General features: G+C 72.2%; 51 protein-coding genes (2 of these 51 cut by a window edge). 17 read left to right on the top strand and 34 right to left on the bottom strand.

Features of this window, described 5'->3' with window-relative positions:
• The 5 genes from ACFYYR_RS21985 to ACFYYR_RS22005 form a co-directional block, all read right to left on the bottom strand.
• Positions 1-1,006, bottom strand: the 5' portion of a protein-coding gene (locus tag ACFYYR_RS21985) for a pyridoxal phosphate-dependent decarboxylase family protein (protein WP_388855992.1). It extends 416 nt beyond the left edge of the window; the window shows 1,006 of its 1,422 coding nt (coding positions 1-1,006); its start codon is at positions 1,004-1,006; its stop codon lies beyond the left edge, outside the window.
• Positions 1,007-1,408: 402 nt separating this feature from the next.
• Positions 1,409-2,233, bottom strand: a complete 825-nt coding sequence (locus ACFYYR_RS21990) for a MerR family transcriptional regulator (protein ID WP_388855995.1) — start codon at positions 2,231-2,233, stop codon at positions 1,409-1,411.
• A gap of 279 nt (positions 2,234-2,512) precedes the next feature.
• Complete coding sequence (gene pepN, locus ACFYYR_RS21995; protein WP_388855998.1) at positions 2,513-5,026, bottom strand: aminopeptidase N; 2,514 nt, start codon at positions 5,024-5,026, stop codon at positions 2,513-2,515.
• Positions 5,027-5,261: 235 nt separating this feature from the next.
• Positions 5,262-5,585 (bottom strand): chorismate mutase, encoded by a 324-nt coding sequence (locus ACFYYR_RS22000; RefSeq protein ID WP_351507127.1) that lies wholly within the window; start codon positions 5,583-5,585, stop codon positions 5,262-5,264.
• Positions 5,586-6,257: 672 nt separating this feature from the next.
• Positions 6,258-7,055 (bottom strand): serine protease, encoded by a 798-nt coding sequence (locus ACFYYR_RS22005; protein WP_388856002.1) that lies wholly within the window; start codon positions 7,053-7,055, stop codon positions 6,258-6,260.
• 283 nt (positions 7,056-7,338) lie between these two features.
• Between ACFYYR_RS22005 and ACFYYR_RS22010 the strand changes: the two genes are divergently transcribed.
• The 4 genes from ACFYYR_RS22010 to ACFYYR_RS22025 all read left to right on the top strand — a co-directional run bounded on the left by ACFYYR_RS22010 (position 7,339) and on the right by ACFYYR_RS22025 (position 9,960).
• Complete coding sequence (locus ACFYYR_RS22010) at positions 7,339-8,265, top strand: hypothetical protein (RefSeq protein WP_388856005.1); 927 nt, start codon at positions 7,339-7,341, stop codon at positions 8,263-8,265.
• A gap of 122 nt (positions 8,266-8,387) precedes the next feature.
• Positions 8,388-8,861: an SRPBCC family protein gene (locus ACFYYR_RS22015; RefSeq protein ID WP_388856008.1), complete on the top strand. Its 474-nt coding sequence runs from the start codon at positions 8,388-8,390 to the stop codon at positions 8,859-8,861.
• The gene (locus ACFYYR_RS22020) at positions 8,840-9,277 is read left to right on the top strand and encodes a CBS domain-containing protein (RefSeq protein WP_388856011.1); all 438 of its coding nucleotides are present in this window, start codon (positions 8,840-8,842) and stop codon (positions 9,275-9,277) included. The genes ACFYYR_RS22015 and ACFYYR_RS22020 overlap by 22 nt, the downstream gene beginning before the upstream one ends.
• Positions 9,278-9,513: 236 nt before the next feature.
• Positions 9,514-9,960, top strand: coding sequence for a hypothetical protein (locus ACFYYR_RS22025; RefSeq protein ID WP_388856014.1), 447 nt, complete (start codon positions 9,514-9,516; stop codon positions 9,958-9,960).
• Positions 9,961-10,372: 412 nt separating this feature from the next.
• On the opposite strand, the gene ACFYYR_RS22030 is transcribed toward ACFYYR_RS22025, so the two are convergent.
• The 14 genes from ACFYYR_RS22030 to hisI all read right to left on the bottom strand — a co-directional run bounded on the left by ACFYYR_RS22030 (position 10,373) and on the right by hisI (position 27,617).
• The gene (locus tag ACFYYR_RS22030; RefSeq protein WP_388856017.1) at positions 10,373-11,833 is read right to left on the bottom strand and encodes a glutamate synthase subunit beta; all 1,461 of its coding nucleotides are present in this window, start codon (positions 11,831-11,833) and stop codon (positions 10,373-10,375) included.
• Complete coding sequence (gene gltB / locus ACFYYR_RS22035) at positions 11,826-16,421, bottom strand: glutamate synthase large subunit (RefSeq protein ID WP_388856020.1); 4,596 nt, start codon at positions 16,419-16,421, stop codon at positions 11,826-11,828. The genes ACFYYR_RS22030 and gltB overlap by 8 nt, the downstream gene beginning before the upstream one ends.
• A 311-nt stretch (positions 16,422-16,732) precedes the next feature.
• Entirely contained in the window at positions 16,733-17,464 is a 732-nt protein-coding gene (locus tag ACFYYR_RS22040; RefSeq protein ID WP_388856023.1) for a VIT1/CCC1 transporter family protein, read from the bottom strand.
• 248 nt (positions 17,465-17,712) lie between these two features.
• Positions 17,713-18,816: a prolipoprotein diacylglyceryl transferase gene (gene lgt / locus ACFYYR_RS22045; RefSeq protein ID WP_388856026.1), complete on the bottom strand. Its 1,104-nt coding sequence runs from the start codon at positions 18,814-18,816 to the stop codon at positions 17,713-17,715.
• Positions 18,817-18,898: 82 nt separating this feature from the next.
• Positions 18,899-19,693, bottom strand: coding sequence for a DsbA family protein (locus ACFYYR_RS22050; RefSeq protein WP_388856029.1), 795 nt, complete (start codon positions 19,691-19,693; stop codon positions 18,899-18,901).
• 69 nt (positions 19,694-19,762) lie between these two features.
• Positions 19,763-20,578: a tryptophan synthase subunit alpha gene (trpA, locus tag ACFYYR_RS22055; protein ID WP_388856032.1), complete on the bottom strand. Its 816-nt coding sequence runs from the start codon at positions 20,576-20,578 to the stop codon at positions 19,763-19,765.
• Positions 20,578-21,843, bottom strand: coding sequence for a tryptophan synthase subunit beta (gene trpB / locus ACFYYR_RS22060; protein WP_388856035.1), 1,266 nt, complete (start codon positions 21,841-21,843; stop codon positions 20,578-20,580). The genes trpA and trpB overlap by 1 nt, the downstream gene beginning before the upstream one ends.
• Positions 21,844-22,297: 454 nt before the next feature.
• Positions 22,298-22,492 carry a tryptophan biosynthesis modulator TrpM gene (trpM, locus tag ACFYYR_RS22065; RefSeq protein WP_388856038.1) on the bottom strand — a complete coding sequence of 65 codons (195 nt, stop codon included), beginning with the start codon at positions 22,490-22,492 and terminating at the stop codon, positions 22,298-22,300.
• Positions 22,458-23,267 (bottom strand): indole-3-glycerol phosphate synthase TrpC, encoded by an 810-nt coding sequence (gene trpC, locus ACFYYR_RS22070; protein WP_388856041.1) that lies wholly within the window; start codon positions 23,265-23,267, stop codon positions 22,458-22,460. Before trpC ends, trpM begins: the two co-directional genes overlap by 35 nt.
• A 190-nt stretch (positions 23,268-23,457) precedes the next feature.
• Positions 23,458-23,931, bottom strand: a complete 474-nt coding sequence (locus ACFYYR_RS22075) for a DUF2752 domain-containing protein (protein ID WP_388856312.1) — start codon at positions 23,929-23,931, stop codon at positions 23,458-23,460.
• Positions 23,932-24,190: 259 nt separating this feature from the next.
• Positions 24,191-24,427 (bottom strand): HGxxPAAW family protein, encoded by a 237-nt coding sequence (locus ACFYYR_RS22080; protein ID WP_388856044.1) that lies wholly within the window; start codon positions 24,425-24,427, stop codon positions 24,191-24,193.
• A gap of 429 nt (positions 24,428-24,856) precedes the next feature.
• Positions 24,857-25,516, bottom strand: a complete 660-nt coding sequence (locus ACFYYR_RS22085; RefSeq protein WP_388856047.1) for a TIGR02234 family membrane protein — start codon at positions 25,514-25,516, stop codon at positions 24,857-24,859.
• 125 nt (positions 25,517-25,641) lie between these two features.
• Positions 25,642-27,183 (bottom strand): anthranilate synthase component I, encoded by a 1,542-nt coding sequence (locus ACFYYR_RS22090; protein ID WP_388856050.1) that lies wholly within the window; start codon positions 27,181-27,183, stop codon positions 25,642-25,644.
• Between the two features lie 62 nt (positions 27,184-27,245).
• Positions 27,246-27,617 carry a phosphoribosyl-AMP cyclohydrolase gene (gene hisI / locus ACFYYR_RS22095; RefSeq protein WP_388856053.1) on the bottom strand — a complete coding sequence of 124 codons (372 nt, stop codon included), beginning with the start codon at positions 27,615-27,617 and terminating at the stop codon, positions 27,246-27,248.
• 266 nt (positions 27,618-27,883) lie between these two features.
• Between hisI and ACFYYR_RS22100 the strand changes: the two genes are divergently transcribed.
• A complete protein-coding gene (locus ACFYYR_RS22100; RefSeq protein ID WP_388856056.1) occupies positions 27,884-28,753 on the top strand; it encodes a hypothetical protein in 870 nt (289 codons plus the stop codon).
• 99 nt (positions 28,754-28,852) lie between these two features.
• Positions 28,853-29,491: a TIGR03085 family metal-binding protein gene (locus ACFYYR_RS22105; RefSeq protein ID WP_388856059.1), complete on the top strand. Its 639-nt coding sequence runs from the start codon at positions 28,853-28,855 to the stop codon at positions 29,489-29,491.
• Positions 29,492-29,596: 105 nt separating this feature from the next.
• On the opposite strand, the gene ACFYYR_RS22110 is transcribed toward ACFYYR_RS22105, so the two are convergent.
• The 9 genes from ACFYYR_RS22110 to hisD all read right to left on the bottom strand — a co-directional run bounded on the left by ACFYYR_RS22110 (position 29,597) and on the right by hisD (position 36,242).
• Complete coding sequence (locus ACFYYR_RS22110; protein WP_388856063.1) at positions 29,597-30,133, bottom strand: hypothetical protein; 537 nt, start codon at positions 30,131-30,133, stop codon at positions 29,597-29,599.
• Positions 30,134-30,327: 194 nt separating this feature from the next.
• Positions 30,328-31,098, bottom strand: coding sequence for an imidazole glycerol phosphate synthase subunit HisF (hisF, locus tag ACFYYR_RS22115; RefSeq protein WP_388856066.1), 771 nt, complete (start codon positions 31,096-31,098; stop codon positions 30,328-30,330).
• Positions 31,095-31,496 (bottom strand): RidA family protein, encoded by a 402-nt coding sequence (locus ACFYYR_RS22120; protein WP_388856069.1) that lies wholly within the window; start codon positions 31,494-31,496, stop codon positions 31,095-31,097. The genes hisF and ACFYYR_RS22120 overlap by 4 nt, the downstream gene beginning before the upstream one ends.
• Entirely contained in the window at positions 31,493-32,224 is a 732-nt protein-coding gene (gene priA / locus ACFYYR_RS22125; protein ID WP_388856072.1) for a bifunctional 1-(5-phosphoribosyl)-5-((5-phosphoribosylamino)methylideneamino)imidazole-4-carboxamide isomerase/phosphoribosylanthranilate isomerase PriA, read from the bottom strand. Before priA ends, ACFYYR_RS22120 begins: the two co-directional genes overlap by 4 nt.
• A 113-nt stretch (positions 32,225-32,337) precedes the next feature.
• Positions 32,338-32,982, bottom strand: a complete 645-nt coding sequence (gene hisH, locus ACFYYR_RS22130) for an imidazole glycerol phosphate synthase subunit HisH (RefSeq protein ID WP_388856075.1) — start codon at positions 32,980-32,982, stop codon at positions 32,338-32,340.
• Entirely contained in the window at positions 32,979-33,146 is a 168-nt protein-coding gene (locus tag ACFYYR_RS22135; RefSeq protein ID WP_388856078.1) for a hypothetical protein, read from the bottom strand. The genes hisH and ACFYYR_RS22135 overlap by 4 nt, the downstream gene beginning before the upstream one ends.
• The gene (hisB, locus tag ACFYYR_RS22140) at positions 33,143-33,736 is read right to left on the bottom strand and encodes an imidazoleglycerol-phosphate dehydratase HisB (RefSeq protein WP_351512823.1); all 594 of its coding nucleotides are present in this window, start codon (positions 33,734-33,736) and stop codon (positions 33,143-33,145) included. The genes ACFYYR_RS22135 and hisB overlap by 4 nt, the downstream gene beginning before the upstream one ends.
• Complete coding sequence (locus tag ACFYYR_RS22145) at positions 33,733-34,884, bottom strand: histidinol-phosphate transaminase (protein WP_388856081.1); 1,152 nt, start codon at positions 34,882-34,884, stop codon at positions 33,733-33,735. Before ACFYYR_RS22145 ends, hisB begins: the two co-directional genes overlap by 4 nt.
• Complete coding sequence (gene hisD / locus ACFYYR_RS22150; RefSeq protein WP_388856315.1) at positions 34,881-36,242, bottom strand: histidinol dehydrogenase; 1,362 nt, start codon at positions 36,240-36,242, stop codon at positions 34,881-34,883. The genes ACFYYR_RS22145 and hisD overlap by 4 nt, the downstream gene beginning before the upstream one ends.
• Positions 36,243-36,435: 193 nt before the next feature.
• On the opposite strand from hisD, the gene ACFYYR_RS22155 reads away from it, so the two are divergent.
• From ACFYYR_RS22155 to ybaK, 4 genes are all read left to right on the top strand, one after another.
• Complete coding sequence (locus ACFYYR_RS22155; protein WP_388856083.1) at positions 36,436-38,037, top strand: oxidoreductase; 1,602 nt, start codon at positions 36,436-36,438, stop codon at positions 38,035-38,037.
• A 273-nt stretch (positions 38,038-38,310) separates the two neighbouring features.
• Positions 38,311-39,714: a hypothetical protein gene (locus tag ACFYYR_RS22160; protein WP_388856085.1), complete on the top strand. Its 1,404-nt coding sequence runs from the start codon at positions 38,311-38,313 to the stop codon at positions 39,712-39,714.
• Between the two features lie 11 nt (positions 39,715-39,725).
• On the top strand, positions 39,726-40,466 hold the full coding sequence (locus tag ACFYYR_RS22165; protein ID WP_388856088.1) for an LON peptidase substrate-binding domain-containing protein: 741 nt from the start codon (positions 39,726-39,728) through the stop codon (positions 40,464-40,466).
• A 232-nt stretch (positions 40,467-40,698) separates the two neighbouring features.
• Positions 40,699-41,196: a Cys-tRNA(Pro) deacylase gene (gene ybaK, locus ACFYYR_RS22170; protein WP_388856090.1), complete on the top strand. Its 498-nt coding sequence runs from the start codon at positions 40,699-40,701 to the stop codon at positions 41,194-41,196.
• 165 nt (positions 41,197-41,361) lie between these two features.
• Here the strand turns inward: ybaK and ACFYYR_RS22175 are convergent, their stop codons facing one another.
• From ACFYYR_RS22175 to ACFYYR_RS22190, 4 genes are all read right to left on the bottom strand, one after another.
• Entirely contained in the window at positions 41,362-41,970 is a 609-nt protein-coding gene (locus ACFYYR_RS22175; RefSeq protein ID WP_388856092.1) for a hypothetical protein, read from the bottom strand.
• 59 nt (positions 41,971-42,029) lie between these two features.
• On the bottom strand, positions 42,030-42,857 hold the full coding sequence (locus ACFYYR_RS22180) for an ABC transporter permease (RefSeq protein ID WP_388856095.1): 828 nt from the start codon (positions 42,855-42,857) through the stop codon (positions 42,030-42,032).
• A 55-nt stretch (positions 42,858-42,912) separates the two neighbouring features.
• A complete protein-coding gene (locus ACFYYR_RS22185; protein WP_388856319.1) occupies positions 42,913-43,914 on the bottom strand; it encodes an ABC transporter ATP-binding protein in 1,002 nt (333 codons plus the stop codon).
• Between the two features lie 101 nt (positions 43,915-44,015).
• Positions 44,016-45,266, bottom strand: coding sequence for an NYN domain-containing protein (locus ACFYYR_RS22190; protein WP_388856097.1), 1,251 nt, complete (start codon positions 45,264-45,266; stop codon positions 44,016-44,018).
• Positions 45,267-45,570: 304 nt separating this feature from the next.
• On the opposite strand from ACFYYR_RS22190, the gene ACFYYR_RS22195 reads away from it, so the two are divergent.
• On the top strand, positions 45,571-45,741 hold the full coding sequence (locus tag ACFYYR_RS22195; RefSeq protein WP_388856100.1) for a hypothetical protein: 171 nt from the start codon (positions 45,571-45,573) through the stop codon (positions 45,739-45,741).
• Between the two features lie 111 nt (positions 45,742-45,852).
• On the opposite strand, the gene dnaE is transcribed toward ACFYYR_RS22195, so the two are convergent.
• A complete protein-coding gene (gene dnaE, locus ACFYYR_RS22200) occupies positions 45,853-49,395 on the bottom strand; it encodes a DNA polymerase III subunit alpha (protein WP_388856102.1) in 3,543 nt (1,180 codons plus the stop codon).
• A gap of 225 nt (positions 49,396-49,620) precedes the next feature.
• On the opposite strand from dnaE, the gene ACFYYR_RS22205 reads away from it, so the two are divergent.
• The 6 genes from ACFYYR_RS22205 (at position 49,621) to ACFYYR_RS22230 (ending at position 56,908) form a co-directional block, all read left to right on the top strand.
• On the top strand, positions 49,621-50,952 hold the full coding sequence (locus tag ACFYYR_RS22205; RefSeq protein ID WP_388856105.1) for a DUF2252 domain-containing protein: 1,332 nt from the start codon (positions 49,621-49,623) through the stop codon (positions 50,950-50,952).
• 404 nt (positions 50,953-51,356) lie between these two features.
• Positions 51,357-51,731, top strand: a complete 375-nt coding sequence (locus ACFYYR_RS22210) for a hypothetical protein (protein WP_388856108.1) — start codon at positions 51,357-51,359, stop codon at positions 51,729-51,731.
• 290 nt (positions 51,732-52,021) lie between these two features.
• Positions 52,022-52,705 carry a hypothetical protein gene (locus ACFYYR_RS22215; protein ID WP_388856111.1) on the top strand — a complete coding sequence of 228 codons (684 nt, stop codon included), beginning with the start codon at positions 52,022-52,024 and terminating at the stop codon, positions 52,703-52,705.
• Positions 52,706-52,764: 59 nt separating this feature from the next.
• On the top strand, positions 52,765-53,610 hold the full coding sequence (locus ACFYYR_RS22220) for a thioredoxin domain-containing protein (RefSeq protein WP_388856113.1): 846 nt from the start codon (positions 52,765-52,767) through the stop codon (positions 53,608-53,610).
• 349 nt (positions 53,611-53,959) lie between these two features.
• A complete protein-coding gene (locus tag ACFYYR_RS22225) occupies positions 53,960-55,600 on the top strand; it encodes an alkaline phosphatase D family protein (RefSeq protein ID WP_388856116.1) in 1,641 nt (546 codons plus the stop codon).
• 288 nt (positions 55,601-55,888) lie between these two features.
• On the top strand, positions 55,889-56,908 hold the full coding sequence (locus ACFYYR_RS22230; RefSeq protein ID WP_388856118.1) for a zinc metalloprotease: 1,020 nt from the start codon (positions 55,889-55,891) through the stop codon (positions 56,906-56,908).
• A gap of 112 nt (positions 56,909-57,020) precedes the next feature.
• Here the strand turns inward: ACFYYR_RS22230 and ACFYYR_RS22235 are convergent, their stop codons facing one another.
• Positions 57,021-57,267, bottom strand: the 3' portion of a protein-coding gene (locus tag ACFYYR_RS22235; protein WP_388856120.1) for a dienelactone hydrolase family protein. The gene runs 335 nt beyond the window's last position; the window shows 247 of its 582 coding nt (coding positions 336-582); its start codon lies beyond the right edge, outside the window; it ends in the stop codon at positions 57,021-57,023.

The raw sequence follows: 57,267 nt of genomic DNA on the forward strand, positions 1-57,267 counted from the left end.
TGCCGGCCTCGGTGTCGTCGGGGGCGTTGAGGTAGTCCTCCTGGTGGTCGAGGGTGGCGAGCACGGCGGTGTCGGGGACGGTGAGGAGCCCGGCGGCGACCGGCTGCCAGCCGAGTTTGTGCAGGTCGAGGGTGACGGAGTCGGCGCGGGAGAGGCCGTCGAGCCGGTTGCGCAGGGTGTGGCTGAAGAGGAGCGGTCCGCCGTAGGCGGCGTCGACGTGGAACCGGGTGCCGTGGGCGGCGCAGACGTCGGCGAGCTGGGGCAGCGGGTCGATCTCGCCGGTGTCGGTGGTGCCCGCGGTGGCGATGGCGAGGCCGGGGCCGTTCAGCCGGCCGAGGGCGGCGTCGAGGGCGGTGGGGCTGAGGATGCCGGCGGGGGTGGGGAGGACGACGGGCCGGGGCAGGCCGAGGAGCCAGGCGGCGCGGCGCACGCTGTGGTGGGCGTTGGCTCCGCAGACGACCTGGAGGGGCCCGCGGTCCCGGGTGAGTTCGCGGGTGATCAGCAGGGCGAGCTGGTTGGACTCGGTGCCGCCGGTGGTGACGAGCGCGTCGGGGGCGCCGCCGTGCGGGAACACCTCGGTGGCCAGCCCGCGGCAGACGAGGGATTCGAGGGTGGAGGCGGCGGGGGCCTGGTCCCAGGAGTCCATGGAGGGGTTGAGTGCGGCGGCGGCGAGTTCGGCGGCAGCGGCGACGGCGAGCGGCGGGCAGTGCAGGTGGGCCGCGCAGTGCGGGTCGGCCGGGTCGGCGGCGCCCTCGGCGAGGGCGTGGACGAGGGACCGGAGCGCGGGGTGGGAGCCGATGCCGGTTTCGGGGATGAGCGGTTCGGCCGCGGTCCTTATCCGGTGGGCGACCGTGTCGGGGCCGCCGGAGGGGAAGGGGCCGCCGCGGGCGGCGGTGCCGGACGCGAGCGCTTCCAGGACGGTGTCCAGGAGGGGGCGGAGCTGCCGTGGGCCGTCGGTGCCTCCGGCGAGCGGCGTGAGGGGGGTGCCGTCGGGGGGCGTGGGCATGGTGTGTCCCTCGGGTGGTGGGGCGTTCGGGCGGACCGGGTGCGTGGGCCGGGCGCACTCGAGTCTGAGCAAGCATGGCGGATGAAGCCCGGCCAAGCACGGTGATCGGACTCGAAAGGGGGACTGCTGTCCGGGGCTTGGACGTCGGATTACGTCGGCTGGTAGAGGACGGGGGGTGGCGCGGCAGCGTTGGGGGGGTGTGCCTTCGGGGGCGGGCTGCGGGGCTCCCCGGCCGGCGGAGGAGGACGGTGGTCCGGCCGCTCGTGGGGAGCGGACCGGACGCACCGTCAGGGGTGTGGACTCCACAGGGAATTACGTGCCACGAGGGCGTCTGGTTCAGGGGTCCTCGCACGATGAACGCCCGGGCCGTCGCGACCCGGGCGGGCATCGTGCAACGCCCCCTCAGGCGGGTGTGACCGGTTCCTGGAGTTCGGTCACCCACGCGTCGATGTCCTCCGGGCATTCGAGGTAGACCTCGCGTGCGTATCCGGCGGAGCGGTAGCCGTTGGTGTCGATCCAGCGGGCCAGGGTCTGGGCCGTCGGCATCACGCCCTGCAGGGAGCCGCGGTGCACGATGGTGGCGGCACTGTCGATGGCGGGCAGGTCGACGACGGCGAAGCCGTGGCCGTCGCCCGGGTCCCCGGTGACGGTCAGCCCGGCGTGAACGAGGATCGAGCCCCCGCCGTCCGAGGAGTCCTCGTAGTAGGCGATGCCGGGGCCGGAGGGGGTCACCCCTGCAGCGGCCAGGCGGCGGCACAGCTCCTCGTAGAGGGGCTGGATGACGGGGCCGATGTCCTGGGGCCCGTAGCTCGCGGCGGTGCCGGTGAGCTCGGCGACCCGCACCGGGGGGATGCTCTTGAGCACAATGTCGTCGGCGGGCATGTGTCCCTCGCTCTCGATGGACCGGAGCCTCGCCTCGACCTGGGCCAGGCGCCCCGCGGCGGCGGCCATCGCCTCCTCGAGCTCCGCCTTGCGCAGCCGCAGCATGCCGCGCAGCTCCTCGGCTCCGACCTCTTCGTCGAGGATGGCCCGCACCTTCTGAAGGGTGAAGCCGAGGTCCTTGACGGCGATGATGCGGTTGAGCCGGGCGAGCTGGGCCGCGGTGTAGAAGCGGTAGCCGGTGGCGGGGTCGACGCGGGCGGGGGTCAGCAGTCCGATCGCGTCGTAGTGGCGCAGCATGCGGACCGATACGCGGCCGTGGCGGGCGAAGTCTCCGATGGTGAACATGGTGCCTCCGAGTCCAGCGCCTCACACGGTGTCATGGTCAAGCACGGGAATCCGGAATGGCGCATGCCGAATTCCTGGAGTGACGGACGGGATGCGCAGCGTGTTCACAGGGGCCCGGATGGGTCGGACCGCGGGCGGGACGCCCTGCTCCGGGTACGAGTGCGGGTGCCGGCCGGAAGTGCTCCCGCCGCCCCGGCACCCGAGCGGGGGGCGCCGGGCTCCCGCCGCCCCGCCGGAGGGAGCCCGGCCCCGGGTCCCCCTCCGGCGCGTTCCGGCAGGTCAGCCGGGAGTGGCCGCCCCGTCCCGTACGCGCAGGGCGCGCCGCAGGTCGTCGAGGAGGTCGGTCAGCTTGCGGTGCAGCGCCGGGACGGGCCGGGCGGCGGCCAGGTGCTTCTCCCCCAGCCGCAGTGTGTCCGCGTCGGCCACCACGGCCGGGAAGCCGTGGCGGCCCAGGGCGTCGGCGACGGCGGGGCCGCGGCGTTCGGCGGCGGCCAGCGCGGCGGGGAACCAGCGGGGCACGTAGTCCCGCAGGAGGTCGTGCTGTTCGGGGTGCCAGAAGCCGTCGGCGGTCGCCGCGACCAGGTAGGTGGACAACTCGTCGCTGTCGAACATGGCCACCCAGGCCGCCTCCTTGGCCTGCGGGTCCGGAAGCGCGGCCCGGCAGCGGGCGGCCCCTTCCCGGCCGGTGGCGCCGGGATCCCGGTCGAGTTCGGCGTCGATGTCCGCCGGGGTCGCCGCGCCGAGGACGGCCAGCCTGCCGAGGATCCGCCAGCGCAGCTGGGGGTCGAGTTCGGGGCTGCCGGGGACGGCGCCCGCCGTCAGCCAGTCGCGCAGGGTGTCGGGGTCGACGGAGCTGTCGATGAAGGTGCGGACGGCGGTGAGCCGCAGCCCGGGCGCCGATCCGTCCTCGGTGAGCCGGAGCAGGTCCCGGCAGATCCGGGTGAGGGCGGTCAGCGCGGCGGGGCGGTCCTCCGGCGGGAGGAAACGGTCGGCGATCCAGGTGCGGGCGAAGGCCAGCACGCCTTGGACGATCGCGGTGTCGGTCTCCCGGGGCAGGTGGGTGCGGGCCGCGTCGAGGTAGGCGGCGGGCGGCAGTTCGCCGTCGCGGACCATGTCGCGGGCGGCGTTCCAGAGCACCGCCCGGGTGAGCGGGTCGGGCAGCCCGGAGAGGGACCGGACGGCCGTCTCCCAGGATCCGGGGTCGAGGCGGATCTTGGTGTAGCCGAGGTCCTGGTCGTTGAGGAGGAGCAGGTCCGGGCGGGGGCCTGCGAAGGTGAGCGGGACAGGGTCGCCGTCCCTCGGGATGTCGAGCTCGAAGCGGTCCCGGAGCGCGAGCCGGCCCGGATCGGCGGGCGCGTGCGCATAGGCGCCGACGGTGATCCGGTGCGGCCGGCTGCCGCTGTGCCGGACCGCCAGCCGCCAGTCGGCGCCGTCCGCCTCGACCGCCGGGGTGAGGGTGTCGATGCCGGTGGTGCGCAGCCAGCGGTCGGCCCAGGCCCGCACGTCCCTGCCGGAGGCGCGGGACAGCGAGTCGATGAAGTCGGCCAGGGTGGCGTTGCCGAACCGGTGGCGGGCGAAGTGGTCGTTGATGCCGCTGAGGAAGACCTTCTCGCCGAGCCAGGCGACGAGCTGCCGGAGGGCGGCGGCGCCCTTGGCGTAGGAGATGCCGTCGAAGTTGAGCTGTGCGGCGACGGTGTCCGGGACGGCGTCGGGTTCGGGCGCGACGGGGTGCGTGGAGGGGCGCTGGTCGGCGTCGTAGCCCCAGCTCTTGCGGGTGACCGCGAAGTCGGTCCAGGTCCCGGTGTAGGAGGTGGCCTCGGTGAGGATCTGGAAGCCCAGGTACTCGGCGAAGGACTCGTTCAGCCAGATGTCGTCCCACCAGGTGAGGGTCACCAGGTTGCCGAACCACATGTGGGCCATCTCGTGGGCGATCACCATGGCCCGGGTCTGCCGCTCGGTGTCGGTGACGGCGGAGCGGTGGATGAACTCGTCGCGGAAGAGGACGAGTCCGGGGTTCTCCATGGCGCCGAAGTTGAACTCCGGGACGAAGGCCTGGTCGTAGGAGTCGAACGGGTAGGGCTCGTCGAAGATGTCCCGGTAGCGGTCGAAGCAGCGGCGGGTGATGTCCAGGATTTCGTCGGCGTCGGTGTCGAGGTGGGGGGCGAGCGACCGCCGTACGTGGAGGCCGAGCGGCAGGCCGCGGTGCTCGGCCCGGACCGAGTGGTACGGCCCGGCGGCGAACGCCAGCAGGTAGGTGCTGATCGGCGGGGTGGGGGTGAACGTCCAGCGGCCCTCGGCGGGGCGGTCGGCGATGCCGTTGCCGAGCACCGTCCAGGCCGGGGGCGCGGTGACGGCGACCTCGAAGACGGCCTTGAGGTCGGGCTGGTCGAAGGCGGCGAAGACGGCCGGCGCCTCGGCCATGCCGCACATGGAGTACAGGTACGTCTCGCCGTCGGCCGGGTCGGTGAAGCGGTGCATGCCCTCACCGGTGCGGGAGTAGCGCATGTCGGCCTCGACGCGCAGCTCGTGGTCGCCCGCGGTGAGCCCGGTGAGCGGCAGCCGCCCGTCGGCGAGGCCGGCCGGGTCGAGTTCCCGCCCGTCGAGCACCGCGCGGTGGAGAGCGGCGGGGCGCAGCTCGACGAAGGTGTCCGCGGCCTCGCGCGCGGTGAAGCGCAGGACGGTGGTCGAGCCGAACAGCTCGTCGCCGCGCGTCAGATCGAGGTCGACGGTGCAGCGGTGGACTTCGAGTATGCGGGCGCGGATCTGCGCTTCGTCGCGCGTGAGTACGGACATGGCTGCCATGCTGCCGCATGGCCGGTGGACGGTGCAGCGGAGTTGACGACGGCGGTGCGCAGGGCCGGGGTGTCGGGGGCCCGGCGAGCGGCGGGCTCAGGCGCGGAGCCTGACGGCGGGCCTGGGGCCTGGGGTCTGGGGTCTGGGGTCTGGGGCCTGGGGCCTGGGGCCTGGGGCCTGGGGCCTGCCGGACGGTCCCCCGGCGGGGCATGCCCCGCCGGGCCGGGACCAGGTCTCAGCCGCGGGCGATCGTCTCGTGGTGGCGGATGACCTCCGCGATGATGAAATTGAGCAGTTTCTCGGCGAAGGCCGGATCCAGCTTGGCGCTCTCGGCGAGTTCGCGGAGACGGGCGATCTGCCGTGCCTCGCGCGCCGGGTCGGCCGGGGGCAGCTCGTGCGTGGCCTTGAGGCGGCCGACCTGCTGGGTGCACTTGAAGCGCTCGGCCAGCATATGGACGACGGCCGCATCGATGTTGTCGATGCTGTTGCGCAACCGCTCGAGTTCGGCCCGGACGGCTTCGTCGTCGAGCGGGGAGCTGTTCACGGACTGATCGGTCATCGAGCGGGTCTCCCGGTTGCGCGTCACGGCGGAGGTACCTGCGGTCACGGTAACAGGAGCGTCCTCCTCCCTTTGCCGCCCGACCACAGTGCGGTCCCCCGGGGACGAGGTCCGGTACATGGCACGCTCCCTCGCCCCGGGTCCCGCTCCGGCCGCTGGTCCTCCCGCCTGGACCGGCCGCCTGCCGGAGAGCGCCGGGCGTGCCGTGGGCCGGTCCGCGACGAGGAGCGGACCGGCCCGAGGCACCTGGGTGATACCCGAGTTCGTCGACGGTGAAGCCGTCCGGGGGGAATTCCGCGGTACCGCTGTCGCCGGTCGTGCGGAGCCCGGCCCAGGCGCCGCCTCGGCGGGTGCGGTGAACTCGTACTCCAGGGCGGCGGGAGAGGTCGCGACGGGCAGCGGCATGCGGTCGAGTTCCCGCGTCTCCGGCGCATCGACGGCGGTGACCCACGCGTACTGGCCCGCCGCCTCGTTCTCGTAGCGGAACGCGACCCGGTAGCGGCGGCCGGGGGTGATGCGGACGGTGTGCGGCTGCCGCGGGCACGAACCGGCGCCCGTGCTCGGCACGGGCGCCGGTCGCTTCCCCGCGGTGGCCGGCCGCTCCCCCTGGCTTCTGCCGGTGGCGCTCCTCAGGGGCTCCCGCCGGTGGGTCTCCCCGGGGGTGTTCGGTGGTCAGCCGCCGAGTTGGCTCGCGCCGGCCGCGATGTCCGCCGCGAAGCGGCTCACCTGGGTGTAGACGCCGGGCTTGCCGGGCCGGGCGCAGCCCTCGCCCCAGCTGACTATGCCGACCTGGATCCAGGCGCCGGATCCGTCCTTGCGGAACATGGGGCCGCCGGAGTCACCCTGGCAGGTGTCGACCCCGCCCTGGTCCATGAACCCGGCGCAGATCTCCTCGCCGGGGACCAGGTCGGAGTAGGCGCTCCGGCAGGTGGCGTCGTCGACGAAGGGCACGGTGGCCTTGAGGAGGTACCGCTGCTGGCCGCCGCCCTCACGGGCCGCGCCCCAGCCGGCGACGGTGAAGTCGCCCTGGTCGTAGGCGGTGGTGCGGGCGATGGCCAGGGTGGGCAGGTCGATGGGCCGGGCGAGCTTGATCAGCGCCCAGTCCTTGCCGGTGCCGTTGTAGCCGGGGGCCTGGAGGACCCGGGTGGACTTGACCTTGATGGCACCGGCGGCCTGGAGGTCGACGACGCCGGCGGTGGCGGTGATGCTGCTGTTGCTGCCGGAGCCGTTCACGCAGTGGGCCGCGGTCAGCACGATGGTCTTGGTGTAGAGGGCGCCGCCGCACCCCATGGACAGGCGCACCATCCAGGGGAACTCGCCCTGGGCGGCGCGGGTGCCGCCGACGACGGGCGGGCCGGCGGTTCCGGTGGCGGGCCGGGCCTCGGCGGTGCCCGGCTGGAGGGTGAAGGCGGCCAGCACGACGGCGCCGGCGGCGAGGCATCTCTTCAGGGATCTGGCGAGGGTCTTCAACGGAAGTCCTTTCGTGGGGGGTCTCCCGCATTCTTGGCAGGCTCATGCCAATTCAGGGATCCGGAAGGGACCGCCGAAGGGGTTCCGTTGGGTGACGGCAGCACACCGCAGGCGTTCCGGACCCTGGGGGGATGAGTCCACAAGACGCGCCCTTGGATTATGAGGAGAGAGTGACGTACGCAACAAGAGGCGCCAACAAGCCATTTCCGAAGCCCATTTCAGGACAAGCACGCCCGGCGGCGCATTCCGTCCACTATGGGCCGAGCGACCGTACAGTTGACCTGTGGGAACGGGAACGGGCAGCGACGTGGTGCACGGCTTTCCGCACATCGAGACCGTGCGGTCGGCCATCACCGCGCTCTACCAGCGGCTCTCCCCCGACACGGTGCACAGCTTCCCGGCGAGCGTGCTGCCGGCCGAGGTGGCCTTCGCCGACGCCGACGACCTGCACCTCGGCGCCCAGCGGGTGGCCCGCACGATGGTGCAGCACCTGCGCCTGCCGGAAGCCCGCATCATCGTGAGCTTCCGCGACATGCACCACGCCGCGAACGTCGAACTCACCGCCGGTCCGGAGTACTTCACCGAGCTCAACAGCCGGTTCCGGGACCACCGCGAGGACATCGGCGCGGCCCTCGCCCATGAGGTGATGCACATTTATCTGCACCGCCTGGACCTGTCGTTCCCCGGCACCCGCGACAACGAGATCCTGACGGACACCGCCGCCGCCTACCTCGGGGCCGGCTGGCTGCTGCTGGACGCCTTCCGCGAGGACGCCGTCACCTCGCAGAAGCTGGGGTATCTCACGCCGGAGGAGTTCGGGTACGTGCTGGCCAAGCGGGCCCGGGTCTTCGGAGAGGACCCGTCGCCCTGGTTCACCAGCCCGCAGGCGTACACCGCGTACACCGCCGGCCGCGCGCTCGCCCACCGCGACGAGGAGCAGCCCCCGCTGACCGCCTGCGGCTGGGCCGGGCGGCTCCGGTACGCCCGGGAGCGCCGGGCGGCCCAGGGCGGCCGGCCCGTTGCGCCGCCGCACGGTCACGGCGGCCGGGCGGCGCACCCGCCCGGTGGCGGCTACCGCTTCGAGGGCGGTTCCCCGCTGCGGGTGACCTTCCCCTGCCCCACCTGTCTGCAGCGCATCCGGGTGCCCGTCCGCGGGCGGACGCGGGTGCGCTGCGGGCTGTGCCGCACGGTGCTCGACTGCGACACCTGAACGCCGTACCGGTGCGGCGTCCCCGCCCGCCACCGGGGTTGCGCGGGGCGGTGGGCGGCCCGGGGCCGATTCGCATCCCCTGCCGGGGCGGAGCAACCTGGATAGCAGGTTGGAGGTCTCCGATGAGCACGCTCGAAGAGCAGATCGACATCGACGTCCCCGCGCGGGTGGCCTGGGACCGTCTGCACCGTGTCGAGGACTACCCCCGGTTCATGGGCGGCGTCCGGGAGGCACGGACGGAGGGCAGGCACCGGGCGCACCTGGACATCCACGCCGGGGACCGGGTCTACGAGCTCGACGCAGAGATCCTCGACCGCGGCCAGGGGCGGCTGATGATGTGGCGCACCATGAACGGCGCCCCGCATCTGGCGGGCACGTTCTCCATCCTGCCGCTCGACCCCGAGCACACCCGGATCCAGGTCCGGGTCGAGTACGACCCGGACACGGTCAAGGAGGAATTCGGCGGGCCGAAGGGATTCGCGCAGGCCAGTGCGATCGAACGACTCGTACGGAACGACCTCCGCCAGTTCAAGGATCTGGCGGAGAAGGAGCGCACCGAAGGGAAGGACGAACCATGGCCACGACAGAAACCATGAAGGCCCGCGACGTCATGCACCAGGGCACGCAGTGCGTCGGGGAGAGCGAGACGCTCCTCGACGCCGCCCGCATGATGCGCGATCTCGACGTGGGGTGCGTCCCCATCTGCGGTGAGGACAACCGGCTCAAGGGCATGATCACCGACCGGGACATCGCCGTGCGCTGTGTCGCCGAAGGGATGTCCCCGGGGAACGTGCGGGCCGGAGCCTTCGCCGGGCAGCTGTTCTGGATCGACGCGGACGCCTCCATCACCGAGGCCCTGGAGACGATGGAGACCCACCAGATCAAGCGGTTGCCGGTGATCGACGTGCGGGACGGCCACCGGCTGGTCGGCATGATCAGCGAGACCAATCTCGCCCGGAACATCCCGGACGCCATGATGGCGGAGTTCGTCGAACGGGTCTACGCGGTCTGACGGGCCCGGCTGGGGCCGCTCCCCCGGCCCCGGGGACGCCCACCGCACCGCGGGCGGAACGGCGGGGTGCCGGCGCCCCGGCGGCAGGGGGCGGACGTCCGATCTCGCGCAGAGGACGCCGATGAGCGCGCCGGCGCCCCCGCGGCAGGAGGCGGACGTCCGTCGGGCCACCGCACCCGGGCCGCGGCCGGGCGCGGCAGGACAGGGGTCCGTCACCCCCGGCGGCGGGAGGAACGATGCGCTCAGCTGCGGTGGCGGCGGCCGCGCTGCTGGCCCTGGCCGTGGGGACGGCGGGCTGCGGCAGCGGCGATTCGGCCGCGCCCGCGGACGGCGCCCGCTTCGAGGCCCGGGCCGACCGGATCGAACGCGACTGGCCGGATGTGGGCCCGGTGCCCGGGCGCCATGCCGATCTGCTCCCGCTGGAGGGTGCCGAGCGCCCGAGCGGCGCGGCGGGGCCCGCGCTCACGCTCCGGGTGGGTCACGGGGCGTGCGTCACGGACTGGGGCGCCCGGGTACGCGAGACGGACCGGCTCGTCGTGGTGGCGGGCTGGGAGAAGCCGAAGGACGTCGACGTCTGCACGGACCAGTTGCTCATCGACCCGGTCACGGTGCGGCTGCGCAATGCGGTCGGGGACCGCACGGTGGTGGACGCGGCGACCGGGGAGCGGCTGGCCGTGCGCTGAGCCGGGCCGGGGCCCACCGCCCGCGGGTGGGCGGGGCCGGTGCGATGAGCGGGGCCGTGCCGCGCGGGTTGCGGATGGGCCGGGGGCCGAGGCCTGCGGGGTGGGGGTTCCGGAACGTATATTTACGGCCCTGGGGCCACAAATGCACGGAAGCTTCCGGAACCCCCACCCCTCCGGCCCCGGCCCCCTCCCGCGCATCGGCAGCTTGCGGTGAGCGGGCGGGCGGTGGCCGGAATACCGGCAGAGCACCGCACCGGCCGCCCCCGGACAGCCCACGGCGCCTGCCTACGGTCGGGGAGACAGGCGCCGCGGATTGTTCCGTACGACGTTGTACGGGACACCTCGGGACGGAACCGGGCTCGTGCGGTGAGCGCCGGATCCGTCGGCCGGAGGCGGTCGGACGGAGGGGGGCTCAGACGGTGAGCGCCCGGTCCGTCGGTCGGATGGGGGCGGGCAGGGCGCTGTGGCCGGTCAGGAAGCGGTCGACGCCCTTGGCCGCCGAGCGGCCCTCGGCGATCGCCCACACGATGAGCGACTGGCCGCGGCCCGCGTCACCGGCGACGTAGACGCCGGGCACGTTGGTCGCGAAGTCGGCGTCGCGCGCGACGTTGCCGCGGGCGTCCAGCTCCAGGCCGAACTGCTGGACGAGGCCGTTCTCCTGGTCGGTGCCGGTGAAGCCCATGGCCAGCGTGACGAGCTGGGCCGGGATCTTCCGCTCGGTGCCCGGCTTCGGCTCCGGCCTGCCGTCCTTGAACTCGACCTCGACCAGGTGCAGGAACTGCACGTTCCCGTCCTCGTCGCCCTCGAAGCGGGTGGTGGAGACGGAGTAGACCCGCTCGCCGCCCTCCTCGTGCGCGGAGGTGACCTTGTAGAGCATCGGGAAGGTCGGCCACGGCTGGTTGGCGTTCCGCTCCGTGCCCGGCTTGGCCATGATCTCCAGCTGGGTGACCGAGGCGGCGCCCTGGCGGTGGGCGGTGCCGACGCAGTCGGCGCCGGTGTCACCGCCGCCGATGACGACGACGTGCTTGCCCTCGGCGGTGATCGGCGGGGCGACGAAGTCGCCCTCCTGCACCTTGTTGGAGAGCGGCAGGTACTCCATCGCCTGGTGGATGCCGTTCAGCTCGCGCCCCGGCACCGGCAGGTCGCGCGCCGTGGTGGAGCCGGCCGCGATGACCACCGCGTCGTACCGCTTGCGGAGCTTCGCCGCGTCGATGTCGCGGCCGATCTCCACCTCGGTGCGGAACTTGGTGCCCTCCGCGCGCATCTGCTCGATGCGGCGGTTGATGTGGCGCTTCTCCATCTTGAACTCGGGGATGCCGTAGCGCAGCAGGCCGCCGATGCGGTCGGCGCGCTCGTACACCGCGACCGTGTGGCCGGCCCGGGTCAGCTGCTGGGCGGCGGCCAGGCCCGCCGGGCCCGAGCCGATGACCGCGACGGTCTTGCCCGACAGCCGCTCGGGCGGCTGCGGGGTGACGTCACCGGAGTCCCACGCCTTGTCGATGATGGTGACCTCGACGTTCTTGATGGTCACCGGAGGCTGGTTGATGCCCAGCACGCACGCCGACTCGCACGGAGCCGGGCACAGCCGCCCGGTGAACTCCGGGAAGTTGTTGGTCGCGTGCAGCCGCTCGCTCGCCTCGGCCCAGTCCTCGCGGTAGGCGTAGTCGTTCCACTCGGGGATGAGGTTCCCCAGCGGACAGCCGTTGTGGCAGAACGGGATGCCGCAGTCCATGCAGCGACTGGCCTGCTTGCTGATGATGGGCAGCAGCGAGCCCGGCTTGTAGACCTCGTTCCAGTCCTTGACGCGCTCCGACACGGGACGCGTCTCGGCGACCTCGCGGCCGGTGGTGAGAAAGCCCTTCGGGTCAGCCATGGGTCGCCGCCTCCATCATCTTCTCGTGGGTCTCGGACTCGGAGAGTCCGGCACGCTCGGCGGCGTCCTTGGCGGCGAGCACGGCCTTGTAGGTGGCCGGGGTGACCTTGCTGAACCGGGTGACCGCGGACTCCCAGTCGGCGAGCAGCTTCTCGGCGACCGTGGATCCGGTCTCCTCCTGGTGGCGCTGCACGGCACCGTGCAGCCACTGCTGGTCGTCGGCGTTCAGCGGGCCGACGGCCGAGATGAGTTCCTTGTTGACGTTGGCCGGGTCGAGGTCGATCACGTAGGCGAAGCCGCCCGACATGCCGGCCGCGAAGTTCCGTCCGGTGTCCCCGAGCACGACGGCGTTGCCGCCGGTCATGTACTCGCAGCCGTGGTCGCCCACGCCCTCGGACACCACGGTGGCGCCGGAGTTGCGGACGCAGAAGCGCTCGCCGACCCGGCCGCGGAGGTAGATCTCGCCGCCGGTCGCGCCGTACGCGATGGTGTTGCCCGCGATGGTCGAGTACTCGGCGAGGTGGTCGGCGCCGCGGTCCGGGCGGACCACCAGCCGGCCGCCGGAGAGGCCCTTGCCGACGTAGTCGTTGGCGTCGCCCTCCAGCCGCAGGGTGACGCCGCGCGGCACGAAGGCGCCGAACGACTGGCCCGCGGAGCCGGTGAAGGTGATGTCGATGGTGTCGTCCGGCAGACCCGCGCCGCCGAACTTCTTCGTCACCTCGTGGCCCAGCATGGTGCCGACGGTGCGGTTGATGTTGCGGATGGCGAGCTGGCCGCGGACGGGCTGCGCCGCCTCGGCCGAGTCCGCGGTCAGCGCGTCGGCCGCCAGCTTGATCAGCTGGTTGTCGAGCGCCTTCTCCAGACCGTGGTCCTGCTCGATGACCTGGTGGCGGACGGCTCCGGCCGGCAGGTCCGGCACGTGGAGCAGCGGCTCCAGGTCCAGGCCCTGCGCCTTCCAGTGGTTCACCGCCCGCTGGGTGTCGAGGAGTTCGGCGTGGCCGACGGCCTCCTCCAGGGTGCGGAAGCCCAGCTCGGCGAGGAGCTCACGGACCTCCTCGGCGATGAACTGGAAGAAGTTCACCACGAACTCGGCCTTGCCGTTGTAGCGCTCGCGCAGCACCGGGTTCTGGGTGGCGATGCCGACCGGGCAGGTGTCCAGGTGGCAGACGCGCATCATGACGCAGCCGGAGACCACCAGCGGGGCGGTCGCGAAGCCGAACTCCTCGGCGCCGAGCAGCGCGGCGATGACCACGTCGCGGCCGGTCTTCAGCTGGCCGTCGGTCTGCACCACGATGCGGTCGCGCAGGCCGTTGAGCAGCAGCGTCTGCTGGGTCTCGGCGAGGCCGAGCTCCCAGGGGCCGCCCGCGTGCTTCAGCGAGGTGAGCGGCGAGGCGCCGGTGCCGCCGTCGTGGCCGGAGATGAGCACGACGTCCGCGTGTGCCTTGGACACACCCGCGGCGACGGTGCCGACACCGACCTCGGAGACCAGCTTGACGTGAATGCGCGCCCGGGGGTTGGCGTTCTTCAGGTCGTGGATCAGCTGGGCCAGGTCCTCGATGGAGTAGATGTCGTGGTGCGGCGGCGGGGAGATGAGCCCCACGCCCGGCGTCGAGTGCCGGGTCTTCGCGACCCACGGGTACACCTTGTGGCCGGGCAGCTGGCCGCCCTCGCCGGGCTTGGCGCCCTGCGCCATCTTGATCTGGATGTCGTCGGAGTTGACCAGGTATTCGCTGGTCACGCCGAAGCGGCCGGAGGCGACCTGCTTGATGGAGGAGCGGCGCGCCGGGTCGTACAGGCGCTCCGGGTCCTCGCCGCCCTCACCGGTGTTGGACTTGCCGCCCAGCTGGTTCATGGCGATGGCGAGGGTCTCGTGCGCCTCCTGCGAGATGGAGCCGTACGACATGGCGCCGGTGGAGAAGCGCTTGACGATCTCGCTGACGGGCTCGACCTCGTCGACGGGGATCGGCTCGCGGTCGCTCTTGAAGCCGAACAGGCCGCGGAGCGTCATCAGGCGCTCGGCCTGCTCGTCGATCCGCTGCGTGTACTGCTTGAAGATGTCGTAGCGGCGGGCGCGGGTGGCGTGCTGGAGCCGGAAGACCGTGTCCGGGTCGAACAGGTGCGGCTCGCCCTCGCGGCGCCACTGGTACTCGCCGCCGATGTCCAGCGTGCGGTGCGCCGGGGCGATGCCGGAGGCCGGGTAGGCCTTGGCGTGCCGCTCGGCGACCTCGCGGGCGACGACGTCCAGGCCCGCGCCACCGATCTTGGTGGTGGTGCCGTGGAAGTAGGTGTCGACGAACGACTCGTCCAGGCCGACGGCCTCGAAGACCTGCGCGCCGCGGTAGGAGGCGACGGTGGAGATGCCCATCTTGGACATCACCTTGAGCACGCCCTTGCCGAGCGCCTTGATGAGGTTGCGGATGGCGGTCTCGGGGTCGGCGTCCGGGAGGAACGTCCCGGCGCGGACCAGGTCCTCGACCGACTCCATCGCGAGGTACGGGTTGACGGCGGCGGCGCCGTACCCGATGAGCAGCGCGATGTGGTGCACCTCGCGGACGTCGCCGGCCTCGACGAGCAGCCCCACCCGGGTGCGCTGCTTGGTGCGGATGAGGTGGTGGTGCACCGCGGAGGTGAGCAGCAGCGACGGGATCGGCGCGTGCTCGGCGTCGGAGTGCCGGTCGGAGAGCACGATGAGGTGGGCGCCGCCGGCGATCGCGGATTCGGCCTCGGCGCAGATCTCCTCGATCCGGGCGGCCAGCGACTCGCCGCCGCCGCTGACCCGGTAGAGACCGGAGAGCGTGGTGGCCTTGAAGCCGGGCAGGTCGCCGTCGGCGTTGATGTGGATGAGCTTGGCCAGCTCGTCGTTGTCGATCACCGGGAACGGCAGGGTGACGCTGCGACAGGACGCGGCGGTCGGGTCCAGCAGGTTGCCCTGCGGGCCGAGCGAGGAGATCAGCGAGGTGACGAGCTCCTCGCGGATGGCGTCCAGCGGCGGGTTGGTGACCTGCGCGAACAGCTGGGTGAAGTAGTCGAACAGCAGCCGCGGCCGCTCGGAGAGCGCGGCGATCGGCGAGTCGGTGCCCATGGAGCCGATCGGCTCGGCGCCGGTGCGGGCCATCGGCGCGAGCAGGACCCGCAGCTCCTCCTCGGTGTAGCCGAAGGTCTGCTGGCGGCGGGTGACCGAGGCGTGGGTGTGCACGATGTGCTCGCGCTCGGGCAGGTCCTCGAGGTCGATCAGACCGCTCTCCAGCCATTCGCCGTACGGCTGCTCGGCGGCGAGCTGGGCCTTGATCTCGTCGTCCTCGATGATGCGGTGCTCGGCGGTGTCCACGAGGAACATCCGGCCGGGCTGGAGGCGGCCCTTGCGGACGACCTTGGCCGGGTCGATGTCCAGCACGCCGACCTCGGAGGAGAGCACGACCAGGCCGTCGTCGGTGACCCAGTAGCGGCCGGGGCGCAGCCCGTTGCGGTCGAGGACCGCGCCGACCTGGACGCCGTCGGTGAAGGTGACGCAGGCCGGGCCGTCCCAGGGCTCCATCATCGTGGAGTGGTACTGGTAGAAGGCGCGGCGGGCCGGGTCCATGGTGGGGCTGTTCTCCCACGCCTCGGGGACCATCATCAGGACCGCGTGCGGCAGGGACCGGCCGCCGAGGTGGAGCAGCTCCAGGACCTCGTCGAAGGAGGCGGAGTCGGAGGCGTCGGGGGTGCAGACCGGGAAGGTCTGCTCCAGGCCGCCGAACAGGTCGCTGCCGAGCTGGGACTCGCGGGCCCGCATCCAGTTGCGGTTGCCCTGGACGGTGTTGATCTCACCGTTGTGCGCGACGAACCGGTACGGGTGGGCGAGCGGCCAGCTCGGGAAGGTGTTGGTGGAGAACCGCGAGTGGACCAGCGCGACGGCGGTCGCGAAGCGGCGGTCGGACAGGTCCGGGAAGAACGGCTCCAGCTGTCCGGTGGTGAGCATGCCCTTGTAGACCAGGGTCCGGGCGGAGAGCGACGGGAAGTAGACGCCGGCCTCGCGCTCGGCGCGCTTGCGCAGCAGGAACGCCTTGCGGTCCAGCGCGATGCCGGTGGCCGCGCCGTCCCGGTCCGCGACGAACAGCTGGGAGAAGGCGGGCATGGTGGCGCGGGCGCCGCTGCCGAGCAGCTCGGGGGCGACGGGGACCTCGCGCCAGCCGAGGACGGTCAGGCCCTGCTCACCGGCGATGGTCTCGATCCGGGCCGCCGCAGCGGCGCCCTCGGTCCCGTCGGCGGGCAGGAAGGCGATGCCGACGGCGTAGGCGCCGGCCTCGGGGAGCTCGAAGGAGACGTTCTCGCGCAGAAACGCGTCCGGAACCTGGAGCAGGATGCCCGCGCCGTCGCCGGAGTCCGGCTCGGAGCCGGTGGCGCCGCGGTGCTCCAGGTTGCGCAGCACGGTGAGCGCCTGCTCCACGAGCTCGTGGCCGGCCTCGCCGGTGAGGTTCGCCACGAAACCGACGCCGCAGGCGTCGTGCTCATTGCGAGGGTCGTAAAGGCCCTGCGGAGCGGGGCGCTCGTCCAGGGGCGACCAGGCGGTGGTGTCACCGGTCGCGGAGTGCGTGGACGCGGAACGCATCGGCTCTCCCGTCGTCGTCGTGGCAGTGTCAGTGCCGAGGGACGACGTTGGCCCTCTGCGCAAAATTTCGTGCAGGCTACATGATGGCCCGCTTCCCAAGAAGCGGATCCCTCATTTCACAATGCGGACACCACGGATACTGGTGGATGAGGGGCCGTGTACGGACGGGTCGCCATCCTGGGCCCCGGGCGCGACAGGCGACTCTGCCCGCAGCGCTTTCGGCTCATGCCCGCTCGTTGCCGGACTGAAACCGTTCAGAAACACTGAACTGCCGAAACAACCTGGTCGTGCACGTCCGCTCCCGCGGGTGCCTATCCGACGGCGGTGCCGAACAGCGCACCGAGCCCGAAGGTGACCGCGGCAGCGGTTCCGCCCAGTATCAGCTGTCGGAGCCCGCTGTACCACCAGGAGCGGGCAGTGACCCTGGCCACGACGGCGCCGCAGGCAAAGAGGCCCAGCAGCGCCAGCAGCACCGCGGGCCACAGGGCGACCGCGCCGAGCAGGTAGGGCAGGACCGGCAGCAGCGCGCCCACCGCGAACGATCCGAAGGACGAGACGGCGGCGACCGCGGGCGAGGGCAGGTCTCCCGGGTCGATGCCCAGCTCCTCCCGCGCGTGGATCTCCAGGGCCTGCTCGGGGTCGGTGGACAGCTGCCGGGCGACCTCGGCGGCGAGGCCCGGCTCGACCCCGCGCGAGACATAGAGCTCGGCCAGCTCCTGCTGCTCGTCCTTGGGGTGCTTGCGCAACTCGCGCCGCTCCACCTCCAGCTCGGCCAGGACCAGCTCGCGCTGGGAGGCGACCGAGGTGTACTCGCCCGCCGCCATCGAGAAGGCCCCGGCGGCCAGACCGGCCAGACCGGTGATGACCAGCGTCTTCGACGAGACGTCGCCGCCCGCCACGCCGGTGATCAGGGCGAGGTTGGAGACCAGTCCGTCCATCGCGCCGAAGACCGCGGGCCGCAGCCAGCCACCGTTGACGTCCCGGTGGGTGTGGTTGTCGCGATGGGAATCGTGCAGGGCGGCGGCGTTGTCGAGGACGGACATGATCGGTGGGTCTCCCTTCCCGGGAAGGGCCTGTTGCTCTCCCCCATGCCTTCGAAACTACGCACGAGAACCGTGATCCGCCAGCAAGGAAGGCCGAACTTACCGCTGTGACCTGCGGTTTCGTCTCGGGGCGGGAAAAAGTCGGGGCGGCGGCCAGTGCGGGCGCCGCCCCCGGCACACGACGACCGCCGGCCCGCTGTGTGCGGACCGGCGGTCGTCAGGTGGTGCGGAGTGCCGTGCGGCGAGGGTCAGGGCTTCTTGGAGGACTCGGACTCCGACGCCTCGGACCCGGTGCCCTTGCCCTTCTCCTGGGCGGCAGCGCCCTTCTCCCCGGCGGCGCCGCCGGAGGTCCCGGGCTTCGCACTCTTCCCGCCGGCCGTGGCCTGCGCCGCGTCCTTCGAGGTCTTCACGTCCTTCGTGGCCTTCACAGCCGTCGCGCCCTGCGTGGCCTTCGTGGCCTTCGTGGCGGACTTCGCCGCGGGCGAGCCCTCGGCATCCCCGTCGCCGGCGACGTCCTCCGCGCGGGCCTCTTCCGCCGCGGGCTCGACCACGGCCTCGCGCCCCGGGAACTTCCGGGCGGCGACGATCATGTAGCCGACGGCGGCCAGGAACACGAGGATCGACGTCCACACGTTGAGACGGACCCCCAGGATGTGGTGGGCCTCGTCGATCCGCATGTACTCGATCCAGCCGCGGCCCACCGTGTAGGCGGCGACGTACAGCGCGAACGCCCGGCCGTGGCCGAGCTTGAAGCGGCGGTCCGCCCAGATGACCAGCAGGGCCACACCGACGCACCACAGCGACTCGTACAGGAACGTCGGGTGGTAGGTGCCGGCGATCTTGCCCGCGCCGGGGTTGGCGTCGATCTTCAGGGCCCAGGGCACGTCGGTCGGCTTGCCGTAGAGCTCCTGGTTGAACCAGTTGCCCCAGCGGCCGAGCGCCTGAGCGAGCGCGATACCGGGCGCGACCGCGTCCGCGTACGCGGGGAGCGGGATGCCCCGGCGCCGGCAGCCGATCCAGGCGCCGACCGCGCCGAGGGCGATGGCGCCCCAGATGCCGAGGCCGCCCTCCCAGATCTTGAAGGCGTCGACCGGGTTCCCGTTCTTGCCGAAGTACGGCTCGTACGTGGTGATCACGTGGTAGAGGCGGCCGCCGACCAGGCCGAACGGCACCGCCCAGACGGCGATGTCGGCGACGGTCCCGGACAGGCCGCCGCGCGCGACCCAGCGGCGGTTGCCGAGCCAGACGGCGACGAAGACGCCGAGGATGATGCAGAACGCGTAGCCGCGCAGCGGGATCGGTCCGAGGTAGATCACGCCGGTCGACGGGCTGGGAATGTATGCGAGGTCCATGGCGACACCGACGCTACCGTGCCGGACGGGAAGTGCGGCAATCCGCCCGGCAACGGCTGCGTAACGTCAGCCCCTTGTGTCCCTACTGTCCCGTGGGAGATGCGGACTTCGCGGCGTCCTCGACGGCCTTCTTCAGCTTCTGCGGGGTCAGCGGATCCTGCTGGTTGCTGTAGACGTCCTTGCCGTTGAGCAGCACGGTCGGGGTGCCCTGGCGGTTGGAGCTGGTGAAGGCCTCGTTGGCCTTCTGCACCCAGGCGTCGTGGGAGCCGTCCTCGACGCAGGTGCGGAACGTGTCGGTGACCAGGCCGGGCACCTTGCCCGCCAGCTCGATCAGATAGTCCTTGTTGGCGAAGGCGTCGTTCTGCTCCGGCGGCTGATTGTCGTAGAGCACGTCGTGATACGGCTGGAACTTGCCGGCGTCCTGGGCGCAGGCCGCCGCGTTGGCCGCGTTCAGCGAACCCCGGCCGCCCAGATTGCCGTCGATGATGGTGACCAGGTGGTACTGGGCCCGGAGCCGGCCCGCGCGCTCCAGCTCGTGGACGGTGCTGCGGAAGCCCCGCTCGAACTGGGCGCACGCCGGGCAGCGGAAGTCCTCGTAGACCGTGAGCACCGACGGCGCGGCGGGCTTCCCCACCGGGATCGCCAGGCTGTCCTCGCCGTTCGCCCCGGTCGGCGCGACCACGGGGCCCTCGGCCTCGTCGTCGCTCCCGGTGCTGCTGACCGCGACACCGATGGCCGCGGCGATGCCGAGCACCGCCACCCCGGCGGCGCCGACGATCAGCGCCCGCTTGCGCTTGTCCCGGGACCTCTCCCGCTCGCGCTCTTCCTGCAGCCGCTCGCGGGCGCTGCGCTTTCCCTCTCGGTTCTTGTCACTCACACCCTGAAGGAACGAACCGGGGAGGCCGGAAGCGGCCTCCCCGGTTGCAGATCCACCCTTATGGGCGAGTCAGCCGCGTCGGCGGACGCCCTCCGCCAGCTCGCCCGCGAGCGTCCGGACCCCGGCGAGCCCGGTCTCCAGGTCCGGGGCGTCGAGCAGCCGCTTGACGAAGGCGGATCCGACGATCACCCCGTCCGCGAACCGGGCGACCTGCGCGGCCTGGTCCGCGTCGGAGACTCCGAGCCCGACGCAGACCGGCAGCGCGGTGGTCGCCCTGGTGCGCCGCACCAGGTCCTGGGCCTGCTCCCCGACCGACTCCCGGGTGCCGGTGACGCCCATCAGCGAGGCCGCGTAGACGAAGCCGGTGCCCACCGCGGTGATCCTGGCGAGCCGCTCGTCACGGCTGCTGGGCGCGACCACGAAGACCGTCGCCAGACCGTGCTGCTCGGCGGCCTTCCGCCACACCTCGGACTCCTCGACCGGCAGGTCGGGCAGGATGCAACCCGCTCCCCCGGCCTCGGCCAGCTCGGCGGCGAACCGCTCGGGGCCGTAGCGGTCGACGGGGTTCCAGTACGTCATGCACAGCACCGGCGCGCCGGTCGCGGCGTGCGCCTCACGGACCGTCCGCACCACGTCGGCGATCCGCACCCCGCCCCGGAGGGCGATGTCGTCGGCGGTCTGGATGACCGGGCCGTCCAGGACCGGGTCGCTGTGCGGCAGACCGACCTCGACGATGTCGCAGCCGCCCTCGACCATCGCGGTGACGGCCCGGACACCGGCGTCGACGGTCGGGAACCCGGCCGGCAGATAGCCGACGAGCGCGGACCGGCCCTCCTCCTTCGCCCGGGCCAGCACGGAACCCAGCAGCTCCACGTTTCCCGCCATCACTCGGTCCCCTCGGTCTCGTCGGCCTCGACGGCGTCCGTCGGGTCGTACAGCCCGAAGTACCGGGCAGCGGTGTCCATGTCCTTGTCGCCGCGGCCGGAGAGATTGACGAGCACCAGCCCGTCCGGCCCCAGCTCCCGGCCGAGCTCCAGCGCCCCGTGCAGGGCGTGGGCGCTCTCGATCGCCGGGATGATGCCCTCGGTCTCCGAGAGCAGCCGCAGCGCCTGCATCGCCTGGTCGTCCGTGACCGGCCGGTACTCGGCGCGGCCGGCGTCCTTCAGGTACGAGTGCTCGGGGCCGATGCCCGGGTAGTCCAGTCCGGCCGAGATCGAGTACGGCTCGGTGATCTGGCCCTCGTCGTCCTGGAGGACGTAGCTGCGGGAGCCGTGCAGGATGCCGGGCTCGCCGACGCTCAGGGTGGCGGCGTGCTCACCGGACTCGACACCGTGGCCCGCGGCCTCCAGGCCGACCAGCCGCACGCTCTCGTCCGGGATGAAGGCGTGGAACAGGCCGATGGCGTTCGAGCCACCGCCGACGCACGCGGCGACGGCGTCCGGCAGCCGCCCGGTGCGCTCCAGGATCTGCCGCCGCGCCTCGACGCCGATCACCCGGTGGAAGTCCCGCACCATGGCCGGGAACGGGTGCGGCCCCGCGACCGTCCCGAACAGGTAGTGCGTCCGGTCGACGTTGGCGACCCAGTCGCGGAACGCCTCGTTGATCGCGTCCTTCAGGGTCCGGCTGCCGGACTTCACGGCGACGACCTCGGCCCCGAGCATCCGCATCCGGGCCACGTTGAGGGCCTGGCGCTCGGTGTCGATCTCGCCCATGTAGATCACGCACTCGAGACCGAACAGCGCGCAGGCCGTCGCGGTGGCGACACCGTGCTGGCCGGCGCCGGTCTCGGCGATGACCCGGGTCTTGCCCATGCGCTTGGTCAGCAGGGCCTGCCCCAGCACATTGTTGATCTTGTGGGACCCGGTGTGGTTGAGGTCCTCCCGCTTGAGGAAGATCCGCGCTCCCCCGGCGTGCTCCGCGAACCGGGTCACCTCGGTGAGGGAGCTCGGCCGGCCCGTGTAGTTGACGAGCAGGTCCTCCAGCTCGGCCGCGAAGGCCGGGTCGGCCTTGGCCTTCTCGTACTCGGCGGCGACCTCGTCCACCGCGGCGACCAGCGCCTCGGGAATGAACTTGCCACCGAAGGCACCGAAGTAGCCCTCGGCGCTGGGAATGCGGCCCTCGGGGTCCGGAATGAAGAAGTCAGACGACATCCGACGTACTCCTCAAAAGGGGCAGTGCCCCATATATCTCGGCATAGGAACAACGCTACGCGAAGGCAACTGCGCTACCGCCCGTCCGGGCACGGAAAGGCCACGTCGACGCAACCCACCAGGAATCCGAACCGGGCCACCGGGGGCCACGAGACGAACGCGAGGCGGGCCACCTACGGACGCTGCCTCCGGGGGGAGCGGGCCACCGACGGGAGGTGACGGGGCCGGAGGGCTGGGGGTTCCGGGAAGCTGCCGTGTATTTGTGGGCCCCCAGGGCCCGCAAATACACGTTCCCGGAACCCCCAGCCCGGAGGCCCCGGCACCGTCACTTACGCAACGACCGGCAGCACAACACCAGCAACCACGAACGCCCCGCACAACCTCGCTGAAGCCCGCAGAAGCGCCCCCGGGGAAACGACCCCGCAGGCGCGACCCCACAGCCCGAGCCGGACGGCTAAAGCGCAGTCGCCCGACGCCATCGCATCCCGTTGACCTGCCCCGGCTCACAGCCGATCACATACCGCACCCGGCGCCCCCGCACCCGCCGCGCAGGCGCGCGACAGCCCCGCGGCCTGCAGCCGCGAGCCAACCGGGCGTAGGCGTGCACGACGGTCTCAGCCCCGCCCGTGCCGCAGGGCCGGGTGCGCACCGGCGGCCACCAGGTCGGCCACGGCCGCCTTCGGGTCCCGCCCGGTGACGAGCGACTCGCCCACCAGCACGGCGTCGGCGCCCTCGTTCGCGTAGGCGATCAGGTCGTGCGGCCCGCGCACACCCGATTCCGCGATCTTCACGATGTGGTCCGGGATCTCCGGCGCGATCCGCGCGAAGTTGCCGCGGTCCACCTCGAGGGTCTTGAGGTTGCGGGCGTTGATGCCGACGATCCGCGCTCCGGCGGCCACCGCCCGCTCGGCCTCCTCCTCGTCGTGCGCCTCGACGAGCGGGGTGAGCCCGATGGACTCGGCCCGCTCGATCAGCGACACCAGGGCTTCCTGGTCGAGGGCGGCCACGATCAGCAGGGCGAGGTCCGCGCCGTACGCCCGGGCCTCCCACAGCTGGTAGGAGGTGACGATGAAGTCCTTGCGCAGCACCGGGATGTCGACCTTGGCCCGGACGGCCTCGAGGTCGGCCAGCGAGCCGCCGAACTTGCGCTGCTCGGTGAGGACGCTGATGACGGCCGCCCCACCCGCTTCGTAGTCGGCGGCGAGCCCGGCCGGGTCGGCGATCGCGGCGAGCGCACCCTTGGACGGGCTGGAGCGCTTGACCTCGCAGATCACCTTGACGCTGTCACCGCGGAGCGCGGCGGCGCCGTCCTTGGCCTGGGGAGCCTTCGCGGCCCGCTCCTTGAGCTCGTCGAGGCTGACGCGCGCCTGCCGCTCGGCGAGGTCGGCGCGGACTCCGTCGATGATCTCGTCGAGCACACTCACGCGAGAGGCCCCCTTCCGGTCCTGAGCAATCGGTCGGCGCCCTGAAGGCGCTGCCCCATCCGGTGCTTCCTGGGGCACTGCGATGGTATCCGGCCGAAGGCGGAGGTCCCGCATCCGGTGGACGACGGTCCCACGACCTGGACATTCCGCTGGACCAGCGCAACTTCCGCAGCGCCCGGCGCGGTCGGCCTCATGGCACCAGCCCCCTTCCGAGGGGCGTATTCCGGACAACGGTGAAGAGCAGTGCCAGCGCCGCGAGCGACCACACGTGGACGGGGCGCGGCCGCAGCTCCAGGGGGCGCCCGGTCGCCGCCCGGACGAGCCAGACGGCGAGGAAGGCGGCGAACCCGGCGTACGCCAGGACCGCCAGGGCGTTGGCGTGGAGCGCGGTGACCAGATCGCCGTGGGCGACGGCGTGGGCACTGCGCAGACCGCCGCAGCCGGGGCAGTGGACACCGGTCCAGCGGAGCAGCGGGCAGGCGGGGTAGTGGCCGGGCTCGTTCGGATCCACCGCGGCGACCCAGCCGAAGGCCGCGACCACTCCGGCGAGGACGGCGAGCGGGGGCACCACGGCGGCCCCCCGGCCGGTCCGCGCCGGACCGGGAGCACCGGCCGGCCGACCGGGCGCGGTCGCTGCCGTGCGGGGCGCTGTGGCGCCGGGCACCGCGGTGCGGGGCGCCGCGCTGTGGGGCTGCTCCACGGATTCGTCGGTCACACCGCCGAGTGTCCTCGCAGACGGCGGACGGCGCAGCTCAGCACGGCCCGCGGACGGTACGGGCCGTGGACGGTACGGGCCGTGGACGGTCCGGGTCCGTCCACCGGCGGAGCGGGGCCGTACCCGGGCGTCCCCGCCCGGAACCGCCGCGTCCCGGCCGGGGCGGCGGCTCCGGCCGGGACGCGGCGGTTCAGAGGCCCGCTCGCGGTCAGCTCTGCGGCTGGGCGGCCTGCGGGCGCTGAACCGCGGTGGACTTGGGCTGTCCCATGCCCGCGGCGCGCATCGCCAGGCCGACGATGCCACCGATGGCGACGACGACGAGGCCCGCCACGAAGCCGAGGGGCTGGGCCGCGACCGTGCAGGCACCGGAGATGCAGAAGCCGATGAAGGCGATGGTGACGCCGGTCCAGGCGGCCGGGGTGTGTCCGTGGCTGTTGCCCGCCATGAGTACTCCTCGTTGCAGTGTCGTTCCCCGGGACTGAAGTCCACGGGGAACGGCCCCCGGGTCGGGGTGCGGTGAAAGCTCAGGCTCATTCTCCCCGACGCATGGGGCGGGTGTGAGCGGGGGTCGGCCCAACCGGATCAGTCGTGGATCGGTCGGCGGCCCGCTGCCGGTGGGACGTGTCCCCGCCGCCGATCCGCTGTCGGCTCCCCGGTCGCCCGGGGACCGGTCGTGCCGCCCTGGCGGCGAAGGGGCCGGCGTGCCGGTCGGGGAACCGGCGGGCGGGCGGGCCGGGAACACCCGAAGAGATCCGGTCCCCCGCGAGTCGGATCCTTGCCGACGGCATGCCGACCGCCCGCGAACGGGCGGTGATCAGTCCCCGCCCGGATCCATCCAGGCGGCGATCAGTCCCCGCGGGCATACAGGCGGTGGTCAGTCCCCGCGGGTCGGGTCCTCGCCGCGGTCGAGGGCCTTCCACAGCTCCTCGGGCCGGTCGGGGTCGGCGGCGGCCGGCGTACGGCCCCGGGCGGGGCGCTCCGCCCGCTCGTACCGGCCCGACATGGCGGGCCACCCGCGGCCGTACCGGAGCGCGACCAGCCCCGCGAGCAGCAGCAGGACCCCGCCGGCGGCGGAGAGCCAGGGCCAGGCCGTGTGGCTGACGTGTGCGACCCCGGCGTCGGCGAGTCCGGTGGCCTTCGCGGCCTCGGCCCGCAGCGCGTCGGTGTCGGTCGCCCCGAGGACGGAGGTGAGGACGATCGCGGCGCCGCAGAGCGTGAGCAGGGCGGCGACCGCGGTCCGGCCGAGGCGGCGTACGGCGAGGACCGCGACGAGCGCGGCGAGGCCGACGACGGCGAGCGCGGCGGGCAGGCCGGTGACGTCGCGGCCGTCGGCGGAGACCGGGAGCGAGCCCTGCCCGGCGCCGGTCCTGCCCTCGCCCCAGGTCTGGGCCCCGGTGAGCAGCACCAGCGCGGCGCCCAGGGCGCCGATCAGCAGGGCGACGGCGAGACTGCGCCGCCCGCCGCCGGCGCGGGCGGCGGGCTCGGCGGGCCGGGTCTCGGCGGCTTCGGTGCGGGGCTGGGGTACGGCGCTCACCCCACCACTATCCCGCGTCCGGACGGCTCCCCGTCACGCGGCCCCCCGCCGGGCGCCGGGCCGGCCCCTCGGCAGCGCGTCGGCCGGGCACCGACCGGGGGCGCCGCACGTGGTCCTTCCGGCCGCTATCGCGCTTCCAGGCCGCTCGCCATCGCGATGGCGCGGAGCACGGCCGCGGCCTTGTTGCGGCACTCGGTGTCCTCCGCGACGGGGTCGGAGTCCGCGACCACACCCGCTCCCGCCTGGACGTACGCCGTGCCCTCGCGCAGCACGGCGGTACGGATGGCGATCGCGGTGTCGGAGTCCCCGGCGAAGTCGAGGTAGCCGACGCAGCCGCCGTACAGCCCGCGGCGGGTCGGCTCCAGCTCCTCGATGATCTGCATCGCCCGGGGCTTGGGCGCGCCGGAGAGGGTTCCGGCCGGGAAACAGGCGGTGAGCACGTCGAAGGCGGTCCGGCCCTCCCCCACCCGGCCGACGACGGTCGACACGATGTGCATGACGTGGCTGTAGCGCTCGATGGACATGAAGTCGACGACCTCGACGCTGCCGGGCTCGCAGACGCGTCCCAGGTCGTTGCGGCCGAGGTCGACGAGCATCAGGTGCTCGGCGCGCTCCTTGGGGTCGGCGAGCAGCTCCTCGGCGAGGGCGGCGTCCTCCTGCGGGGTCGCGCCGCGCGGCCGGGTGCCCGCGATGGGGTGGACCATCGCGCGGCCGTCCTCGACCTTCACCAGCGCCTCGGGGCTGGACCCGACGACGTCGAAGCCCTCGGCCCCGTCGATGCCGGGGAAGCGGAAGAGGTACATGTACGGGCTGGGGTTGGTGGCGCGCAGCACCCGGTAGACATCGAGCGCGGACGCGGGGCACGGCGTCTCGAACCGCTGCGAGGGCACCACCTGGAACGCCTCGCCCGCCCGGATGCGCTCCTTGATGTCCTCGACCGCGTCCTGGTAGGCGGGCCCGCCCCAGAGCGCGGAGAACGGGGGCAGCTGCGAGGGCGGCAGCGGCGCGGCGCTCGCGGGCGCGGGCCGCGACAGGTCGGCGGTCATCGCGTCGAGGCGGGCGACGGCGTCCGCGTAGGCCTCGTCCACGCCGGAGTCGAGGGCGTTGTGGTTGATCGCGTTGGCGATCAGCAGGACGGTGCCGTCCCAGTGGTCGAGGACGGCGAGGTCCGAGGTCAGGAGCATGGTCAGCTCGGGCAGCCCGAGGTCGTCCCGGGTGCTGTCCCCGATGCGCTCGAGCCGGCGCACGATGTCGTAGCCGAGGTAACCGACCATGCCGCCGGTGAACGGCGGCAGGTGCCCGTCCCCGCCGTCGGCCATCAGGTCGCGGGGAGTGTGCAGGGCCTCGACGGTGGCGCGCAGGGCGTCCAGCGGGTCGCCGTCGGTGGGGACGCCGACGGGCGGGGTGCCCAGCCAGTGCGCCTCCCGGTCCCGGACGGTGAGCGTGGCGGCGCTGTGGACACCGACGAAGGAGTAGCGGGACCAGGAGCGGCCGTTCTCGGCGGATTCGAGCAGGAACGTGCCGGGGCGCTCCGCCGCGAGTTTGCGGTAGAGGCCGACCGGTGTGTCACCGTCCGCGAGCAGCCTGCGGCTGACGGGGATGACGCGGCGGTCGGCCGCCAGCTTGCGGAAGGTCTCGAGGTCCATCGTGACAGCGCCCGTGCTCATGATCCTGGATCCTAGTTGCCCCGGATCGTGGCCGACGGCCGGACCGTTGGGCACAGGCCCTGTCAGACGCGGGGGCCCAGGGGGAGGTCCCCGGCGTCGAAGCAGGTGCGGTCGCCGGTGTGGCAGGCGGCGCCGACCTGGTCGACCTTGACCAGCACGGTGTCGGCGTCGCAGTCGAGGGCCACGGACTTCACGTGCTGGACGTGGCCGGAGGTGTCGCCCTTGACCCAGTACTCCCCGCGGCTGCGGCTCCAGTAGGTGCAGCGGCCGGTGGTGAGCGTGCGGTGCAGCGCCTCGTCGTCCATCCAGCCGAGCATCAGCACTTCGCCGGTGTCGTACTGCTGGGCGACGGCGGGGAAGAGCCCGTCGTCGGTCCGCTTGAGGCGGGCGACGATGGCGGGGTCGAGGCCGGAGGGGCGTGCGGTGCTGGACATGCGGTCCATTGTGCCGCGTCGGACGGCCGTGGTGCGCCGCCGGCCGGCCCGCCGGCCCTCCCCGGCCGGTCCGGCCTGTTCGCCCCGTTCGGCCTGTTCGTCCCGTCCGGCGCCCGGGGTGCGGGGACGGACCGGGTGCCGCTGTCGCGGTGCGGTGTCACGGACCCGCCGGTTCCGTCTGTCGGCCACCTCCCGTTCACCGCCAACTCGACTGGATTCCACGACCCGATGAGCCGGATGTCAGTGCGGTGCGGCATGCTTCCGGCATGACCACTCCGCCCCCGCCGCACAACGCTCCGCAACCCTCCGCGGGTGGCTTCGGGCCGCCGCAGGGCTTCGGATCCGCCCCGGGGCACGGCCCGGCACAGAGGGCCGGCCAGGGTTACGGCCCGGCACAGGGGAGCGGCCAGGGCCCCGGATACGGTCCGGCGCAGGGGGGCGGTTTCGGCCCGCCGCAGGCGTACGGCCCGCCCCGGAGTGACTACGCGGCCTACCCGCCACCCGTTCCCGGAGGCACCGGTCCGTCCGGCCCGGGCGGGCCCAACGGGCCGAAGATCGCTGGGATCTTCATCGCGGGCGTGCTGGCGGCCGGGCTGGCCGTGGGCGGCTTTCTGCTCTTCCTGGGCTCGGACGACGGCGGCGCCCGCGCCGACGCCAAGCCGGACAGCCGCCGCACGGCGGATGCGGAACGGCGGCCGGGCGCCCCCGGCGCGGGCGGTCAGGCCTCGCCCTCGGCGGCTCCGTCCAGTGCCGCGCCGTCCGCGGGCGATCTGGTGCCGTTCGTCGCGCTCTCCCCGGGCCAGTGCTTCGACCACCCGGCGCTCGACCCGTCCGTCTCCGAGATCGAGACCCGCTCCTGCCGCACGGCGCACGACGGCGAGGTCGTCGCCAACGCCACGCTGAGCGGCGACTTCTCCTCCGAGCGCGGGCTCCAGGAGAAGTCCCTGAAGCTGTGCGAGAAGGCGGTGACGTCCCGGATGAAGTCCGTGCCGGAGGACGGCCGGCAGTACTACAGCTACGCCCTCTACCCGTCCCTGCAGACCTACCGCATACGGGACGAGAAGCGGATCTCCTGCGCGCTGACCCTGAGCGACGGGCCCGACGGGAAGAAGATGACCGGCCCGCTGGCGAGCTGAGCCGCGCCCCGCTCCGGGCGCCGGCACCGCGGCACGCTCTCCCGGAAGTGCCCGCGCGGCGCCGTGGCGAGGCCGGGGTGCCGGTCGTACGCTGGCCGCATGTCGACCCATGCGAAGCGTGAACGTCTGCTCCTCGCTGAACTGTTGGAGTCCGCGGGCCCGGTCGCCCCGACGCTCTGCGAGGGCTGGAACACCCGCGACCTGGCCGCCCATGTGGTGGTGCGCGAGCGCCGTGGTGACGCCGCGGTGGGGATACTGCTGAAGCCCCTCGCCCCGCGACTGGAGCGGGTGCAGGCGGAGTTCGCCGCCAAGCCGTACGAGGAGCTCCTCCACCTGATCCGTACCGGACCGCCCGCCCTCTCGCCGTACGGCCTGAAGCAGATCGACGAGGCCGCCAACACCGTGGAGTTCTTCATCCACGCCGAGGACGTGCGCCGCGCGCAGCCGGACTGGAATCCGCGGGACCTGGACCCGGTGTTCTCGGACGCCCTCTGGTCCCGCCTGGAGAAGGTGGCACGACTGCTGGGCCGCAGGTCCCCGGTCGGCCTGGTGCTCCGCCGCCCCGACGGCCGGACCGTGGTCGCCCACCGCGGCACCCCCGTGGTGACGGTGACCGGGGAGCCGGGCGAACTGCTGCTGTTCGCCTTCGGCCGCCAGGAGGTGGCCCGGGTGGAACTGGAGGGCGACAAGGAAGCGGTGGCCCGAGCGTACGAGGCGAAGCTGGGCGTGGCGCTCTAGCGGAGGCTCCCGGGAACAGCCCACGGGCCGGCCGGCGCGGATGCGCGGGCCGGCCCTGCGCGTGCGTACCCGGATACGGTGCCCGCCCCCGGCCCGGGTGGGGTGTCAGGTCCGCGTTGGGTCGTTCGTCGACACTCCGTCATCGCTCACCCGGGCTCCCGGTGATGTGGTGCACCCCTCGGCTTCTGCCGCCGCGAGCCGGGATTCGAGCCGCTGCACGGCCGATCGGATGCCCTGGCCGTAGTCGTCGTCCCGGAGAGCGTCCATGTGCTGCCGGGACAGGGCCACGTGGGCGCGGGCCTGTGCGTAGTCGCCGAGCCTGTGGTGATCCGCAGCGAGGTTGAGGTGCAGGGACGGATAGAACCCGCGTATCGACAAGGAGGCGTGGTGCTCCTGCACCCTGCTGTCGGTGACCGAGTCGGCAGCCTCCAGGGCAAGCCGGTCCCAGGCGAGTTCGTCCTGTGGATTCTGCTGGAGATCGGCCATGTAGTGGGCGAGTACGCACCGGTGGAAGGCATCGCCGTCCGGGCCGGTCTCCTCCCAGATCTCGGTGAACCGCTGTCGGGAGCCTTCGGGATCACCCGCGTGTTGCAGACCGATGGCTTCCTCGATGCGCTTCATCGTCCTGTCCTCGGCGGTCATGGGCCTCCTCCTGCCGTCAGTGACATGAGGAAGCGTAGGGACAGCCACTGACAGCACAGCGGCGACGAAACGTTGCGGGAGGAGCCCGGCCGAGGGCCCCTCCCGTAGTTCCCCGCACCGCGCGAGCCTCCGGACCGGGCGGGAGCAGCGCTCCCGCCCGTCACCTCCGCCAACGGCCCGCCGCGGCAGCCCCCTCAGCGCACCGGGTGCCCCGCCGCCCGCAGGGTGTTCTTGACCTCGCCGATGCGCAGGTCGCCGAAGTGGAAGACCGACGCGGCGAGGACCGCGTCCGCGCCCGCGGAGACCGCCGGGGCGAAGTCGTCCAGCTTGCCGGCTCCGCCCGAGGCGATGACCGGGATGGTGACGCGGGCGCGGACCGCCTCGATCATCGCGGTGTCGTAGCCGTCCTTGGTGCCGTCCGCGTCCATCGAGTTGAGCAGGATCTCGCCCGCGCCGAGCTCCGCCGCGCGGTGCGCCCACTCGACGGCGTCCAGGCCGGTGCCGCGGCGGCCGCCGTGGGTGGTGACCTCGAAGCCGGAGTCGGTCACCGTGCCTTCCGGGCAGCGGCGGGCGTCCACCGACAGGACGAGGACCTGCCGGCCGAACCGCTCGGCGATCTCCTGGATCAGCTCGGGGCGGGCGATGGCGGCGGTGTTGACGCCGACCTTGTCGGCACCGGCCCGCAGCAGCTTGTCGACGTCGTCCGTGGTGCGGACGCCGCCGCCGACGGTCAGCGGGATGAACACCTGCTCGGCGGTGCGCCGCACCACGTCGTAGGTGGTCTCGCGGTCCCCCGAGGAGGCGGTGATGTCGAGGAAGGTGAGCTCGTCGGCGCCCTCGGCGTCGTACAGCTTCGCCATCTCCACGGGGTCGCCCGCGTCGCGCAGGTTCTGGAAGTTGACGCCCTTGACGACCCGGCCGCCGTCGACGTCCAGGCAGGGAATGACTCGGACCGCGAGGGTCATGAGCTGCTGGCTCCTCTGAATGCTTCTACTTCGACCTCGACCAGCACCCGCGAGTCCACGAAGCCGGAGACCACGACGAGGGTCGCGGCCGGGCGTACGGCGTCGAAGAGCTCCTTGTGGGCGCGGCCGACCGCGTCCACGTCACGGGCGTGGGTGAGGTACATACGGGTGCGGATGACGCTCTCGGCGCCGACGCCGAACTTCTCCAGCGCGGTGAGCGCGTTGCGGAACGCGGCCTTCGCCTGCTCGTACGGGTCGCCCTCGCCCTGCAGCACTCTGCCGGTGAACGGCATGGTGCCGGAGACGATGACCCGGTCCCCCGCCGCGACCGCGCGGGCGAAGCCGATCGTCTCCTCCCACGGGCTGTCGGACTGTACTCGCTGCACGGCATCGCTCATCCGGACACTGCCTCCAACGCCTCTTCGAGGGTGAATGCCTTGGCGTAGAGGGCCTTGCCCACGATGGCGCCTTCCACACCCTCCGGCACCAGACCGGCGATGGCCCGCAGGTCGTCGAGGGAGGAGACGCCGCCGGAGGCGACCACCGGCTTGTCGGTGGCGGCGCAGACGTTCTTCAGGAGTTCCAGGTTGGGGCCCTGGAGGGTGCCGTCCTTGGCGATGTCGGTGACGACGTACCGGGCGCAGCCCTCGGAGTCGAGGCGGGCGAGCGTCTCGTAGAGGTCGCCGCCGTCGCGGGTCCAGCCGCGGCCGCGGAGCGTGGTGCCGCGGACGTCCAGGCCCACGGCGATCCGGTCGCCGTACTCGGCGATGACCTTGGCGACCCACTCGGGGGTCTCCAGGGCGGCGGTGCCGAGGTTGACCCGGGTGCAGCCGGTGGCCAGGGCGGCGGCGAGGGTGTTGTCGTCGCGGATGCCGCCGGAGAGCTCCACCTTGATGTCCATGGACTGGGCGACCGCGGCGATCTGCGCACGGTTGTCGCCGGTGCCGAACGCCGCGTCGAGGTCGACCAGGTGCAGCCACTCGGCACCCGCCCGCTGCCAGGCGAGGGCGGCCTCCAGCGGGTCGCCGTAGGACGTCTCGGAGCCGGACTCGCCGTGCACGAGGCGGACGGCCTGGCCGTCGCGGACGTCGACGGCGGGGAGGAGTTCGAGGCGGTGGGTGCTCATGGCGGGACCTTACGGTGAGGGAGGTTGCGGCCGGCGGAGGCGGCCCGCCGCGGCCCCGCCGGCCCCGGCTGGTGCGCCGTGGGGGCCGGCGGATCCGCTGCGGGCGCCGGAGGTCATAGCGTGTCGAGCCAGTTGCGCAGGAGCTGCGCGCCGGCGTCGCCGGACTTCTCGGGGTGGAACTGAGTGGCGCACAGCGGGCCGTTCTCGACGGCCGCGACGAACGGTTCGCCGTGGGTGGACCAGGTGACCCGGGGGGCGCGCAGGGCGGCGTTGCCGGTCTCGAAGTCCCAGTCGCGCACGGCGTAGGAGTGCACGAAGTAGTAGCGGCTGTCGGCTTCGAGGCCGGCGAAGAGCCGGGAGCCCTCGGCGGGCTTCACGGTGTTCCAGCCCATGTGCGGGACGACGGGGGCGCGCAGCGGCTCGACGGTGCCGGGCCACTCGTCCAGCCCGTCGGTCTCGATGCCGTGCTCGATGCCGCGGGCGAAGAGGATCTGCATGCCGACGCAGATGCCCATGACGGGGCGGCCGCCGGCCAGGCGCCGGCCGACGACCCAGTCGCCGCGGGCCTCCTTGAGCCCGGCCATGCAGGCGGCGAAGGCCCCGACGCCGGGGACGAGCAGTCCGTCGGCGGCCATGGCCTTGTCGTAGTCGCGGGTGATCTCGACGTCGGCGCCGGCCCGGGCGAGGGCGCGCTCGGCGGAGCGGACGTTGCCGAATCCGTAGTCGAAGACGACGACGCTCTTCGCGGTCCCGGTCATGCCCACACCCCCTGGAGCCGCATCACACCGGCGACCAGGCACATCGCCGAGGCGAGTCCGAGCAGCACGATGACGCCCCTGGGCAGCTTCTGCTTGGCGAAGGAGTAGACGCCACCGAGCAGGAACAGACCGACGACGATGAGGACGGTCGAGAGGGTGTTCACAGAGCGCCCTTGGTCGAGGGGATGATTCCGGCGGCGCGCGGGTCCCGCTCGCAGGCGTAGCGGAGCGCGCGGGCGAGGGCCTTGAACTGGCACTCGACGATGTGGTGCGCGTTGCGCCCGTACGGCACGTGGACGTGCAGGGCGATCTGCGCCTGCGCGACGAACGACTCCAGGATGTGCCGGGTCATGGTGGTGTCGTACTCACCGATCATCGGCGCCATCTTCTCCGGCTCGGTGTGCACCAGGTAGGGGCGGCCGGAGAGGTCGACGGTGACCTGGGCGAGGGACTCGTCCAGCGGGACGGTGCAGTTGCCGAACCGGTAGATGCCGGCCTTGTCGCCGAGGGCCTGCTTGAAGGCGGCGCCGAGGGCGAGGGCGGTGTCCTCGATGGTGTGGTGGCTGTCGATGTGCAGGTCGCCGTCGGTCTTCACGGTGAGGTCGAAGAGGCCGTGGCGGCCGAGCTGGTCGAGCATGTGGTCGTAGAAGCCGACACCGGTCGACACATCGACCTTTCCGGTGCCGTCGAGATCGACCTCGACGAGGACGGAGGTCTCCTTGGTGGCGCGCTCCACGCGGCCGACACGGCTCATCGGTTCTCCTTCGTGCTGCGTTCCTTGATCACCGCGCGTACGGCGTCGAGGAACGCGTCGTTCTCGGCGGGGGTGCCCGCGGTGACCCTCAGCCGTCCGGGGACGCCGTTGTCACGGACCAGCACACCGTGGTCGAGCAGGGCCTGCCAAACGGTATGGGCGTCGTCGGTGGGGGTACCTCCCACGCCCTTGAGGCTGCGGGGGAGGCCGAACTGGACGAAGTTCGCGTCCGAGTCGGTGACCTCGCAGCCCATCGCCCGGAGCTCGGTGACCAGGCGGTCACGCTCGGTCTTGAGCTGCTCCACGTACCCCAGCAGCGTATCGGTGTGCTCGAGCGCCGCCAGCGCGGTGGCCTGGGTGACGGCCGACAGGTGGTACGGCAGCCGGACCAGCTGCACGGCGTCGACGACCGCCGGGTGGGCGGCGAGGTAGCCGAGCCGCAGTCCGGCGGCGCCGAAGGCCTTGGACATGGTGCGGCTGACGACGAGGTTCGGGCGGCCCTCGATCAGCGGCAGCAGCGAGTCGCCGTGGCTGAATTCGCCGTAGGCCTCGTCCACCACGACCAGGGAGGGCTTCGCGGCCTGCGCCGCCTCGTACAGGGCGAGGACGGTCCCGGCGTCGACGGCGGTGCCGGTCGGGTTGTTCGGGGAGCAGATGAAGACCACGTCGGGCCGCTGCTCGCCGATGGTCCGGACCGCGGCGTCGACGTCGATGGTGAAGTCGTCGTTCCGGGGCCCGGAGATCCAGCCGGTGCCGGTGCCGCGGGAGATCAGCGCGTGCATCGAGTACGAGGGCTCGAAGCCGATCGCCGTGCGGCCGGGGCCGCCGAAGGTCTGGAGCAGCTGCTGGAGCACCTCGTTGGAGCCGTTGGCGGCCCAGACGTTGGCGGCTTCCACCGCGTGCCCGGCGGTACGGGTGAGGTAGGCGGCGAGCGCCGTGCGCAGCTCGACCGCGTCCCGGTCGGGGTAGCGGTTGAGGTGCCGGGCGGCCTCGGTGACCCGCTCGCCGATGCGCCGCACCAGCGGCTCGGGGAGCGGGTAGGGGTTCTCGTTGGTGTTCAGGCGTACGGGTACGTCGAGCTGTGGCGCTCCGTACGGGGACTTGCCGCGCAGCTCGTCCCGGATGGGCAGGTCGTCGATCCCGGTCACTTGGTCTGCGGAACCTCTCGGTCACGGGGGGTGCCGGGCTCTCCGCCGGCACCGGGCTTGTCGGTGAAGCGCGCCTTGAGGGCGGCGCCGTGCGCGGGCAGGTCCTCGGCCTCGGCGAGGGTCACCACGAGCGGGGTGATCTCGGCGAGGGCGTCGCGGGTGTAGTCCACGACGTGGATGCCGCGCAGGAAGGACTGCACGGACAGGCCGGAGGAGTGGCAGGCGCAGCCGCCGGTGGGCAGCACGTGGTTGCTGCCGGCGCAGTAGTCGCCGAGCGACACCGGGGCGTAGGGGCCGACGAAGATCGCGCCGGCGTTGCGCACCCGGGCGGCGACCGCGGCGGCGTCGGCGGTCTGGATCTCCAGGTGCTCGGCGGCGTAGGCGTCGACCACCCGCAGCCCCTCGTCCACGCCGTCGACCAGCACGATCGCGGACTGCCGGCCCGCCAGGGCCTCGGCGATCCGCTCGCGGTGCTTCGTGGCGGCGACCTGGGTCCGCAGCTCGGTCTCGACGGCTTCGGCCAGCGCGACGGAGTCGGTGACCAGGACGGCCGCGGCCATCGTGTCGTGCTCGGCCTGGCTGATCAGGTCGGCGGCGACGTGCACCGGGTCGGCGGTGGCGTCGGCGAGGACGGCGATCTCGGTCGGCCCGGCCTCGGCGTCGATGCCGATACGGCCCTTGAGCAGGCGCTTCGCGGCGGCGACATAGATGTTGCCGGGGCCGGTGACCAGGTTGACCGGGCGGCACTCCTCGGTGCCGTAGGCGAACATCGCGATCGCCTGGGCGCCGCCCGCGGCGTACACCTCGTCGACGCCGAGCAGGGCGCAGGCGGCGAGGATCGTGGGGTGCGGCAGGCCGCCGAACTCGCGCTGCGGCGGAGAGGTCACCGCGATGCCCTCGACACCGGCCTCCTGGGCCGGGACCACGTTCATCACCACGGACGACGGGTAGACCGCGAGGCCGCCCGGGACGTACAGGCCGACCCGCTCCACCGGCACCCAGCGCTCGGTGACGGTGCCGCCGGGGACGACCCGGGTGGTGTGGTCGGTGCGCCGCTGCTCGCGGTGGACCAGCCGGGCCCGCCGGATGGACTCCTCCAGGGCCGCGCGGACCTGCGGGTCCAGCTCCGCCAGGGCGCGGGTGAGCGCCTCGGCCGGAACCCGCACCCGCTCGATCGCCACGCCGTCGAACCGCTGCGCGTAGTCGATCAGCGCCGCGGTGCCGCGATGGCGCACGTCGTCGCAGATCGGGCGCACCTTCTCCAGCGCCGCCTCGACGTCGAACTCGGCGCGGGGCAGGAGATCGCGCAGAGCGGCGCCGTCGGGGAGGGCGTCGCCGCGCAGATCGATTCGGGCCATGGGGAGTGATTGCAGCACGCGGTCAATTGTCTCAGACGCGGTCCGCGGCCCGGCCGCCCGTATCAGTGGCTGATACGAGGCAGGTCTTGATCGTCCCGTAACTCCTGACCGCTAGCGTTCAGCCCGTTACGGAATGGGAATAGGGAGCTTGTACGAGCCGGACCGGCCGTGCGGCGCAGGAAGGGGTGCGGAGGTGTCCGTGCCAGACAACGGCGAGCCACCGGCGGGACTTGAGCTGACCACTGCGGAGTGGGGCATGTGGCAGGCGTTCCGCAACGGCAGTACACACGATCTTCGCACCCGCAATCCCGTCTACGACGATCCGAACGGCGGTCACCCCTGGGGGCCCGACCGCAGCGTCCGGGCCCGGGTGATCGCGCTGCTGCTGCTCTCCGGGCCGGCCGCCCAGCCCGGCCGGGTGGCCTCGCTCAAGCTGACCGGCGCGTACATCACCGGGACCCTGGATCTGTCCGGCGGCACCGTGGAGCCCTACGTCGAGCTGCAGGGCTGCCGCTTCGAGCGGCAGGTGCTGCTGCCGGAGTGCCGCTTCTCGACGCTGCGCCTGGTCAGCTGCTCCATACCCCGGCTGGAGGGGGCCCGGCTGGCCACCGAGGGCGATCTCCATCTGCCGCGCTGCACCGTCCGCAACGGCATCCGGCTCACCGACGCGCACATCGGGACCGATCTGCTGCTCAACCAGCTCACGGTGCACAAGGACCGCAAGGGGCGCGCGCTGGCGGCCGACGGGCTGACCATCGCCCAGGACCTCCAGGCCGAGATGATCGAGGCCTTCGGCGAGATCAGCATGCGCGGGGCGCAGATCGGCGTGTCGCTGAGCCTGCGCGGCAGCCGGCTGCGCAATCCGTACGGGCGGTGGGCGCTGAACGCCCCGCAGCTGACGGTGGAGCGCACGCTGTACATGACGGCGGCGGGGCTGAGCAGCTCGCCGTTCACCACCGGCTCGACGCCGCCGTACGGGATCACCAACACCCCGATGCGCGGGACCAGGATGCAGCGCTTCGAGTGCGAGGGCGGTGTCCGGCTGGACGACGGGCGGTTCGGGGACGCGGTCGACTTCTACCAGGCGCGGTTCGTCCTGGAGGCCGACCAGGAGGTGTCGCTGCGCCGCATCCAGACGCCGGAACTGCGGTTCCTGGGCGAGCGGCCGGCGCGAGGCCGGGTGGTGCTGTCCGGCGCCCGGATCGTCAACCTGGTCGACAAGTCGACCAGTTGGCCGGGTCCGGGCGGGCTGTCGATGGCCGGGTTCTCCTACGAGACCCTGATCCCGCGCGGCCACTTCCCGCTGGCCCGGCGGCTGGAGTGGGTGGCGGCGGCGACCCCGGAGTACGCCCCGGAGCCGTACGAGCAGCTGGCGAACGCGCTGCGGGCCTGCGGTGAGGACGCAGAGGCGCGGCAGGTGCTGCTGGCCAAGCAGCGCAGGCGCCGGGAGACCCTCCCGCCGGCCGGGAAGGCGTGGGGGTACCTCCAGGACTGGACGGTGGCCTACGGCTACAAGCCGGGGCGGGCGACGGTCTGGATGGCGGTGCTCTGGGCGTGCGGGGCGCTGCTGTTCGCGCGGCATCCGCCCGCGGAGCTCAAGCACGGCGAGTCGCCGCACTGGAACGCCGCGCTGTACGCCCTGGACCTGCTGCTGCCGGTGATCGACCTCGGGCAGGACAGCTACTGGAAGCCGGAGGGCCGGTACCAGTGGGCGGCGGCGATGCTGGTCGTGCTCGGCTGGATCCTGGCCACGACGGTGGCGGCGGGGGCGTCGCGGCTGCTGCGGCGCAGTTGAGAGCGGGGGTGCCCGGTCCGGTTGCGGATCGCGGCCCCTTTCACTCCTGCCGGTGGGAGGCTTCACCCCTGCCGGTGGGAGGCGGCCACGTTCGGGTGACTTTTACCCGGCCTTGGCCATTCCGCGGGCAACCTTTCTGCTGATATCGAAGCGTCACCCAATCGCGCTGACACGGCTCCGACCTGCGGTTTCAATACATGAGCGGCATGAGTCCTGCCGCCTACAGCCGGAGGCTCCATGGTCTTCCTCCGCGCCCTGATCAGTACTGCGCGCATGATCCGCCACACACCGGCGCTGGCCGCCGGTCTGACGCCGGACGACGAGGTGCTGCTCGACGCGCCCGACGAACGGCTCGCCCCTGCCGTCGCCGACGCCGCCCGCGGCGACCACCGGGCGGCCGCCGCCCTGCTCGCCGCCACCCGGGAGGCCGGTGAGTGGGAGTCCCGCGACCGCTACGCGGGCCGGCTGGCGGTGTTCGCCCAGTCCCGGTCGGACTGGCTGACGGGCTGGCTGGCCGGCGCGCCGCGCGACCCGGACGCGTTACTCCTGCGGGCGGAGCTGGCCGTCCGGGAGGCGTGGCGGCGGCCGTGCCGCGCGGCGGAGCTCCGGCAGGCCGCACCGCTCATCGACGCCGCCGCCGAGGCCGGTCCCCGCGACCCGGTGCCCTGGCGGATCGCGCTGGACCACGCCCGTGGCACCGACGCGGCGCGCGCGGACTTCGAGGTGCTGTGGAAGGAGGCCGTCTCGCGGTCGCCGCACCACTACGGCTGCCATGTCGCGGCGCTCCAGTGGTCCGGCTCGTCGGCGGCCGGCTTCGCGTTCGCGGAACGGGCGGCGGAGCAGGCGCTGCCGGGCTCCCTGCTGCACGCGCTGCCGCTCCGGGCGGCGTTCCCGGTGCTGGCCGGGGAAGGGGCAGCGCCGGGCGGCCGGATCGAGACGACGGCGGCCGGGGGCTGCCCGGACTCCGGCGGGGGCGGCGAGGCGTGGCTGCGCTCCGCGTGGTTCCGGTCCGCCACCGCGGCACGGCCGGAGCCCGGACCGGCCGACGCACGGTGGACGGACGCGGGGGGCGGGCTTCCGGGAAGGGAAGTTCCGGAGCGCGGAGTTCCGGGGCCCGGGATTCCGGGGCGCGGGGTTCCGGGACACGTGGCTCCGGGGAGCTGGAACGACGGGGACGGGGACGGGGACGGGGGCGGGGGCGGGGGCGGCCCGATGGGCGGCAGTCCCGGCGCGGGCGACGTAGCCGGTCCGGGTGGCACAGCGGGTCCGGGCGACGTAGCGGGCCCGGGTGGCACAGGGGGTCCGGGTGACGCCGACGGTCCGGGTGGCACGGACGGTCCCGGTGACGCGCAGTGGGACAGCGCCTCGACCGACGACTGGATCGACGCCGCCACCGACCGGGCCATCGGGCTGTCCGCCCGCTACGCGTCCGGCGACCCCTGGCCGGCCGAGGTCCGCAATCTGCTCGCCTACGCCCTGGTCGCCCGGGGCCGCTGGGCCGAGGCGCTGGAGGAGTTCCGCCGGATCGGCCCGTTCGCGACCGCGTTTCCGTGGAGCCATGTCTCCAACGATCCCCTCGGCCAGTTCCTCGATCTGCGCGACGGTGTCCGGATCCAGCTGGCCACCACGCTGCCTCTGCGGCGACGGCCCGGCAGCGCCGACGGCCCCGGCCATTAGGCTTGACCGTTGTGACCATCGCACGCCTGCCGCTCTTCCCGCTGAACTCGGTGCTGTTCCCGGGCCTCGTCCTGCCGCTGAACATCTTCGAGGAGCGGTATCGCGCCATGATGCGCGACCTGTTGAAACTCGACGAGGACGCGCCGCGCCGGTTCGCGGTGGTGGCGATCCGCGACGGCCGTGAAGTCGCCCCCAGCGCTCCGGGCATGCCGGACGCCACCGCGCTGCCGGAGCGCGGCCCGGCGGCCGGCTTCGGGGAGGACCCGATCCAGGCCTTCCACGGGGTCGGCTGTGTCGCGGACGCGGCCACCATCCGGGAGAAGGAGGACGGCGGTTTCGACGTCCTGGCCACCGGCACCACCCGGTTCCGGCTGACGTCCGTGGACGCCTCAGGCCCCTATCTGGTGGGCGAGTTGGAGTCGCTCCCCGAGGAGCAGGGCGAGGGCGCGGGCGCGCTCGCCTCGGGCGTCCTGCGGGCCTTCCGCACGTACCAGAAGCGGCTGGCCGGGGCGAACGAGCGGTCGCTGAGCACCGAGCAGGAGCTGCCGGACGAGCCGTCGGTGCTGTCGTACCTGGTCGCCGCGGCCGCGGTGCTCGACACCCCGGTCAAGCAGTCGCTGCTGGAGGCGCCCGACACGGCGGACCGGCTGCGGCAGGAGCTGCGGATCCTGCGCTCGGAGAGCTCCATGATCCGCAACATCCCGTCGCTGCCCGCGGCGGATCTCACCCGCAAGCCCACGAGCCCCAACTGAACGACGGCCGAACGACCCGGCCCGCCCGAATGACCCGGCCCGTCCGAATGACCCGGCCCGTCCGAACTTCCCGGCCGAACGACCGGCCCCACTGAACGACGGCCCGGCTCAACGACCGTGTCCTGCTGAGTGACCGGCCCGGCCGAACGACGGCCCGGCCCGAAGAACGGCCCGACCCGAACAACCGGCCCGACCTGAACAACCGGCCCAACCGAACGGAGGCGCCCGCACCGTGGCGAAGAAGAAGCAGAAGCAGTCGGGCGGCACCCCCGCCACCGTCGCCCTGACCGCGGCGGGCCGGGAGTTCACGGTGCACTCCTACGAGCACGACCCCGCCGCCCCCTCGTACGGCGAGGAGGCGGCGCAGGCGATGGGCGTGGAGCCGACGCGGGTGTTCAAGACCCTGCTCGCGGAGGTCGACGGGGCGCTGACGGTGGCGATCGTGCCGGTCGCCGGGTCGCTCGACCTGAAGGCGCTGGCCTCGGCGACGGGCGGCAAGCGTGCGGTGATGGCGGACCCGGCGGCGGCCGAGCGGGCCACCGGGTACGTCCGGGGCGGCATCTCACCGCTGGGGCAGCGGCGGAAGCTGCCGACGGTGCTGGACACCTCCGCCGCGGAGCACGCCACGGTCTGTGTCTCGGCGGGCCGCCGGGGCCTGGAGATCGAGCTCTCCCCCGCCGACCTGGCCGCCCTCACGGAGGCCGTGACCGCGCCGATCGGCCGCGACTGACCACGTCCCGAGGCGTGGGGCCCGGGGCGCGGCGCCCGGGCCGCCGGCATTGCCGAGCCCCGGCAGCGACGACGGAAACGCGGGCGGGCAGCCCGCGGTACCCGCACCGGGACGCCGGACCGTGCACGGTTGCGCGCGCCGCCCGGCGGTCCGGAGGGCAGGGCCTCAGTACCCCATCGGGTGCGTGGGCTCCGGGTCACGCGGCCCGAACAGCGCGGTCATCGCCAGGTGGACAAGCGCCCCGGCGATCGGCCACGCCAGCAGCGCGCCCTTCGCCTGCAGCTCCAGCGGGGAGTCGAAGACGGCGCCCTTGCCGAGCGCCCGTGCCTGTTCGACGGCGTCCGCCGGGCCGAGCCAGGCGCCGAGCTGCCAGGCGACGACGGAGCCGAGCAGTCCGCCGACCGCCGTCCCCACCACCAGCGGGATGCCACCGCGCCGGAAGAGCCAGAAGACCACGAGGGCGCTCAGCGCCCCGAACCCCAGGCCGAGCAGCACGAACGTGCCGTCCGCGCCGATCGCTTCCTCGCTCTCGGGGTTCTTGACGTAGACGGCCTTGCCGTCCGTGAACAGCGGGATCCGGGGTGCCAGCCAGAGCCAGAGCAGCCCCAGCAGCACGCCGGCGACGGCGAGGCCCAGGGCGACGAGCGCGGCCCGCCGCACCTCGGTTCCCAGCGGTTCCGCGTCCGCGGAACCGTCCGGTCCGCCGACGCCGGTCTCCGGCGGGGGCCAACCGCCGGGCGGGGGTGGTTCATGCGGTGTCATCGGTGCGCTCACACCGCCATCGTGCCAGGCCGGAGGGGTGGCGGGCGTCGCAGGAGGGAGGTCCGGGCGGGTCACCGGACGGCCGCCCGGCGGTAGGCCCAGGTGGCGACGGCCAGTGAGGCCACTCCCACGGCCGCGCAGACGGCGAGATCGCCGCCGACGGCCGCCCAGTCCGGCTGCGCGTCGAAAGCCCGGGCCAGTGCCTCGACTCCGTAGGTGGAGGGCAGCAGATCCCGGGCCCACATCACCGGGCCGGGCAGGTGGGTGGCCGGCAGCACCCCGAGGAGGAGCGCCGCGGACATCCCCAACTGCCCGAGCAGCGTGGCGAGTTCCTGGCGGGGTGCGAGCAGGCCGAGGGCGGCCCCGAGACCGGCCAGCGCGGCTCCGGCGAGCGGGATCACCGCGATCAGCACCCAGAGGTTCGTCAGCGGCAGCTGGAAGAGCGCGCTGCCCACCACTGCCGTGACGACCGTCCCGGGCGCGGTGAACGAGGCGTACGCGCCCGCCGCGCCGAGCACCACCGCGGCGGGCGGCACCGGGAGGGTGGCGTAGTGGTCGAGGCCGCCGCTCGCGCGGAGCTGGCCGAAGTACTGGGCGAGCAGGTTGAGCGCGACGAAGGCCACCACCAGCACGCTGGACCCGGCGACGACCGCCCGGGCCTCGGCGCCGCCGTCGACCACACCGCGCATCAGCACCATGATCCCGACGCTCTGGAAGGTGGCCACGAAGAGCAGCGGGATCCGGGCCACCCGGGCCCGGGACAGCTGGGCCCGGTAGACGGCGGCCAGCGCGGGCAGCAGCCGGGCGCGCGAGCCGAGCGGCGCGGCCCCGCTGTCGTCGGACGACGCCCTCCCCGCCCGCGCCCGGACGGACACGGCCTCCGCAGGCACGACACTCACGTTGCGCTGCTCCTGTTCCTTGCGGTCTGCCGGACGGCACGGGCGACGGTGCCGGTCATCCCTTCACCAGGCCTTCCGTGCGGCCGCCCAGCGCCAGGTAGACATCCTCCAGGCTGGGCGTGACGAGGGTGAAATCGTCGAGTGCCGCGAACGCCGAACCCCCGGTGACGGCGGCCACGGCGGCCCGCGCCTCGTCGGTGGAGAGCCGCAGCACCCAGCGGCGGCCCGCCTCCCGCGCGGAGGCCTGCAGCGCGGCCACCTCGGGCACCTCCAGCGGGGCGCGGTCCCGCCAGACCAGCTCCAGCCGCACCTCGTCGGCGACGAGGGCCTTGAGCCCGTTCGGCGTGTCGCAGGCGATGACCTTGCCGCGCTCCAGCACGGCGACCCGGTCGAGGACGGTCTCCGCCTCGATGACGTTGTGGGTGACGAGCAGCACGGTCGCGCCGCGCTCGGCCCGCCGGCGGTCCACGGCGGCCCAGACGGCCCGCCGGGCGACGGGGTCCATGCCGGTCGTCGGCTCGTCCAGGACGAGCACCGGGCGGTCGCCCACCAGGGCCGCGGCGAAGCACGCGAGCCGCCGCTGGCCGCCGGAGAGCTTCTTGAGCGGGCGGCCGGCGATCTCGGTGAGGCCGAGCTCGTCCAGGACGGCGTCCCGCTCGGCGCGGGCCGAGCGGGTGTCCAGGCCGCGCAGCCGGCCGGTGGTCTCGGCCGCGAGGGCGACCGTCAGCTCGTCGAGGGCGGTGGACTCCTGCCCGAGGTAGCCGACCAGCCGCGCGGCCCGGTCGGGGTGCCGGACCAGGTCGTGGCCGAGCACCCGGACGGTGCCCGCGTCGGGCCGCATCAGTCCGGTGAGCTGGCGGACGAGGGTGGACTTGCCGGCCCCGTTCGGGCCGAGCAGGCCGAAGATCTCGCCGCGGTGGATGTCGAGGGTGATGCCGTCGCTGGCGCGGACGGCGGGAGCGGCGGGCCGGCCCCGGCGGGCGCGCGCCGCGGGATAGGTCTTGACCAGGCCGCGCACCGAGCACGCGGGCGCGGCGCCCGCCGCTCCGGCCCCGATGCCGTGCCCTGCCTGTGCTGTGCCCGTCCTCACGAGCATTGAGGGTACGCGTCCGGACCGGCGCTCCGGCCGTCGGGGGCGATTCGTCCGCCCCGCGCGGTTCAGTCCCCGGGCGTATTGCGGTCCGCGGCGGTGCGCGTGTCGACCTCGCGCCAGAATCCCGCGCGGATCGCGTAGCGGTCGTGCTCGTCGATCTGGTCGTCCTTGTGGGCGAGCAGGCCGAAGCGCGCGGCGTAGCGGAGCAGCTCGCCGTCGATCCGGTGCGGGATCCGCGGGTACTCCCGGGAGACCTGCTGGAGGTGGGCTCCGGTGGACAGCCGCTCGGTCCAGCGCCGGGCGAAGACCTGCCCCACCTCGAACGGGTCGCCGCTGACGGCGGTGATGTCCTCCTCGCGGTCCGCCCAGCGCTGCTCGGCGCTGGTGAGCTGGGCGAGGGTGGGGAGGGCGGCGGTCTCGGGGGATTCGGCCGGGCCGCCGCGTTCGACCCACCCCTTGTCGGAGGACCAGCGGAGGGTGGCCCCCGCGGGCTGCTGGGGCGGGTGCGCGGCCTGACCGGCGTGGGCGCGGCCGAGCCCGGCCAGGTCCTTGGGGGTGGGAACGCCCCGGACGCCGGCGGGCTCGGCCGGGTGCGGACCGGGGGACGGGGGCGCGGCGGAGGGCGCTCCGGCCGAGGAGCCGTTGGCGGAGGGCACGTCGGCGGCTGCGGCCCGGCTGCCGGAGGAGGCGGCCTCGGGGAGGGGCGCGGAGAGGATCGCAGCGATCTCCGGGCCGGGAGCGGGCTGCGTGGGGCAGCTGCCGAAGAGGTCCTTGGCACGGACGGCCCGGGTGATCCACTCCCGGTCCAGGACGCGGCGCTCGTCGGCCTCGGCGACGAGGTCCTCGGACTGGTTGTAGTCGCCGTCGGCGGCCTGGACGGCCCACAGGTGGACGGCGACGCCGTGCTCCTTGGCGTCCATCAGCCCGGGCAGCAGATCGCCGTCGCCGGTGACCAGCACGATGTCGGAACAGGCCCGGTTGCGGGCGAGTTCGGTGAGTTCGGCGTGCATCGCGGCGTCGACGCCCTTCTGCGCCCAGCGGCCGTCGCTGCGGGTCAGGGCGCCGAGCCGGACGGTCACCCGGGGCATGACGCGCAGCCTGCGGTGGTCCGGCTGCGGCACGCGGTCGGGGGCGCCGTCGAACCAGTAGATGCGCAGCAGGGGGCGTTCGGTGTCGGCCTCGGCGCGCTCCCGCAGCCCCTGGATGAGCGCGGCGTGGTCCACCGTGATCCGGGACCGGGCGGGTTCCCCGGCGAGGAGGCTCGCGGCGGCGCCCAACAGGTAGCCGGCGTCCACCAGGACGACGCAGCGGTCCACGTTGCACCCTCTTTCGTGAGTCCGTCGCCCCCGGTAACGGCAATGCTGTTTTCCTTCGAGTCTGCCCGACCCCGCGGGCCTTATCAGTGGGAACTCGATCATCGGCGTGGCGGATCGGGGTCCGGCAGGCCCAGCGGCCCTTTTCACTCAGGGTAATTGTCCGACATGCGTTCATTGTCGGGGCGTGCGAGCGTGGATGCGCCAAGGGGTCCTTGCGCTCACCGCGCAAGGCCCCCTCAGCAACCCCCGGCGTCCCGCCGGGCCGCAGGCCAGGTCCAGAGACCCCCCGACAGGAGGCACGATCATGGCCAGGAACAAGAACCGAGAACGCCGCCGGGAGCCGCAGCGCGGCGGTGCCGTGGAGCGCGGCGAGCAGCAGGCGGGCGGCCCCGCCGACGCCCAGGACCGGCAGCCGCAGCCCACCCCGGCGGACATGCCCAGCCGGAAGAGCCAGAAGCGCTTCGGCCACAACTGACCTCCGGCGCCGGAGGCGAGGACGCACAAGGGGGCGCGCCCCGTACTGGGCGCGCCCCCTTCGCTGTCTCGTGGGCCTTGCTGGGACGCCTACCGGGCCGAGCGCGGCCCGTCAGCCGGCCAGGCAGGCCGGTCCGAGCAGCACCTTGAGATCGCCGAAGAGCGCCGGATCGGCGGTGACCCGGTGCCGGTCGAGCCGGAGCACGGTGGTCTTGCGGGCCCCCTGGAGGCGGATCCGCACCTCGGTGGAGCCCCGGTGGTGGGTGAGGACCTCACCGAGCTTCTCCACCAGCGGCGGGGTGACCTTCACCGTCGGAATGGTGATCGTCACCGGCGCGTTGGCGGAGGCCTCCGACAGGTCGGGGACCATCAGCTCCATGGCGACGAGCCGGGGGACGTCCTCCCGCTTGTCCAGGCGCCCCTTGACGAAGACGACCGTGTCCTCGACGAGCTGGGTCGACACCAGCTGGTAGGTGGCGGGGAAGAACATGCAGTCGATCGAGCCCGCCAGGTCCTCGACGGTGGCGATGGCCCAGGCGTTGCCCTGCTTGGTCATCTTCCGCTGGAGGCCGGAGATGATGCCGCCGATGGTCACGATCGCGCCGTCGGAGTGCTCACCGCCGGTGAGCTGGGAGATGGCCGCGTCGGCCTTGTCGTTCAGCACGTGCTCGATGCCGAACAGCGGGTGGTCGGAGACGTAGAGGCCGAGCATCTCGCGCTCCTGCGCCAGCAGATACGCCTTGTCCCACTCGATGTCGGAGAACTCGACGTCGAGGCCGAAGCCGGGGCCGTCGTCGGCCGAGTCGTCGCCCATGCCGCCGAACAGGTCGAACTGCCCCTCGGCCTCCTTGCGCTTGACCTGGACCACGTTGTCGATCATCGGCTCGTAGTGCGCGGTGAGCCCCTTGCGGGTGTGGCCCATCTCGTCGAAGGCGCCCGCCTTGATCAGCGATTCGACGGTCCGCTTGTTGCAGACGACGGCCTCGACCTTGTCCAGGAAGTCGGGGAACGAGGTGTACTTCCCCTTCGACTTGCGGCAGCGGATGATCGAATCGACCACGTTCTGACCGACGTTCCTGACCGCGGTCAGACCGAACAGGATCACGTCGTCGCCCTGGGCGGCGAAGTTCGCCTCGGACTCGTTGACGTTGGGCGGGAGCACCTTGATGCCCATGCGGCGGCACTCGTTGAGGTAGATCGCCGACTTGTCCTTGTCGTCGCGCACCGAGGTGAGCAGCGCCGACATGTACTCGGCCGGGTAGTTGGCCTTGAGGTAGGCGGTCCAGTAGGTGACCAGCCCGTACGCCGAGGAGTGCGCCTTGTTGAACGCGTATCCGGCGAACGGGACCAGCACGTCCCACACGGCCTGGATGGCCTCGTCCGAGAAGCCCTTGTCCCGCGCGCCCTTCTGGAAGTTGACGAACTCGGCGTCGAGGACTTCCTTCTTCTTCTTGCCCATCGCCCGGCGCAGCAGGTCGGCCTGGCCGAGCGAGTAGCCCGCGAGCACCTGGGCGGCCTTCTGCACCTGCTCCTGGTACACGATCAGGCCGTGGGTGATGTCGAGGACCTCCTTCAGGGGCTCCTCGAGCTCGGGGTGGATCGGGGTGATCTCCTGCTGGCCGTTCTTCCGCAGGGCGTAGTTGATGTGCGAGTTCATGCCCATCGGGCCCGGCCGGTACAGGGCCGAGACCGCGGAAATGTCCTCGAAGTTGTCGGGCTTCATCATGCGCAGCAGGGAGCGCATGGGGCCGCCGTCGAACTGGAAGACGCCGAGGGTGTCACCGCGGCAGAGCAGTTCGTAGGTCTTGGGGTCGTCCAGCGGCAGGTCGAGCAGTTTGAGGTCGATGCCCTTGTTGGCGCGGACCATCTTGACCGCGTCGTCCATGATGGTGAGGTTCCGCAGGCCCAGGAAGTCCATCTTGAGCAGGCCGAGCGACTCACAGGTGGGGTAGTCCCACTGGGTGATGGTGACGCCGTCGGAGTGCCGCACCCAGACCGGGATGTGGTCGGTGAGCGTCTCGCTGGACATGATCACGCCCGCGGCGTGCACGCCCATCTGCCGGACCAGGCCCTCCACGCCGCGCGCGGTGTCGATGACCTTCTTGACGTCCGGCTCGTTCTCGTACATCCCCCGGATCTCGCCCGCCTCGCTGTAGCGGGGGTGGGAGGAGTCGGTGATGCCGGAGAGCGAGATGCCCTTGCCGAGGACGTCCGCGGGCATGGCCTTGGTGAGCCGGTCGCCCATCGCGTACGGGTACCCCAGCACCCGCGCGGAGTCCTTGATCGCGTTCTTGGCCTTGATGGTGCCGTAGGTGCCGATCATGCAGACCTTGTCGGCGCCGTACTTCTCGGTGACGTACCGGATCACCTCGGAGCGCCTGCGCTCGTCGAAGTCGATGTCGACATCGGGCATGGAGACGCGCTCGGGGTTGAGGAACCGCTCGAAGATCAGCCCGTGCTCGATCGGGTCGAGGTCGGTGATGCCCATGGCGTACGAGACGATCGAGCCGGCCGCGGAGCCACGTCCCGGACCCACCGCGATCCCGTTGTTCTTCGCCCACATGATGAAGTCGGCGACGACGAGGAAGTACCCGGGGAACCCCATCTGGATGATGATGTCCATCTCGTACTCGACCAGCGACTGCCGGTCCTCGGGCACCCCGCCGGGGAAGCGGCGGGCCATGCCCCGCTTGACCTCCTCGCGGAACCAGGTGACCTCGGTGTAGCCCTCGGGGACGTCGAAGCGCGGCATCAGGTCGCGCTTGTCGAACCAGCCGTCGGTGTCGATCTGCTGCGCCACCAGCAGGGTGTTGGCGCAGCCCTCCTGCCAGGCGTCGGAGGAGTCGACGGCGTACATCTCGTCGGTCGACTTGAGGTAGTAGCCGGTGCCGTCGAACCGGAAGCGGTCCGGGTCGGAGAGGTTCTTGCCGGTCTGGATGCACAGGAGCGCGTCGTGGGCGCTCGACTCGTGCGAGTAGGTGTAGTGCGAGTCATTGGTGACCAGCGGCGGGATGCCGAGCTTCTTGCCGATCTCCAGCAGGCCGTCCCGGACGCGGCGCTCGATCTCGATGCCGTGGTCCATCAGCTCCAGGAAGTACCGCTCCTTGCCGAAGATCTCCTGGTACTCGGCGGCGGCCTTCAGGGCCTCCTCGTCCTGGCCGAGGCGGAGCCTGGTCTGCACCTCGCCGGACGGGCAGCCGGTGGACGCGATCAGGCCCTCGGCGTGCTCGGCGATGACCTCCTTGTCCATCCGGGGCCACTTCGTCAGCCAGCCCTCCTTGTAGGCGTCGGAGGAGAGCCGGAAGAGGTTGTGCAGACCGGTGCTGTTCGCCGCCCAGATGGTCTTGTGCGTGTATCCACCGGAACCGGACACGTCGTCCCGCTTCTGGTGCGGCTGACCCCACTGGATGCGCCGCTTGTTCCGCCGGGACTCGGGGGCGACGTACGCCTCGATCCCGATGATCGGCGTGACACCGGCCGCGGTCGCCTGCTGGAAGAAGTCGTACGCTCCGTGCAGGTTGCCGTGGTCCGTCATCGCGATATGGGACATGCCCATTTCATTGCACGCCTTGAACATGTCCTTGAGCCGCGCGGCACCGTCCAGCAGCGAGTACTGGGTGTGGACGTGCAGGTGCGTGAAGGGCGGCTTGGCCACGGCGGAGGACCTCCAGCGAGGGTCGAAGACAGGACGGGGCGACGGGTGGGAAGTCTACGTCTCCGCACCGACAGCGAAGGGGTCACTTGCGCCGGCCTCACCCCCCGGAGTGGGCACTCGGCGGTAGCCTCGCCCGTTGCACCTGTTGATGGTCCGTGTGCCGTGCCGCAGCGCCCGGCGGCGGACCGTCCGTCCCACCCGCCACGCACCAGGAGGCGTACCGCGATGTCGTCCCAGCAGGCCCCGGCCGCCCAGGCCGAGCAGCGCGGCGAGGAGATCCTCGCCGTCTTCGACACCGCCTTCGGGCAGCTGCTCGCCGCCGACCCGGCCGCCTTCCGGGTCAAGTTCCGGAAGATGGCGGCCTCGGCCTTCGCGTTCTACCGCGGCACGGCCTGCCTCTTCTACAACGACCTGAAGGACGGCGAGGGCGGTCCGTTCCTCGACGACCGGACCTCCCGGGTCTGGATCCACGGTGATCTGCACGCCGAGAACTTCGGCACCTACATGGACGCCAACGGCCGGCTGGTCTTCAACGTCAACGACTTCGACGAGGCGTACGTCGGCCCCTTCACCTGGGACCTGAAGCGCTTCGCCGCCTCCGTCGCCCTGATCGGCTACACCAAGGCCCTCAGCGACGAGATGATCAGCGACCTGGTCCGCACCTACGCCACCGCCTACCGCGAGCGGATCCACGCCCTGGCCACCGGCGCCAAGGACGACGAGGTGCCGCCCTTCACGCTCGACTCCGCCGAGGGCCCGCTGCTCGACGCGCTGCGGGTGGCGCGCTCCGTCACCCGTTTCGGTCTGCTGGACTCGATGACCGAGATCCGGGACTTCGAGCGCCGCTTCACCCCCGGCGGGGGCACGATCGAGCTGGACGCGGCCACCCGTTACAAGGTGCTCGCCGCCTTCGACGGCTACCTGGAGACCCTCCCGGAGTCCAGCCTGACCCGCCCGGACTCCTACCGGGTCAAGGACGTCGTCGGCCGCCGCGGCATCGGGATCGGCAGCGCGGGCCTGCCCTCGTACAACATCCTCCTGGAGGGCAACAGCGACGCCCTGGAGAACGACGTCGTGATCTACATGAAGCAGGCGCAGACCCCGGCGGTGTCCCGGCACATCACCGACGAGGCGGTGCGCTCCTACTTCCGGCACGAGGGGCACCGCACGGTCATCTCGCAGCGCGCCCTGCAGGACCACGCCGACCCGTGGCTGGGGTGGACCGAGCTGGACGGGGCGGGTCAGCTGGTCGCCGAGGTCTCGCCGTACGCCGTCGACCTGGACTGGTCCGACATCGACGATCCGGCCGAGATCGCCGAGGTCGTGGCCGACCTGGGGCGGGCCACCGCCACGATGCACGCGGCGGCGGACGACGAGAGCGGCCACTCGCTGGTCCCGTTCTCCACGGAGCGCGCCATCGACGCGGCGATCGCGGCCGACGAGGAGGGCTTCGTACGGCTGCTGACGGACTTCGCGCACTCCTACGGCGCGCGGGCCCGGGCCGACCACCAGATCTTCGTCGACCTGTTCCGCAACGGCCGGATTCCGGGGGTGTAGGGCCATTCCGGCTTCGGGGACGCCTGCCCCGCGGAATCAGACGGGCAGAGGTCGCGGCATGACATTGGCATTCTTCCCGCGCACGGAGAATATCGCAACGCCGCGAATGGATAAGCCCGACCATTTCCCAGGCACCTTAAAGCTGCCCCACAGATAAGTCCCACTCAGCAGACACATGGGCCGACGCCCCCAAAGGGCGTCGGCCCATTCTCGTGCCACAAAATCCCACATCAACGCAAAATGCTCATCGCTGACATTGCGCAGAATATACGCACCTTTCGGAGCGCCACAGTAACTGCTTGACACTGCGCGATCACTTGAGGAAGTATATAGAACATGTGAGCGGAAGCCATCGGCCTTCCGCTCACATGCGACCAATAGAACAAGAAAATAGTGGGGGAAACGTGAAGTTGAACACCAAGGGGCTGGCCGCAGCGATCGGCGCAGCTGCTGCAGCGGTCATGCTGGTCAGCAGCCCTGCTGCAGCCGGAACCAACGTCTACGTCGACACGACCGACCCGTTCAACGGCGCTGCCGCCGGATTCCACGCAGACGGTGAAATCTTCACCGTCTGCGACAACAGAGCAGACGGCCTGAGCGCCAACGGTCGTATCATCTGGATCGACCGGAACGGATCGCACTACATTCCGCTTGACGACAACGGATCCGGCAATGCATGCGCACGCAAGAATCTGTCGATCGCTGAAGGCAAAAAGGTGACCGTTCAAATTTGCCTCCAGAACGACCGCTCCTGTGCCACTAAGCGCGGAAGGGCATAACCCTGGCAGCCAAGCCCGCCGCTTCGGCTGATTGACTGACTGTCATCGGCATCGAGTGGGCGCACAACAGGGTGCGCCCACTCCCGCCCCACTCGCTATACCGACTCAACGGTAAAGCAACTCGCTCTAACGGGACAAATGGGGCATCTGATCAGATGAGCTGCGAATGCCGCTAGAGGGGCTGATTCAGACAGCACCGTCCCGCACTCGTGCCCTGTGGGAGCCGCAGCATCGGTCGGAGTGCAGTCGTTTAGGTACCTCTTATCTGCGCTCATGGCACACTCTCCGCGATGGACATATTCGGGGCACCACTGCGGGCACTGCGCGCGGCGCTGTTCACAGCGCTCTGCGTGACCCTGTCCGCTGCCTCGCACGTCCTGCTGTCCGGCGTGCCGCTGCCGGTGGCGACCGTCGCCGCGCTCACCGCCGGGGTGTATGCGATCGCGTACGCCCTGGCCGGCCGGGAGCGCGGCTTCGTACGGATCGCCGCACTGCTGATCCCCCTGGAGCTCGCCGCGGACACCGTGTTCACCACCGGCCAGCACGCCTGTTACGGCCGGGCGGGCGGCCCGGTCGCCGGGCCGCTGCGTTCGGTCGGGGTGGATCTGCTGTGCAGCGGAGGCGACTTCGGCACCCCGCTGGCCCGCATGACTGGCCGCGACGCCGGTCCGGGAATCCCGCACGTCACCGTCGACCCGGCGCTGCCCTGGCTGCTGCTGGCCGTCCATGTCGCGGTGGGTCTCGTCGCGGCGGCCTGGCTCCGGCGCGGCGAGGCCGCTCTCGCCCGGCTGCTGCGGGCCGTCGCCACACTCACCTTCCGGCCGCTGCTGATCGCGGTCGCCTCGGTGCTGGCGGGCGACGTACCGGCGCGTGCCCGGCTCCGGCCGGTCCCGCCGCTGCCCACGGCCCGTACGCACCCGATGCTCGCCCACTCCGTCGGACGGCGCGGACCGCCGTGCCCGGTGGCTCCCTGAAGCCTCACCCGGCACAGCAGTCCCTCTTTTCATTCCGACGACGGAGCAGGAACACCACGATGAGCAACCGCAACAGCCAGGCCAACAAGCAGGCGGCCCGCGAGCGCATGCGCGCGGAGCGCGAGCGCCAGGCGAAGAAGGACAAGATCCGCCGACAGCTGATCGTCGGCACCTCGATCGTCGCTGTGCTGGGCATAGCCGCCGGTATCGGCGTGGCCGTCACCAAGATGAACGCCGAGGACGGCAGCAGTGCGAGCGCCGCCGGCTGGCAGTCGGGCCCCAAGAAGAAGAAGTTCGTCGCCCCGGCCAACACCTCGGGCAAGAACGGCACCGACATCATCATCGGGGAGAAGAACGCGAAGAAGACCTTGGAGGTGTTCGAGGACGCGCGCTGCCCCGTCTGCGCGACCTTCGAGCAGAGCACGGGTGAGCAGGTCCGCAAGGAGATGGAGGACGGCAAGTACAAGCTGTCGTTCACCATCGGCACCTTCATCGACAACAACGTGCCCGGCACAGGCTCCAAGAACGCTCTCAGCGCGCTGGGGGCAGCGGTGAACGTCAGCCCGGAGGCCTTCCTGGACTACAAGAAGGCGCTCTTCTCCCTGAAGAACCACCCGTCGGAGCAGGACGACGCCTTCGGCAAGGACAGCCGTCTGATCGAGATTGCCCAGCAGGTGCCGGCGCTCAAGAACAATGCGTCGTTCAAGAAGGCCCTGAAGAACGGGACCTACGACCCGTGGGCGCTCAAGATGTCGGCCAAGTTCCAGGGTGTGAAGGACATCAACGGCACCCCGGCCTTCAAGCTCAACGGCACGAAGATGCTGGCCCCGGGCAACGACCCGAGGACCCCCATCACGACGCCGGAGGCATTCGACTACGCCTACAAGAAGGCGGACAAGAAGTAGCGGAACGGCATCCGGCGAGCACCGGTCGACGGGGAGGTCTCCCCGCGGCACCGCCCACCGTATGCCGTACATGACTCGCCGGCCCCGTCCGGCGGTTGCCCGGGATGCTCCGGCAACCGCCGGACGGGGCCGCTGTCTTGGCCGGCCGCCCGCTCGTCCGACGACGCAGCAGCCTTCCGATCCCCCGGAAATCTCCTGCGGCCGGGCCCACGGAAAGGCCCGCCACCCGAGGCGCGGACGGGCGGCCCGCCCCCACCGCTCGGCCGCCGTCCGACCGTTCGGTGACAGGTGGGCAAACTTATGATTTCTACCCACCTGTTTGCAGTACTAGCCAGTAATGTGATCGGCCGTGACCGATCTTCTTCCTGACACCACCTCACGCCGCACGGTCGTCAAAGCCGCGGCCGCCTCCGCCGCCCTCATACCGCTGGCCACCGCCCCCCAGGCGACGGCAGCCGGGGCGGCCCCCGCCTTCCTGCACGGTGTCGCCTCCGGTGACCCGCTGCCCGACGGCGTCCTCCTGTGGACCCGGGTGACCCCCACCCCCGACGCCGTGCCCGGCTCCGGCAAGGGCCCGGATGTCGCGGTGCGCTGGGAGGTCGCCGAGGACAAGGCGTTCAGCAAGGTCGTGGCGAACGGCACCACGACCGCGAAGGCCGCCTCCGACCACACCGTCAAGGCCGATGTGCGCGGGCTGCGCCCCGCCACCCCGTACTGGTTCCGCTTCACCGTCGACGGGGTGCACTCCGCCGTGGGCCGGACCCGCACCACCCCCGCGCACGACGACGCCTCGCACGCCCCGCGGTTCGGCGTGGTCTCCTGCGCCAACTGGGAGTCCGGCTACTTCTCCGCGTACCGCCACCTCGCCGCGCGCACCGACCTCGACGCGGTCCTCCACCTCGGCGACTACATCTACGAGTACGCCACCGGGATCTACCCGGAGCCCAAGTACGTCGTGCGCCCGCACTCCCCCACCCACGAGATCACCACGCTGGCCGACTACCGCGTCCGGCACGGCGCGTACAAGACCGACCCCGACCTCCAGCAGCTCCAGGCCGCCCACCCGATCGTGGCGATCTGGGACGACCACGAGTTCGCCAACGACGCCTGGTCCGGCGGCGCGGAAAACCACACCCCGGGCGCCGAGGGCGACTGGGCCCAGCGCGTGGCCGCCGCCAAGCAGGCCTACTTCGAGTGGATGCCGGTGCGGACCTCGACCTCCGGCACCACCTACCGCCGGCTGCGCTTCGGCAAGCTCGCCGATCTGCACCTGCTCGACCTGCGCTCCTTCCGCTCGGAGCCGTCGAAGATCGGCAACGGCGGGGTGGACGACCCCAACCGGACGATCACCGGCCGCGCCCAGCTCGACTGGCTGAAGGCGGGCCTCGCCTCCTCCGACGCCCCCTGGAAGCTCGTCGGCACCTCGGTGATGATCTCCCCGGTGGCCTTCGGCTCCCTCCCGGCGCATCTGCTCGGGCCGCTCGCCGAGCTGATGGGGCTGCCCAAGGAAGGGCTGGCGATCAACGTCGACCAGTGGGACGGCTACACCGACGACCGGCGTGAACTGCTCGCCCACCTGCGCGACCGGTCGATCAGCAATACGGTCTTCCTCACCGGTGACATCCACATGGCCTGGGCCACCGATGTGCCGGTCAAGGCCGCGACGTACCCGGTCTCCGCCTCCGCCGCGACCGAGTTCGTGGTGACGTCGGTGACCTCCGACAACCTCGACGAGATCCTCCATGTCGCCCCGCACACCTTGTCGTTGGCCGCCGCGACGGCCATCCGGGCCGCGAACCGCCATGTGAAGTGGGTGGACATGGACTCGCACGGCTACGGCGTCCTCGACGTCACCGCCGAGCGGACCCAGATGGACTACTACGTGATCTCCGACAAGTCCGACCGCAACGCCACGTCGGAGTGGACGCGCTCCTACCGCACCCTCTCCGGCACCCAGAAAGTGGAGCGCGTACACGAACCCGTCCGCTGAACGCCGTTTTCCGGCCAGTCCCGTTCCGTATACCGGACCGTGACTCCGTCGCTGGGAGTGGTGTGTTCCGCGGAACGATTGGGGACACACCACTCTCTCCCGCCACCTCGGGCGTTACGGACGTGTCTCACAGTGCCCAGAGTGTCGGTAGATCTCTCCCCAACGCCCCAATTGCCCCAGACGTTTGATTGGGCCAGTTAGGACCTGCTGAAGCTCTCACGCCGCCTCGTAATCTCCCGGCACGGCAGGCGGAAATCCCACCTGACACCGTGTCCGCGAGGAGCCCAGATGCGCGCAACGGCCCGAATATCCCCGCGTCTTCGCCAACGTCTCATCGGCACCGCCCTGCTGGCGGGCGCCCTGGCCTTCACCCCGCTGACCCCCACAGCCGGCGCCGTGAACGCCAAGGCCCCCTCCGGGACCAAGGCCGAGAAGTGCCCCGACGGCAGCGCCCCGAGCGCGACGGCGCGGAAGGCGGACCCGGCGAGCGGCCTGGGCAACGCCACCGCACAGGAGCCGAACGACGTCTCCGCCTCCGAGGCCGAGGCCATGGACAGAGACCTGCAGCGAAGAGTCGGCCAGCTCCGCAAGTCGCCCCAGGGCAAGCTGCTGGCGGCCAAGGCGGCCGCGTCGACCACGATCCCCGTGTACTTCCACGTGGTGCACGACGGTGACAAGGGCAAGCTCGGCGCCGCGGACGTCGAGGGCCAGATGAAGGTCCTCAACGAGGCCTTCGCCGGCCAGGGCGACGGCAACACCGCCAGCCAGTTCAAGTTCAAGCTGGTCAAGACCGACTACACCGAGAGTGCCGAGTGGTACAACGGCATGGAGCCGGACGGCTCCGCCGAGCGTGACATGAAGACCAAGCTCCGCAAGGGCGGCTCCAGCGCGCTCAACATCTACACCGCGGGCCTCGGCGGCGGTCTGCTCGGCTGGGCGACCTTCCCCGAGTGGTACCCGGACGACCCGAAGATGGACGGCGTCGTCGTCCTGGACGAGTCGCTGCCCGGCGGCTCGGCCGCGGACTACAACGAGGGCGACACCGCCACCCACGAGGTCGGTCACTGGATGGGCCTGTACCACACCTTCCAGGACGGCTGCTCGGAGCCGAACGACTACGTCGCCGACACCGCCCCCGAGGCGAGCCCCGCGTTCGCGTGCCCGGTCGGCCGTGACACCTGTGCCGCGGAGGGCCTCGACCCGATCCGCAACTTCATGGACTACACGTACGACTCGTGCATGACCCTCTTCACCCCGGGTCAGGTCGAGCGGATGACCCAGTCCTGGTACGCCTACCGCGCCAGCTGATCCACCGCCCGCGCGGCACGCAGCCCGGAACGCCCCGTCGCACCCCCAGTGCGGCGGGGCGTTCCGCGTGCCGCCCTGCCGGAAGGCGGCACGGACCGCCCCGGGATCCGTGTCAGAGCTCCGCGAGGAAGGCCAGCGCCACCGGCCAGAGCGACTCCGCCGCCTCGGCGTCGTAGTCCGGCAGCCCGGGGTCGGTGAAGATGTGCCCGGCACCCGGGTAGCGGTAGACCTCCACGTCCGCCCCGGCCCGCCGCATCCGCAGGTACCAGGCGTTCAGCCAGTCCTGCGGCTCGAACGGGTCGGGGTCGGCGACGTGCAGCTGGACCGGCAGCTCGTCGGTCGAGGCGTCGTCGGCGAGG

Source organism: Streptomyces sp. NPDC001922 (genome assembly GCF_042891165.1).
Classification (GTDB): Bacteria; Actinomycetota; Actinomycetes; order Streptomycetales; family Streptomycetaceae; genus Streptomyces.

Excerpts from the sequence above, each read along its gene's own strand:
- ACFYYR_RS22110 (WP_388856063.1), bottom strand. The coding sequence starts at position 30,133 with ATGACCGCCGAGGACAGGACGATGAAGCGCATCGAGGAAGCCATCGGT.
- ACFYYR_RS22090 (WP_388856050.1), bottom strand. The coding sequence starts at position 27,183 with ATGAGCACGGGCGCTGTCACGATGGACCTCGAGACCTTCCGCAAGCTG.
- ACFYYR_RS22040 (WP_388856023.1), bottom strand. The coding sequence starts at position 17,464 with ATGTCCGTCCTCGACAACGCCGCCGCCCTGCACGATTCCCATCGCGAC.
- ACFYYR_RS22025 (WP_388856014.1), top strand. The coding sequence starts at position 9,514 with ATGCGCTCAGCTGCGGTGGCGGCGGCCGCGCTGCTGGCCCTGGCCGTG.
- hisH (WP_388856075.1), bottom strand. The coding sequence starts at position 32,982 with ATGACCGGGACCGCGAAGAGCGTCGTCGTCTTCGACTACGGATTCGGC.
- ACFYYR_RS22160 (WP_388856085.1), top strand. The coding sequence starts at position 38,311 with ATGATCCGCCACACACCGGCGCTGGCCGCCGGTCTGACGCCGGACGAC.
- hisI (WP_388856053.1), bottom strand. The coding sequence starts at position 27,617 with ATGTCCAGCACCGCACGCCCCTCCGGCCTCGACCCCGCCATCGTCGCC.
- ACFYYR_RS22080 (WP_388856044.1), bottom strand. The coding sequence starts at position 24,427 with ATGGCGGGCAACAGCCACGGACACACCCCGGCCGCCTGGACCGGCGTC.
- ACFYYR_RS22100 (WP_388856056.1), top strand. The coding sequence starts at position 27,884 with ATGACCACTCCGCCCCCGCCGCACAACGCTCCGCAACCCTCCGCGGGT.
- lgt (WP_388856026.1), bottom strand. The coding sequence starts at position 18,816 with ATGGACCTCGCATACATTCCCAGCCCGTCGACCGGCGTGATCTACCTC.
- gltB (WP_388856020.1), bottom strand. The coding sequence starts at position 16,421 with ATGCGTTCCGCGTCCACGCACTCCGCGACCGGTGACACCACCGCCTGG.
- hisD (WP_388856315.1), bottom strand. The coding sequence starts at position 36,242 with ATGGCCCGAATCGATCTGCGCGGCGACGCCCTCCCCGACGGCGCCGCT.
- hisF (WP_388856066.1), bottom strand. The coding sequence starts at position 31,098 with ATGACCCTCGCGGTCCGAGTCATTCCCTGCCTGGACGTCGACGGCGGC.
- hisB (WP_351512823.1), bottom strand. The coding sequence starts at position 33,736 with ATGAGCCGTGTCGGCCGCGTGGAGCGCGCCACCAAGGAGACCTCCGTC.
- pepN (WP_388855998.1), bottom strand. The coding sequence starts at position 5,026 with ATGTCCGTACTCACGCGCGACGAAGCGCAGATCCGCGCCCGCATACTC.
- ACFYYR_RS22205 (WP_388856105.1), top strand. The coding sequence starts at position 49,621 with ATGTCGTCCCAGCAGGCCCCGGCCGCCCAGGCCGAGCAGCGCGGCGAG.
- ACFYYR_RS22215 (WP_388856111.1), top strand. The coding sequence starts at position 52,022 with ATGGACATATTCGGGGCACCACTGCGGGCACTGCGCGCGGCGCTGTTC.
- ACFYYR_RS21990 (WP_388855995.1), bottom strand. The coding sequence starts at position 2,233 with ATGTTCACCATCGGAGACTTCGCCCGCCACGGCCGCGTATCGGTCCGC.
- ACFYYR_RS22105 (WP_388856059.1), top strand. The coding sequence starts at position 28,853 with ATGTCGACCCATGCGAAGCGTGAACGTCTGCTCCTCGCTGAACTGTTG.
- priA (WP_388856072.1), bottom strand. The coding sequence starts at position 32,224 with ATGAGCACCCACCGCCTCGAACTCCTCCCCGCCGTCGACGTCCGCGAC.
- ACFYYR_RS22030 (WP_388856017.1), bottom strand. The coding sequence starts at position 11,833 with ATGGCTGACCCGAAGGGCTTTCTCACCACCGGCCGCGAGGTCGCCGAG.
- ACFYYR_RS22020 (WP_388856011.1), top strand. The coding sequence starts at position 8,840 with ATGGCCACGACAGAAACCATGAAGGCCCGCGACGTCATGCACCAGGGC.
- ACFYYR_RS22015 (WP_388856008.1), top strand. The coding sequence starts at position 8,388 with ATGAGCACGCTCGAAGAGCAGATCGACATCGACGTCCCCGCGCGGGTG.
- trpB (WP_388856035.1), bottom strand. The coding sequence starts at position 21,843 with ATGTCGTCTGACTTCTTCATTCCGGACCCCGAGGGCCGCATTCCCAGC.
- ACFYYR_RS22230 (WP_388856118.1), top strand. The coding sequence starts at position 55,889 with ATGCGCGCAACGGCCCGAATATCCCCGCGTCTTCGCCAACGTCTCATC.
- ACFYYR_RS22000 (WP_351507127.1), bottom strand. The coding sequence starts at position 5,585 with ATGACCGATCAGTCCGTGAACAGCTCCCCGCTCGACGACGAAGCCGTC.
- ACFYYR_RS22195 (WP_388856100.1), top strand. The coding sequence starts at position 45,571 with ATGGCCAGGAACAAGAACCGAGAACGCCGCCGGGAGCCGCAGCGCGGC.
- ACFYYR_RS22220 (WP_388856113.1), top strand. The coding sequence starts at position 52,765 with ATGAGCAACCGCAACAGCCAGGCCAACAAGCAGGCGGCCCGCGAGCGC.
- ACFYYR_RS22120 (WP_388856069.1), bottom strand. The coding sequence starts at position 31,496 with ATGAGCGATGCCGTGCAGCGAGTACAGTCCGACAGCCCGTGGGAGGAG.
- trpA (WP_388856032.1), bottom strand. The coding sequence starts at position 20,578 with ATGGCGGGAAACGTGGAGCTGCTGGGTTCCGTGCTGGCCCGGGCGAAG.